Consider the following 43,548-nt stretch of genomic DNA (forward strand, 5'->3'; position numbering starts at 1 on the left):
GGGACCCCCCTGGCGCGAGCAGCGCAGGGAACCACGAAGTGGCCCTGACTTCGGGTCGCCTTTCTTTGGGGTACTTTTCTTTGGCGAGACAAAGAAAAGTGCCTCGGCCGCCGGGACGAATCCCCGGCCTCCGCCCTTCAACAAAGAGCAGAAGCTACAGAGCGCAGCGGCAGCAACACATCGAAATCACACCTCACCCCCACCTCAAGACATTCCACGCCAACCTCATGCATCCCGTCGCAGCCTGCTGGCAGCAAAAGCCTCAGTACATGAAAGTCTGCTCCAAGGCGCTCGCACAAGGCAAGTGCCTCAACCACATCAGGAGGTCAAAATGACTTGTTTCGCCGCCAGCACCACTGTCAACAAACTGCACTCAGGTCAACGCGCCTCACAGGCTCGAGGGCTGTTGCGCCGCCTGCTCGGGGCCTCCGCATTGCTCGCGCTGAGCCTGTCTGCCCAGGCCTTCCAGGCGGGCCTGCGCCAGATCACCGTGCCCGGGGCAGAGCCGATCCCGGTCGCGCTGTTCTATCCGACGCAGGCCGCGGCAAAGCCCATCCCCATGGGACTGTGGGCCCCTGAAGTGGCCCCAGGCGCGCCTGCCGAGGCCCGGTTCAAGGGCTTGATCCTGTTGTCGCATGGCACGGGTGGCAGCGAACTGGGGCACCACAACCTGGCCACCCGCCTGGCCGCGCAAGGCTATCTGGTAGCCGCGCCCCGCCACCCCCATGACGACTGGCAGGATCGGAGCCTGGTCAACTCAGGCCACTATTTCGGCGAACGTGCCCACCAGGCCAGCCGTGTGATCGACGCGGTGCTGGCCGATCCTCAATGGGGGCCCCGGGTACCGGAGGGACGCATCGGGGCGCTGGGACATTCAGCGGGCGGCTACACCGTCATGGCCCTGGCTGCCGACCAGGTCCAGCCTGCGCTGGCGGGGCAGCATTGCCGCCAGGTCAGCGACGACCCCATGTTCTGCCACCTGGGCAAAGGGGCCCTGGCGACGGCCCCGGGTGCCACGCCTACCGCAGCAGTGCCGGAGCAGACCACGCGGGTCGGAGACCCGCGGGTCCGGGCCGTGCTGGCCATGGCGCCTGTCGGCGTGGTGTTTGACGCAGCGGCCCTGCAGCAGGTTCGGGTGCCGGTCCGGATCTACACCGCGCAGTTCGACCAGGTGCTCAACAGCCGTTACCACGGTGACTGGCTGGCCCGTCAGGTGCCGCGGGCCGAGGCCGTGTCGGTGCCTGGGGCGGGACACTTTGCCTTCATGGCCAAGCCATCGCGCTCCATCCCATCGGACGCGGGCGACCCGGCCTCCGACCCCACAGGCTTTGACCGTGAGGCCTTCCAGAAGGGGCTGGCAGACGACGTGGTGGCCTTCTTCGACCGAAGCCTGGATTGACGCGGCGCTCACCCGCGCAGCAGCTGCGGCACCAACACCTTCAAGCCCCGCAGCAGCATCTCCACCGACACCGCCACCAGGATCAGCCCCATCAGGCGCTCAAAAGCCAGCACCACCCGCTCCCCCACCAGCCGCTGGATGCGGTCCGCCAGCACCAGCACCACGGCGCACACCGCCATGGTGACGCTCAGGGCTCCGACCCATTCCAGGCGCCGCTCGGGGGCCTGGGACACCAGCAACAGCACGGTGGCCAGGGCCGAGGGGCCGGCCAGGGCGGGGATGGCCAGGGGCACGATCAGGGGTTCGCCCTCGGGCAGCGGGCTGCCCGACTCGCGGGCACTGGGGAAGATCATGCGCAGTGCGATCAGGAACAGCACCACGGCCCCGGCCAATTGAAGGGCCAGGTCGCTCAGGTTCATCTGGCGCAGAAAGCCCTCGCCCATGAACATGAAGCTCAGCAACAGGCCAAAGGCAATCGCCACCTCCCGCACGATGACCCAGGGCCGACGCCCCGGCGGCACGTTGCGCAAGGCGCTGGCAAAGATCGGGATGTTGCCCAGCGGATCGGTGATGAGCAGCAGCAGGATGGTGGCTGAGGTGAAGGTGTAGCTGGTCACGGTGTCAGGTCTTGCGTCATGTTTCGTAGACGGTGCTCAGCGAGTCGAAACCCTTGACCTCGATCGGGTTGCCGAAGGGGTCGCAGAAGAACATCGTCCACTGCTGGCCAGGCTGACCGGCAAAGCGCAGCTGCGGCGGCAGCACGAACTCGGAGCCAGCGGCCTGCAAGCGCGCGGCCAGGGCCTGCCAGGCCGGGGTTTCCAGAATCACCCCCAGGTGGGGCATGGGCACCAGCTTGTCGCCCACGTGGCCGGTGGGGGCGGTGGCAAATGGGGTGCCCAGGTGCAGTGAGATCTGGTGGCCGAAGAAATCGAAATCCACCCAGGTGGCGGTGCTGCGCCCTTCGCGGCAGCCCAGCACATCGCCATAAAAGCGACGTGCCGTGTCCAGGTCGGTGACGTTGTAGGCGAGGTGGAACAGGCTTTTCATGGCGCCGGAGGATAGCAGTCCTGGCGCCGGGCTGCGCGGCTTACCCTGCGCGGGCTTTGCCGGGCAGGCGGCGGGCCAGTTCGGGCAGGGCACGTCGACCGGCCTCGTAGCCGGCCTGGATCATTTCGCGCCGCGCCTGGAAGTCGGTGCTGCTGAAGCGGCTGGTGTCGGGCCGGATCACCAGATCGGCCTGCTTCGCCTCCAGCTGGATCAGGGCCCGCCCCATGATCTCGAAGGACTGCAGAATCACTTCGTACAGACCGGCGCCGGTGTTGTTGCGTGGCGGTGTGCTCACGTCCACCGCGATCACGAAGTCGGCCCCCAACTGCCGTGCCTGTTGCACCGGCAAGGGGCTGACCAGCCCGCCATCGACCAGCTCCTGGCCGTTCACGAGGGCGGGCACGAACACGCCGGGGATGGCGCACGACGCCCGCACGGCCAGCCCGGCGTCGCCGCTTTTCAGGGCCAGCAGCTCACCGCTGACCAATTGGGTGGTCACGGCGCAGAAGGGCAGGCGAAAGCGTTCGATGGGCTGTTGGCGCAACTGCTCGTTGACCAGCTTTTGCAGGGCTTCGCCGGCAAACAGGCCGCGTTTGTTGGCGGCGCTGAGGTCGGCCACATCCAGATCACGCACCCTGAGCGCGACCTCTTCGATCTGCCACGGGCTCATGCCGGCGGCATAGCAGGCGCCGACCAGGGCCCCGGCGCTGGTGCCGGCCACTGCGTCGGCCCGGTAGCCGGCCTCGTCCAGGGCCTTCAGCACGCCAATGTGGGCAAAACCGCGGGCGGAGCCCCCACCGAGCGCCAGCGCCACCCGGGGCCCCAGGTGGCCAATGGGCTTGCTGGGCGGGCTGGCGGGTCCCGGTGTCACGGGCCTGAGCGTGGCTTGGGCACTGCGGGCCAGAAACGCCAGGCCCAGCAGGGCAGGCCCCAGGTGGCGCCGTGGCAGGCGATCGATCGAGGGCCGTGTCGTCATGACGCGGCGGCCGGACGAACCAGGCCCTGATCGATCAGGGACTTGAGTCGCTCCCAGGCGGATTCGAAGGCGTTGGGGGCTTCGCCGCGGGTCAGGGTGTCGAGTTGCTCGTCCAGCACCAGCACCTCGACGCGCCGGTTCAGGCGCCGCCCCTCCTCGGTGGCGTTCGAGGCCACCGGCCGTTTGTAGGAATAGGCTTCGGTTCTCAGCCTTGGCTCGGGCACGCCCAGGGTGATCAGTGCGCGCCGCACGGTCTGTGCGCGGGCTTCGGACAAAGCCTGATTGGTGGCGTCCGAGCCGGTGTTGTCGGTATGGCCCTCCAGCACCACCGGGTGATCGGTCTTGTGCAGCAGCAGGTCGGCCACGCGGCTCAGGTAGGGGCCCGATTCGGCCGGGTTCAGGCTGGCCTGGCCGGTCTCGAAAAGTGCCGTGCCGGGCAGGAAGATCTGCACGCCCCGTGGCGATTGCGCCACGGCCAGCGTGGGGCCGCTGTAGGCCATGGGGGCCGGCGGCGTTGGTGTCGGGGCCGGTGGCGGGCTCTGGCAAGCGCTCAGGGCCCATGCAGCGGCCAGCAGCACGGTGTGTCGGAAGGAGATGGGGCGGGCGTTGAGGGGCATGTCGGCGATGACCGAAGTGAGCAGAGTGGATTATCGAAACACCCTCCGGCTCCCGTGCCGCGCCGCCTCGCAAGTTCCTGCGCTCAGTGTGACATTCCGCGCAGAAACCCCAAATTGAAAGCAATTGTTCCAACGACACAGCCCCCGGGCCGGTGGGCGACGGGGGCTGTGTCGGGGCCGCGCGGGCTTCAGGCCACGGACGGGTCGGCGGCCAGGTTGTCGAACTTCTTGAAGTACTGGCGGGCCAGGGCCACCAGTTGGGCGTCGGTGGGATGGTCGGCGGCAATCGAGTCGACGATCACGCCAGCAATCGCCTTCTGGTGGCTGTTGCACCAGTCACGGAAGTTGTTGCGGGCCAGGCCGGGGCCGGTCAGCAGCACTTCGCGGGTGCCGGCCAGGGCTTCGGCGATGGTGGCGTAGAAGGCCACGTCATCGGCGGTCTTTCCCTGGTGCTTGTGGTGGCTGCGCGACTTGATGCGCTGGGCTTCCACGTGCTCGCGGTCAAACATCAGCACATGGGCTTCGGAGTGGTCCAGCCAGACGACGGCGTGAAAAGTAGTCATGAGGTCTCTCTTTCTGAGTTGGGTGATTGAATGAAGTGGGTCAGGCACAGGCTGCGCAGGCAGACTCAGTGCGCGTGGTGGTGTTCCAGGGTTTCCTGGCACTGGATGCAACGTTCGGCTTCCGGGGCGGCATGCAGACGCGCGGCCGGGATCTCGACGCCGCAGGCCAGGCATTCGCCGTAATGGCCATCGTCCATGCGCTTCAGGGCGGCATCGATGGCCGCCACTTCGGCGGTTTCGCGCTCGTCCAGTGCAAAAGCCAGTTCGCGCTCGGTGGCCGACTGGGCCCGCGAGTCCTCGGGTTGCGGGGCTCGGGCATCGGCCTGGGCGCGGTCAACCAGGCCGCCGCGTTGCAGGGCCAGTTGCTCGATCAGCGCGGCGCGCTGAGTCAGCAGTTGTTCGCGGAAGGGTTGGGTGAGGTGGGAGTGCATAGGGGCCTTTCTGATCTCTGGTTCGGCCCGGTCTCCTGGGCCATGGCTTCATGATCTGCCGGGTGTGCGGCGCCGTCTTTGATCATGGTCAAGAGCGCGGGTGGGCGCAAATGGGCGTTGTTGAGGTTTGAAGGGCCATGGAGGTGACAGCGAAATCCGCACCGAGGACCGCACAATCTTGGCGATTCCAACCCGCGATCCAGGAGACCGATATGACGAGCCACGCCACCCCGGCACCCGACTACACGCGCTACACCACCCTGTCCATCAGCCGCCGTGGCACCGAGGGGCAGGTGCTGGACATCCAGATGCGAGCCCTCAACGGCAAGCTGCCCACGGCCGGCCACGCAGGCCATCGCGAACTGGCCGAGATCTGGCGCGATGTGTCGGCCGACGAGAGCGTGCGGGTGGCGGTGCTGCGCGGCGAAGCCGGTGGCTTCTCGGGTGGCGGCGATCTGGCCATGGTGCAGGAGATGAGCGAGAACCACGAAACCCGGGTGCGGGTGTGGAAAGAGGCCAGAGACCTGGTTTACAACCTGATCAACTGCGACAAGCCCATCGTCAGTGCCATGCACGGGCCGGCGGTGGGGGCGGGCCTGGTGGCCGGGTTGCTGGCCGATGTGTCGATCGCCGCGCGCAACGCCCGCATTGTGGACGGCCACACCAAGTTGGGCGTGGCGGCAGGGGACCACGCCGCCATCGTCTGGCCCTTGCTGTGCGGCATGGCGCGGGCCAAGTACTACTTGCTGCTGTGCGAGCCCCTGTCGGGCGAAGAGGCTGAGCGCATCGGCCTGGTGTCGCTGGCGGTGGACGAGGCCGAACTGCTGCCCCGCGCCTACGAGGTGGCCGAGCGCCTGGCCGCGGGCAGCCAGAGCGCCATCCGCTGGACCAAGTACGCACTCAACAACTGGTTGCGTCAGGCCGGGCCGACCTTCGACAGCTCGCTGGCGCTTGAATTCCTGGGCTTTGCCGGCCCCGATGTGCGCGAAGGCATCAACGCCTTGCGCGAACGACGCCCGGCACGGTTTTGACGACCCGTCACACCGGGCCGTGGCGGCTTACTTGCGCCGGCTCATCATGAGTTCGGTGTTGGTCTTGCGGTCGGCGTTGATCTTCTGCACGTGGGTGCGCTCACCCATGCGCTTGAGGTAGTCGCGCACCGGCAGATCGGCCAGGTAGTCACGGCCATAGACGATCTTGGTGGCGCCGCTGATCAGCGGCAGGTGCACGATGGCGGTGCAATCGGCCAGGCTGAATTGTTCGCCGGCGATGAAGGGCTGGTCAAAGCGCGCGAGCTTGGCAAAAGCGGCGATGTTCTTCTCCAGCTGGGCACTGATCTTTTCGCGGGTGCCTTCGCTCACCTGGCCACCAAAAAAGGCCTGCGGATACAGGTTGCGAGCCACCAGCTCCAGATGCAGCTCCAGGTAGGTGATCAGCTCGCGCACCTTGGCCGCGGCAAAGGGGTCGGCCGGCAGCAGGGGGTGGGCCGGGTGGGTCTGTTCGATGTATTCGCAGATCACGGCCGATTCGCTCAGGGCGCCGTGTTCGGTCTTCAGGTAGGGCACCTTGCCCAGCGGGCTGGCTTGCAGGTCCACCTCGCCCACCCAGGCGAGCTCCTCTTCAAAGGGCAGGCCTTTTTCCAGCAGGGCCAGTTTGACCTTGTTGTAATAGTTGCTTGCCGCAAATCCGCACAGTTTCAGCATCGAGGGTCTCCAGTTGATCATTCGTGATGCCGGCGGCGCGGGGCCGTCGGCGCTTGCCATCGTAAAGGCCTGCCAGGGCAGTCGGGCGTCCCGCGCTTGACTTGCTGCAGTGCGACATAATTCAAGCCATGCCGTTCATCCGCCCACGTCAGCTCTTCGCCCGGTCCATGCTGGCTTGGTTTGTGCTGTTCGTCGGCGCGTCGGTGGCGTCGCCGCTGATCCATCCGGTGGATTGGCAGGAGGTCTGCACGTCGAGCGGTGCACGCCGCCTCGTGGCCGGCACCAATCCGGCGGACGAGTCCGATGGCGTCTGGAGTGCCCTGGCCCATACGCTGGACTGCCCCGCCTGTCTGCCCGGCTTGGCCCCGGCGCCAGGGCGGCTCACCTGGGTCATGCCCAGCGGGCCGACAAGCGGCGCTTTGGCCGTGGGCGGGTGGGGCGGGCCTGTGACCCAGGCCGCCAGCGCGCCCCTGCCGGCACGCGGCCCACCCGGACGGAACTGATTCCGCTCCGGACCGGGCCGGCCCTTGGCGTCGGCTTCGGGCTCAGTCATGCATGCCCGGGAACACTTTTTGCCTGTCCCTGGTGTTCGTCTTATCAAGGGGGTCTTGATGACCTGTCAAGAAATTCAGCTGCCCGGCGAGGCCAAGTCCTTGCGCATGGGCGATTCATTGTTGGAAGCCGGGGCGATTGGCCCGGTGTGGCGCGTCACCCGTGGGGTGTTCCGCCTGGAGCGCGTCAGCGACGAGGGCGTGGCCTTTGTCCAGTTGGCCTTGCCGGGGGATCTGCTGGGGGTCGAGGCCTTGTGCAGCGAGCGGTATTCGTTTTCGGCCACCGCCGTGGTCGACAGCGAGGCCGTGCCGCTGGCCCTCGCGGATGACGCGGCCCGGCACCGCGTGCTGGCCGACGCCTTTTTGCAGCAACAGGCCCGCACCGCCGAGGCCGTGCGGTTGCGCAGCGGTACGGTGGCCAGCCGGGTGGACCATTTTCTGACCACGCTGGCGCACGCCACCGGGGTGATCACCCAGCGTGTGCGCGACTGTGATCTGCCCTACCTGCGCGACATTGCCCACATCGTGGATTCGGCGCCCGAGAGCGTGTGCCGGGCCATGGGCGGTCTGGTGGCGCCCCGCACCCGTGCCCGACCGGCGCGGCGCAAGCTGGACTCGGCACTGGCCTGAGTGCCTCAACACGGCCCGAGCTTTACCGCATAATCACCGGCCATGCACATGCTGCGACACGCCCGATACCTTGCCCGCCTGCTGGCGGCCTGGTTTGTGCTGTCGCTGGGCGTGGCCGTGGCGTCGCCCCTGGTGGCGCCGCTCGACATGGAGTTGGTGTGCTCCTCCACCGGCGCCATGAAGGTGCTGGTCAAGTCTGCCGACGGCGGCCAGGCCAGCCAGACCGGCCACACGCTCGACTGCCCGCTGTGCGCTGTGCTGGGGGCTCCGCCTCCGGTGCACACCCTGGTGCTGCCCCCGGTACTGCCGCTGGGCCATGTGCTGCAGAGCATTCCGGCCGCTCGCATCGCGGCCCTCACCGCGGCGCCCCTGCCGCCGCGCGGGCCGCCTGCCCACTCCTGAAATCAGTCCCTCTGCCCAGCCTTCGTCTGCGCTCACCTGGTGAGTGCGTCCGGCGGGTCTTGACCTGTTTTTTCTGGAGTGCCCATGCGCAAAAGCCGCATGGCGTCGGCCCTGGCCGTCGCCTTCCCCCGTGTTTCCTCTTCCGTTGCCGCCCCCGTTCTGACCAGCTTGATGGCCCTGTCCCTGGCGCCCCTGGCCCAGGCGGACGACAACAGCAACGCCCCCAGCAAGTCGCTGGGGGTGGTCACCATCAACAGTGGCCAGCCCAGCTCTCTGCCCACGCAGATCCCCACCACCCTGGAGGGGGCCACCCGTGAGCAGATCGAGACCACCATCAATGCCACCGACAGCGAAGACGCGCTCAAGTACTTCCCCAGCCTGCTGGTGCGCAAACGCTACATCGGCGACTACAACCACGCCATCCTGTCCACCCGGGCCTCGGGCACCGGCAACAGCGCACGCTCCATGGTGTATGCCGACGGCATCCTGCTGTCCAACCTGCTGGGCAATGGGGTCGGCGGCCTGAGCTTTCCGCCGCGCTGGGGCCTGGTGACCCCTGAAGAGATCGAGCGGGTGGACGTGATGTACGGGCCCTTCTCTGCGGCCTACGCGGGCAACTCGGCGGGGGCCGTGGTCGACTACGTGACCCGCATGCCCACGCGATTCGAGGCCCATGTCTCGGCGGGCTTTACCACCCAGCCCTTCGATCTGTACAACACCCAGGACACCTACAAGGCCTGGCAGACCAGCGCCTCCTTGGGCAACAAGAGCGGTGACCTGTCGTGGTGGCTCAACTTCAACCACACCGACAGCGACGGCCAGCCCCTGACCTTTGCCACCCGCCTGCTCAGTGCCGGCAGCAGCACCGGCTCGGGCACCGCCGTGACCGGCGCCGTGGCCAACGCCAACAATGCGGGGCAGAAGTGGATCGTGCTGGGCACCGGCACGCAGTACCACACGGTGCAGGACCACGTGAAAGCCAAGCTCGCCTATGACTTCAGCCCCACCGTGCGCGCCAGCTACACCCTGGGTGTGTGGCAGAACAACTCGGTGGGCAGCCCCGTGTCCTACCTGCGCAACGCGGCCGGGCAGACGGTGTACAGCGGGGCCTTCAGCACCGGCGGACTCAACTACACGGGGTCGCAGGCCCTCACCGGGGCTGACTTTGCGCTGACCCGCCAGACCAGCACGCATTTCATGCATGGCCTGTCCGTCAAGAGCCACACCCAAGGCGAGTGGGACTGGGAGGTGTCCGCCAGTCTGTACGACTACAGCCGCGATCAGTTGCGCCAGAACGCCGCCAGCAACCCGGCCCCGGCGGCCGCCAGCGGCGGCGCCGGCACCCTGGCCGACGGCGGCGGTACCGGCTGGAACACCCTGGCCGCGCGGGGCACCTGGCGCCCGACAGGCCTGCAGGGCGCCCACATCGTCGACTTTGGCGTGCAGCAAGACAGCTACAAGCTCAGCTATGTCACCAGCAGCCTCAGCAACAACTGGCTCAGCGATGCCTCGGGCAGCCTGGCTTCGAGCGTGAAGGGCCGCACCCAGCTGCGCAGCCTGTGGGCCCAGGATGTGTGGGCCTTCGCCCCACGCTGGAAGGCCGTGCTCGGTTTGCGCCTGGAAGACTGGACGGCCACCCAGGGCCAGACCGCCTTCTCGGCCAGCAGTGCGCTGGCCTATGCCGAGCGCTCGGTGCAGGCCGCCTCACCCAAGGCCGCGCTGTCGTGGCAGTGGCTGCCCGACACCGTGCTCAAAGCCTCATTGGGCCGTGCCGTGCGCTTTCCGACCGTGGCCGAGCTGTATGGCGCCACCTCGACCACCAACTCGCAGTACATCAACGATCCGAACCTGAAGCCCGAGCGCTCCTGGACCGCCGAGCTCAGTGCCGAAAAAGACCTGGGCAATGCCCTGGCGCGCCTGACCTGGTTTGCCGAGACCACCCGCGACGCGCTGTACTCGCAGACCGTGTACGACGCCACGGCCAACAAGAACATCAGCCGCGTGCAGAACGTGGGGCGCATCGACACCCAGGGCCTGGAGGCGGCCTTCAATGGCCAGGGTGTCGGTTGGCGCCAGCTGGACGTGCTGGGCAGCGTGACCTATGCGCACTCCATCATCAAAGAGAACGCCGGTTACGTCAGCACCCCGGGCGATACCCTGGGTCGCCAGCAGCCCAACATCCCGCGCTGGCGTGCCACGGCCCAGGCCACCTGGCATTTCAACCCGCAGTGGAGCGCCAGCCTGGGCGCCCGTTACAGCGGCACCCAGAACCGCACGCTCAACAACGCCGACACCAATGGCTTCACCTACATGGGCGTGAGCCGTTACTTCACCACCGACCTGCGGGTGCTGTGGCGCATCGACAAGACCCTGACGGCGTCGTTCGGCATCGACAACCTGAACAACTACCAGTACTGGAACTTCCACCCTTACCCGCAGCGCAGCTACCAGGCCAATCTGCGGGCTGATTTCTGAAAGCGCATCGCATGTTCAAAGCTACTTTCCTCCTGGCCGCGCTGGGCCTGACCGTCGGGCTGAGCGCTGGCGCGCAAGCCCATGTCACGCTGGAGCAGCCCCAGGCCGTCGCCGGCAGTGCCTACAAGGCCGTTTTCAAGGTGGGCCATGCCTGTGGTGAAGGGCAATCCACCACGGCCATCACCGTGCGCGTGCCCGAGGGCTTTCGCGGGGCCCAGCCAGTGCCCAAGGCCGGCTGGACCCTGCGCGTGCAGCGAGCGGCGCTGGCCCAGCCGTATGAAGCCCACGGCCGCGTGGTCAAGGACGACGTGGTCGAGGTGCGCTGGCAGGCTCAGGGGCCCGACAACGCCTTGCCCGGTGCCTACTATGATGAGTTTGTATTGCGTGGCACGCCGGCCGGCCCGGCCGGGCCGCTGTGGTTCAAGGTGCTGCAGGGATGCGACGGTGGCCAGGCCGATTGGGCCGAGGTGCCTGCGGCGGGCAGCGCCACACGGGGCCTGAAAGCCCCGGCGGCCCTGCTGGAGGTGCTGCCGCCAGCCCCGGCCCTGACCTCGACAGCCCCAGTCGCTCCCGCAGCCCCGGTGGCCCCGGCCGCCCACGTTCATTGATTTCATCGCCAGAAAGAACCCCATGCAAAAAGCATTCATGACCTTGATCGCCGCCGCCAGCCTCGCGCTGACCACCTTGCCTGCCAGCGCCCAGGTGGTGCAGGTGCAGGGCGCCTGGGCCCGCGCCAGCGTGCCGGGCCAGAAGGCCACCGGTGCCTTCATGACCCTCACCGCCCCTGCCGGGGCCACCCTGGTGGGCGTCAGTTCGCCGGCGGCCGGTGTGGCAGAGGTGCACGAGATGAAGATGGAGGGCGACGTGATGAAGATGCGCGCCCTGCCGTCGCTGGCCTTGCCGGCAGGCCAGGCGGTCGAACTCAAGCCCGGCGGCTACCACGTCATGCTGCTGGACCTCAAGGCCCCGCTGGCCAAGGACAGCCAGGTGCCCCTGACCTTGAAGCTGCGCGACGCCAAGGGCGCCGAAAGCCAGCTCGACATCAGCGTGCCCGTGTCGGCGGTTCCACCCATGGGTGACATGAGCGGCCACCAGCACCACAAGCATTGAGGCGGTGGGCGCCGGCTGATACCCGGTGTCTTTGCTGCAACCAAAGGCAAGCCTTGTGTGCAGCGCACCGATCAAGTGCAAGTCCGCCTGTTCCAGCGGCGGGTCATCCGGTAAGCTGCGGCCATCGATCTCATTTTCAGAAGATGGAGCAGACATGACGGACACCACCCCCTTCGGCTTCGGCAAACTTGTGCCGGGTTTCGACTTCCTGCAGAACCTGGCCAGCTCGGCCGTCAAAGGGGCGCAGCAAGGCCTGCCCAACATGCCCAGTCTTTCGAGCTGGGTGGCCCCCACCCTGAGTGTCGAAGAGATCGAAAAGCGCATCGGCGAACTCAAGGCCGTTCAGTTCTGGCTGGATCAGAACGCCCGTGCCCTGGCCGCCACCATCCAGGCCCTGGAAGTCCAGAAAATGACCCTGGCCACCCTGAAGGGCATGAACTTCAGCATGGGCGATGTGGCCAAGGCCTTCCAGGTCAAGACGGCCGACATGGTGTCGGAGATGCAGAAGGCGTCGGCCAACCTCGCCGCTGCCGCTACCGCCGCCACCTCGGCCGCGGCCCCCGCACCGGCCCCGACGCCGGCACCGCCGCCTGCGCCTGAACCCGAGCCTGCTTCCGCGCCGGCTCAAGCCCAGGCAGATGGCAGCGCCGCCCCAGGCGTGGTCGACCCGCTGCAGTGGTGGGGTGCCCTCACCCAGCAGTTCCAGCAGATCGCCACCGATGCCATCAAGGACACGGCCGTGGCCCAGGCCCTGGACAGCACTCGGAACCTGGCCACCGGCCTGGCCCGTGAGGCCCTCAAGACCACGGCCGAAGCCGTGAGTGCCGGAGTCAAGGCCGCCAAGGCGGCCAAGGCCAGGGCCACCCCCGAAGCCAAGGCGCCCGCTTCGCCCAAGGCGGCGGCCAAAAAGGCACCGGCTGCCCGCAAAGCCCCTGCGGCCAAAAAAGCCCCTGCGGCCAAGAAGGCGGCGCCACGCCGCGCCGCCTGAGGCCGGGCTGGCCCGGTTCAACCGGGCCAGATTGCACTTGACGGGGTTTTGACGCGGCAGAATGGGGGCACGCAGAAGCGGAGTCCTCATGTCACTTTTTCCTCATGGCCACGCCACCCATCCCCAGTGGCGCATGGCAGCCGGCCTGGTACTGGCCCAGTTGCGGGCCCAGATGGCCTTGCCCGGTTATGCGCACAACCCCACGCTGGGCCTGCTCTACATCACCGACCATTACGCCGCCGAGGCCCAGGACCTGCTGGATTTCCTGTCGGCCGAGCTGCCTGAAATCAACGACTGGGCCGGCACCGTGGGCATCGGGGTGGCCGCCAACAACGCTGAATACTTTGACGAACCCGCCCTGTCCCTGATGCTGTGCGACATCCCGGCTCACCAGTACCGGGTGTTTTCAGGGGTGGCCCCGCTGGGCCTGGGCTTTCAGGCGCATACCGCGCTGGTGCATGCCGACGCTGGCACGCCCGATGTGGCCGAGCTGATTGCCGAGATGGCCGGCCGCACCGACACCGGCTACCTGTTCGGCGGCCTGTCGGCCAGTCGCCACGGCAACGTGCAATTTGCCATCGGCGGTGACGGCAACATCCGTGGCCATGGCGCGGCACGGGGCGTGTTTCGCGGCGGGCTCAGCGGGGTGGCCTTCACCGAAGAGGTGTCGCTGATCTCGCGCGTGACCCAGGGCTGCCTGCCGGTGGCGCCGGTGCACGAGGTCACGGCCGCCGATGGCCATGTGGTGCTGGCCCTGGATGGCGAGCCGGCGCTGGCTGTGCTGCTGCGCGATCTGCGCGTCACGCTCGACCTGGATGGCCCGCAACGCAGCCCCGCCCTGCAGCAGGCCCTGGAGGTCTTGCGCTCCACTCTGGTGGGGCTGAGTGCGGCCGGCGACGACAGCCTGGACCGGCATGGCCGCTTCGGCACCGACGTGTTGGTGCGTCACATCATCGGGCTCGACCCGGCACGCCAGGGGGTGGCCGTGGCGCACCCGCTGCAGGTGGGCATGCGCCTGGCGTTCTGCCGCCGCGACGTGCAGGCGGCCCGTGCCGACCTGATGCGCATCTGCGCCGAGATCCGAGAAGAGCTGGAGCCCGAGATGCTCTCGGCCGACCAGGCCTCGGCCCTGTCGTCGGGCTTGCCCGAATCCGGGCCGGTGGCCGGGCGCCGCATGGCCGGAGCGGTGTATGTGAGTTGCTCGGGGCGGGGCGGCCCGCATTTCGGCGGCCCCAGTGCCGAGCTGCAGATCGTGCGCCATGCCTTGGGCGACGTGCCCCTGGTGGGGTTTTTTGCGGGCGGTGAGATCGCCCGCCACCACCTTTATGGCTACACCGGTGTGCTGACGGTGTTCACCACCGAGGATTGACCGGCCGCCGTCGGCACCCTCTCGTCCGGGGGACCTTCCGGGATGTCGTCCGGGGTCTCCGACAGGCTCTGGCTGCGTGCATGGGCAATCAGCAGGTCGAACAGTTCGCCCAGCCGGGCCTGGTCCGACTCGGACAGGGCGCCGAAGATGGCCTGGTTGCGGCGTTCGATCACTTCCATCGTGCGGCGCCATTGCAGACGGCCGGCCTCGGTCAGACTCAGCACCACACCCCGGCCGTCGGTGGGGCTGGCCTGCTTGAGCACCAGCCCTTGATCAACCAGCGACTGCGCGGCCCGGCTGGCCTGACCCTTGTTCAGGTTGGCCCGGTGCGCCAGATCGTTCACCGACAGCGGCTCGAAGGCCCCGATCGAGGCCAGGCAGCGCCCGTCACTCAAGGGCAGGCCGGCCTCGGCCAGGTAGGCGCGCTGGCTCTCCAGGTCGGTCAGTTTGTGCAGCAGGTGCAGCCGGTAGGTCAGGGTGCGCTCCAGCGGCATGGCAGGCATGGCTTCGCGCTGCGCTGCGGTGGAGGATGAGGGGGTGTTCGCCATAGGGGTAAGTCTACCCACGGCCCAGCCCGGACAGGCCCTGGCTTTGGTCCACAATCGTGGCCAGACCTTTTGGGGTCTGGTGTGGGGGCCGCCTGCAGGCGGGGCCGTTTGCCCGCCCATTGACCAGACCATTGACCAGACCATTGACCAGACCATTTGTCAGCCCAGTTGTCAGCCTGTTCACCAGCCCGTTCCTTGTCGGTGTGCCATGTCCGAATCCCTCCAGACTGCCTTCCCTTCTTCATCATCACGCCGCCGCTGGCTGGGCGGTGCCGCGGGCCTGTGCTTGCTGGGGGGCTGGCAGTCTCCGGCGTGGGCCGAGCCTCGCGTGTTGCCCGGTTATGCGGCCTGGAAAGACGCCGCCGCGCTGGAGGAGCACAGCCACCTCGCGCTGGAAACCCGGCGCAGCGCCATGGGCAGCAGCGTCATCACGCCGGCCAGTCAGCTGTTTGTGCGCAGTCATCTGGCGCCCCCCGAATCACGCATCCTCAGTGATCGCGATGCCTGGGTGCTGCAGACCGCCGGCCTGAAGCACGCGCGCGACATCACCCTCGGCGAGCTGCGTGATCTGGGCCTGGAGACGGTCGCCACGGTGCTGCAATCGGCGGGCAATGGCCGGGCGTTTTTTCCGGGCAAGGTCGACGGCTTGCCCTGGGGCGTGGGTGCCGCGGGCTGTGTGGTCTGGAGTGGTGTGCCGCTGCGCCGGGTGGTCAGTGCCCTGGGCGGGCTGCTGCCCGAGGCCCGCTACATCACGGGCACCGGGGCCGAGGTGCTGCCCGAGGGCATTGACCCCTTGAACCTGGTGGCCGAGCGTTCGGTGCCCCTGCGCGCGCTCGACGAGGCCCTGTTGGCCTGGGAGATGAATGGCGAGCCGCTGCCCCTGGCCCACGGCGGCCCGCTGCGCCTCATCGTGCCCGGCTACTACGCCGAGAACCAGATCAAGTACATCCGCCGCCTGGCCTTCACCGAGCAGGAGAGCACGGCCCGCATGATGGCGCGCGATTACCGCCTTACCCCCGCCGGTGCCGAGCCTGGGCCGGGCGACGCGCCGCTGTGGGAGATGGACCTCAAGTCCTGGATCAACAGCCCCGCCCCGGGGGGCCGAGCCCTCAAGCCCGGGCTGGTGCGCGTGCTGGGCGTGGCCTTTGGCGGCACCCGAGCCGTGCGCCAGGTCGAGGTGTCGGTCGATGGCGGCCAGCACTGGGGCGTGGCCCAGTTTTCCGGCCCCGACCTGGGCCGCTTTGCCTGGCGCCAGTTCGTCTTCGAGACCGAACTGCGCAGCGGCAGCCACGTGCTGGTCTGCCGCGTCACCGATGACGAGGGCCGCGAGCAGCCACGCCTGCGCACCGACAACGCGGGCGGCTTTGCCAACAACAGCTGGCTCGATCACGCCGTCAAGGTGCAGGTGGCTTGAGTGGCTGGAGGCGTCGCAGCGCGCTGAAGGCCTCGAACTCCCAGCTGCGCTGGGCCAGCAGCAAGGTGTAACCCTCGCGCTGGCTTTCAGGCAGCTTCTGGTCGGCCAGGTGCTGTTGGGCAAAATCCTGCGCCACGCGCTGCAGCCGTTCCATGAACATCGGGGCCAGGCTGCGACTGATGCTGCCGTGCACCAGCAGCAGCCCCTCGTCCGGCCCCGAGAATGCCCCCGAAAAATAGTCCAGCAGGGCATGCTCGCGGAAGTAATTCATCACCGGCCCATGCGGGCGCCAGCGGAAGGTCTTGGCCAGCTTCAGGCGGTAACGGTTCAGCGGGCGCAGCTCGATGATGCCCACGCGGTCCAACTGCAGCAGGGCTTTCACCGCCTCGGCCTCGCTGAGCCGGTAGGTCTGGGTGATTTGTTCCAGCGTCCATTGGCTCAGCACGCAGATGGCGCACAGCAGCAGTTTTTTGTCGGCCACCACGGCTCGCTCCTGCGCTTCGGTCATCTGGGCCAGCAGGGGCTGGGCATCGGCCACCCGGCGCGCCAGTTCGGCAAAGTCGAGTCGCAGCGCGCGGCAGATGGCATCGATGCGCGACAAGGACAGGTCGCCCTTGGCCAGCATGCGCTTCACGCTCGATTCGGCCATGCCCAGGGCCCGGGCCAGGTCGGCATAGGTCATCTGCGCGGATTTGAGTTCCTGCTTCAGGATGCGGATCAGGTCGGCGGTGCTGCTCATGGAAGCCTGGAAGGTAATGGGTATTGAAAAATGGTACCAAAAGTGGATTTTTGGCATTCAAGTGCCAAAAACGGGTGATCGCACGCACCGCTTGCGGACACTCCGGGCTCAGGTCATCGGGCCTGCCTGCCTCTAAACTCGGCCCACCGTTGATTTCTGTCACACCATGAACACTTCCGTCCAGGACGCTCACTCTGAGCACCCCAATCAGTTTGCCCTGCTGCGCCAGCGTCGGTTCGCCCCCTTTTTCTGGACTCAGTTCTGTGGCGCTGCCAACGACAACCTGTTCAAGTTCGCTTTCACGGTGATGGTCACCTACCAGCTGCAGGTCAGCTGGTTGCCGGCCTCGCTGGCCGGGCTGGTGATCGGGGCCTTGTTCATCCTGCCGTATGTGCTGTTCTCGGCCACCTCGGGCCAGTTGGCCGACAAGTGGGACAAGACGCGGCTGATCCGCCTGGTCAAGTCGCTCGAGATCGCGATCATGCTGATCGCCGCCTGGGGCTTTGTCAGCGGCCTGGTGCCGGTGCTGCTGCTGTGCACCTTTCTGATGGGGCTGCACAGCACCTTGTTCGGCCCGGTCAAGTTCGCCTACATGCCCCAGGTGCTGAGTGAGCGCGAGCTCACCGGAGGCAACGGCATGGTCGAGATGGGCACTTTCGTGGCCATTCTGCTGGGCCAGGTGGCGGGCGGGCTGCTGGTGGCCGTGCCGGCCGTGGGGCATGCCGAGGTGGCCGTGGCCTGCGTGCTGCTGGCCCTGCTGGGGCGCGGCGTGGCGCAGGCGATCCCGGCCACACCGGCCACCGATCCGGGGCTGAAGATCAACTGGAACCCGGTCAGCGAGACCTGGCGCAATCTGCGCCTGGCGCGCGAGAACGTGGTGGTGTTCCGCTCGCTGCTGGGCATCAGCTGGATGTGGTTTTTCGGCGCCGTGTTCCTGAGCCAGTTCCCCAGCTTTGCCAAAGAAGTGCTGCACGGCGATGAAAAGGTGGCCTCACTGCTGCTGGTGGTGTTTTCGGTGGGCATCGGCATCGGTTCGCTGCTGTGCGAGGTGCTGTCGCGGCGCCACGTCGAGATCGGCCTGGTGCCCTTGGGCGCCATCGGCATGAGCGTGTTCGCCATCGACCTGTACTTCGCCTCGCGCGGTCTGCCACCGGCCGAGCAGATGGGCCTGGCGGCCTTCGTGGCCCAGCCCGCGCACTGGCATGTGATGGCCGACCTGCTGCTGCTGAGCCTGTTTGCGGGCCTGTACAGCGTGCCCATGTACGCCCTGATCCAGATGCGCAGCCAGCCCACCCACCGGGCTCGCATCATTGCGGCCAACAACATCCTCAACGCCCTGTTCATGATCGGCAGCTCGGTGATCGCCGGCGCCTTGCTGGGGGCGGGCTTCAGCATCCCGCAGGTGTTTCTGTTCGTGGGCCTGGCCAATGCGGTGGTGGCCGGCTACATCTTTCTGCTGGTGCCCGAATACCTGCTGCGCTTCGTGGCCTGGGTCATGTCGCGCTTTGTGTACCGGTTCAAGGTGCGCGGCGATGAGCACCTGCCGGTGGCGGGGGCCGCGGTGCTGGCCTGCAACCACGTGAGCTTTGTTGATGCCGTGCTGCTGATGGCGGCCAGCCCGCGCCCGATCTACTTCCTGATGGACCACCGCATCTTCAGTGCGCCGCTGTTGGGCACGCTGTTCCGCCTGGCCAAAGCCATCCCGATCGCGCCACAGAAGGAGGACCCCGCCGCCTACGAGGCCGCTTTCGATCGCGCCGCCCAGGTGCTGCGCGAGGGCGATCTGCTGGCCATCTTCCCCGAGGGCGGCATCACCCGAGACGGGCAGTTGCAGGCCTTCAAGGGCGGCATCGTGAAGATTCTGCAACGCGCCCAGGCCGACGGCCTGAGCGTGCCGGTGTTGCCCATGGCCCTGACGAATCTGTGGGGCTCGTACTTCAGCCGCATCGAGCAGGGTGGCGCCATGGTGCGCCCCTTCCGGCGCGGCCTGTTCAACCGGGTCGGGCTGGAGGTGGGCGCGCCGGTGGCGGCGGCCGGCCTCAGCCCCGAGGGCCTGCGCGAGCAGGTGGCTGCCCTGCTCGCGCGCGGGGACTGAGGCTCAGTCTTCTACCGAGAAGCTCAGGCCCGCATGGGCCTGCAAGCGCGCGATCAGCTTGTCGCCCATGGCCGAGGCCGGGGTCCAGATGCCGCCCGGGGTGGCGGCGCTGTCCAGCAGCAGGCAGGCGGCGGCCTCGCTGATCATCTTGGAGGTCGAGCCATAGCCCGGGTCGCGGTCGCCCTTCACGCCCACTTTCAAGCTGTGGCCGGCGCTGTCCTGGCCCAGGAAAAGCACGTCGTAGTAGCCAGCCTCGCGCTCTTCGCGTGAAGGGCCTTCACCTGGCTTCGGGCCTTCGTCCGAGCCCATCGACTTGTCGCTGGCCACGGCCTGGGCGATGGCCTGGCCTTTTTCGCCAGCCCCGGTGACCAGCATCTCGTCGTAGACGAAGTCTTGGCCGTAGGCATGCTGCAGCAGGAAGTTGGAGCGGTGCACATTGCGGGTGTTGATGGCCGCCATCACAAAGGGGGCCACCCACAGGCCCAGGGCCTCGTCGAGCTCGGGCTTGTTGCCCGAGGGCTGGCGCGGGCCCTCAAAGCCCGGTGTCAGCGAGAAGGGGTTGCGCAACAGGGCCAACACGCCGGGGTCGCTGGCGGCGGCGGCCATGGTGGCTTTCAGGCTGGCGGCGGTGCCGCCCGAGAAGGTGCCTTTCATCTTGCGCACCCGGCCACGCACGCGCTGGGCGGCCTGGCCGAAGCGGGCCTTCATCTCGCTCTGCAGCAACAGCACGCCCAGGTCGAAGGGGATGGAGTCGAAGCCGCAGGAGAACACGATGCGGGCACCGCTGGCGCGGGCCTGGGCCTCGTGGGCGTCGATCATGTGGCGCATCCAGGCGGGCTCGCCACACAGGTCCACATAGTCCACCCCGGCCTGGGCGCAGGCGGCGACCAGCTCGTTGCCGTACAGCTGGTAAGGGCCGACCGTGGTCAGCACCAGGCGGGTCTGTGCCATCAGGGCCTGCAGGCTGGCGGGGTCGGCACTGTCGGTCACCACCAGCGGGGTGTCGGCGGGGGCGCCCAGCTCGTCGCGCACCGCGGCCAGCTTGGCGGCGCTGCGTCCGCCCATGGCCCAGCGCAGGCCGCTGCCGGCGGGGTATTGGCGCAACAGGTACTCGACCACCAGACGGCCGGTGAAACCCGTGGCGCCGTGCACCACGATGTCAAAGGGTTTGCTCATGAGGGCTCCTTGAAAAACCGTTGTTGCGCTGCGGCGCAGCACAAAGGCCGCGATTTTGGAGCCCGACGGCGCGGGGCGCTGTCGCCCAGGTTCAGCCGGCCTGGGCAATGGCCGAGAAGGCCTCCGCGCCCAGCTTGCGGCCCTGCTTGTCGACCACGCTGCTCAGGGCCTTGAAGGCGCTGGCCTGCAGGGCGTCTGGCAGGCGCACAAAGCTCAGGCCTTCGACCACCGAGTCGCCCTTGAGCAGCGCCCACATCAGAAAGCGCAGCGCCCGCGCGGTGTCGGCCGGCTGGCCGCTCACCCGTGGCAACAGCACGAAGGTGCCCATGGTGATCGGCCACACCCCAGGCCCCGGCAGGTTGGCCAGGCTGGCGTGGAAGTTGCCCTTGGCGGCCCAGTCGCTGGTGCGCAGGGCAGCCTTGAAACCGGCCACCCCGGCCGTCGCAAACTCACCGGCGGCATTGCGCAACAGCACCGGGCTCAGGCCATTGGCGCCCACGTAGTTGAAGTCGACATAGCCGAGGGCGCCAGCGGTGTCCTGCACCGCGCGCACCACGCCGTCGCTGCCTTTGGCACCCGTCACGTGTTCACCCCAGGGCAGGCTGGTCTTGACCCCCAGGCGTTCTTTCCAGGTCGGGCTCAGGCGGGCCAGGTAGTCGGCCACATACCAGGTGGTGCCCGAGCCGTCGCTGCGGCCCACTGGGCGAATCACCAGGTCGGGCAGGTTCAGGTCGGGGTTCAGGGCGGCAATCTCGGGCGCCGACCAGCGGGTGATGCTGCCCAGGTAGATCTGTGCCAGCACCTCGCCGGTCAGGCGCAGCCGGCCCCGGGGAACGCGAGGCAGGTTCACCACCGGCACCGCCCCGGTCACGAAGGTGGGCACCAGCACCAGTTGATCCCGGTTCAGTTCGGCTTCCGGTGGCGCCACATCCGAGGCGCCAAAGGCCACCTCCTGGGCGCGGATCTTCTTCAGCCCGGCCGACGAGCCACTGGCCTCGTACTGCAGCAGCACATCCTGCGTTTTGCCGTAAGCCGCCGCCCAGGCGCGGTACAGCGGGGCCGCGGCGGACGAGCCCGCCCCGGTCAGGGTCTCGGCGGCCCGGGCCGGGCCCCAGGCCGCGGCCAGCAGCAGCGACAGGGTGGCGCGGCGGCTCAGGGCGGGGGGCGGGGCGTTGTTCAGGAAGGGCTGGGCGGGGTGTCGGTTCATGGCGCAGTCGGGCAACAAGCGCGCGATGATACGGGCGATGTGTGACAAATTTCACAGAAAAAGCCGTCTGATCCGGGGCATTTCAGCAAGAGACATGCATCGAAAGGAGCGAGCCGTCTATGAGCAAGCGCCTTGAGGCCATTCCTCATTTCGAGACCGAGGTGCAGGAGTGCGAATACTGGGCGTCGCATGACTCCAGCCCGCACCTGGATTGGTCACTGGCCAGCCGGGCCGTTCTGCCGAATCTGAAGCCCACGACTTAGGGCCTGCTAACACTGATTTCGCCGGTGAAATCAGTGTTAACAAGCCCTGGACCATCTCCTTGCGCCAGCCCCCACATTTGCTGGACTCGCTCAAGGTGGCGGCGAAGGCCCGGGATGTGCCCTATCAATCCCTGATCAAGGTCTGGCTGCAAGAAACGCTGCAGGAGCCGTGAGCCTCACGGCTCACCCCGCCAGCGCCACCCCCAGCCGGATCAGCGAAGCGTCCGAGCCCACCGGCCCGATCAGCGACACGCCCAGCGGGGCGTCGGCCTGGGTTTGGCGGGCCAGCGGCAGCGAGACCTGGGGCAGGCCGCCCAGCCCGGCCACGCACAGCATGTGGATGGCGCGGTTTCGGTAGTCCTCCAGGGCCGACTCTGGTTCGCTGCGCAGGGGGGCCACATCGGGCATGGTGGGCAGCAGCAGCACGCCGTCGGGCCCCAGCAAAGCCCGCATGTGGGCCTGGAAACGGCGGCGAAAGGCTTCGGCCTCGGTCACCTGGGCATCCGTCACCTGGCGCGACCAGGCAAAGCGCTCGGCCACGCCCGGGCCCAGCGGCGGGGCGTAGCGTTCGATCAGCGGGCCATCGGTCATCCAGGCCTCGCGGCCCTGGAGGTAGCGAAAGTTCCAGTACATGGCGTCGAACGAGTCCAGCATCACCGGGCAGGCTGCGGCCGGCCCCCACAGGGCTTCGGCCCGGGCCAGCACTGGTTGCACGGCGGCCACGGCGGCCGCCTGGGCAAAGGCCCACAGGTCCTCCGGTTTCAGCAGTCGGGGGCGGGCAGGCAGGGCCGTGCTGTCTTCGCCCAGCAGCACCTCGGCCACGCGCGAGAAGGTCAGCGGGTCGCGGGCAAAGAAGCCGCAGGTGTCGAAGCTGGGCGCCAGGTCCAGGGCGCCGGCCAGCGAGATGCGGCCGTGGCTGGGGCGCAGGCCGTACAGCCCGCAGTGGCTGGCCGGGGCACGCACCGAGCCCCCGGTGTCCGTGCCCAGGGCAAAGTCGACCAGTCGGGACGACACGGCCGAGGCCGAGCCCGAGGACGAACCGCCCGTGATGCGCTCCGGCGCCGCCCCGTTGAGGGGGGCGCCGAAGTGCGCATTGTTGCCATTCATGGAGAAGGCCAGTTCGTCGGTGACGGTCTTGCCGGCAAAGGCCGCCCCGGCGTCCAGCAGGCGCTGCACCGTGGGGGCCGTGCGGGTCTTCAGCCCCGACAGGGCCAGCACCAGCGGATTGCCGCCGCCCGTGGGGTAGCCGGCCACGTCGAACAGGTCTTTCACCCCGAAGCGCAGGCCCGACAGGGGGCCGGTGCCCGCGTTCGGCACCGGGGCGTCGGGGTAGGGAACAAAAGCGTGCGCAGGGTCATGCAGAGGCATGGGTGTCTCCAACGTGGGGGGCGGGCTGGGGGGCGGCGGCCCGTTCAGGCAGCTGCCCATGGAAGCAGCGTACCGTGTGATCGGCATGGACGGACTCCACCGGGGGCTGGCTGCCGCGGCACAGCTCGCTGGCGCGCGGGCAACGCTCGGCAAACGAGCAGCCCGGGGGCAGCCGGGCCAGATCGGGGGGCGAGCCGCTGATGGTCTGCAGGCGCTGGCCGGGCACCATGGCGCCGTGCGAGCGGCTGCCCAGCAAGGCCTGGGTGTAGGGGTGGCGCGGGGCCCGGATCAGCTCGCGCACCGAACCCTCTTCGACAATGCGCCCGCCGTACATCACGGCCACGCGGTCGGCCACTTCGACGGCCGCCCCGATGTCGTGGGTGACAAAGATCACCGAAAGGCCCAGCTCGCGCTGCAACTCGCGCAGCAGCAGCAGGATCTGGATCTGCACCGTGGCATCCAGCGCGGTGGTGGGCTCGTCGGCCAGCAGCACCTGGGGTTTGCAGGCCAGGGCCAGGGCGATCATGGCGCGTTGGCGCATGCCGCCCGACATCTCGTGTGGGTAGGCCTGCAGCCGGCGGGCAGGACTGGGGATGCGCACCTGCTCGAACAGGGCCAGGGCGCGCCGCTCGGCCTCGGCGCGGCTCACGGGTTCGTGGCGGCGGATGGCCTCGACGATCTGCCGGCCCAGGGGGTACACCGGGTCGAGGGCCAGCAGCGGCTCTTGAAAAATCATCGAGGTGGTCTTGCCGCGGTAGTCGTTGAGCTCGCGCGGGCTCAGCGCCAGCACATCGCGCCCGTCCACCAGCACCTTGCCGCGCATCTGGGTGCGGCGCTCGGGGTGCAAGCGCAGCAGGGTGCGCAGGGTCACGCTCTTGCCCGAGCCCGATTCGCCGATCAAGGCCATCACCTGGCCTCGGGCCACATTCAGCGTCACGCCGCTGACCGCCTGCACCGGCAGCTTGCCGCCGGTGAAGGTCACGCACAGGTCCTCGATCTGCACCAGGGGGGTGGGGTGGAGGCTGTTCATGCCAGGGCCTCTTGAGCGCCTTGGGGGCGCAACAGATTGCTCGGGTCGTGCAGCGAACGGTTCAGGGCATCGGGGTGTTCGCTGCCACGCTCATGCACCAGGCAGCGCACCTGGTGCAGCGGGCTCACGCTGCTGGGGATGGGGGCCTGGCGGGCGCAGGCCGGTGCGGCCATCGGGCAGCGCGGGTGAAAGCGGCAGCCGCCCGGCGGGTCGATCGGGTTGGGTGGGTCGCCGCTGAGGGCCGGGGCCTCGGTGCGGTGGTCCGGGTCCATCGAGGGCACGGATGACAGCAGGGCGCGGGTGTAGGGGTGGGCCGGGTCGTCGAACAGGGCGCCTGCGGGGCCCACTTCCACCACCTCGCCCAGGTACATCACCAGCACCCGGTCGCTCATGTAGCGCACCACGTTCAGGTCGTGGCTGATGAAGACATAGGTCAGGCCGAACTCGGCCTTCAGGTCCAGCAGCAGGTTCAGCACCTGGCTTTCCACCGACTTGTCCAGGGCCGACACCGCCTCGTCCAGGATCAGCAGGCGTGGGCGCAGTGCCAGGGCCCGGGCAATGTTGACGCGTTGGCGCTGGCCGCCCGACAGCTCATGCGGGTAGCGCCCGGCAAAGCGGGCCGGCTCCAGGCCCACGCGGGCCAGCAGGTCGTGCGCCCGGCTCATGGCCTCGGCGGCCGGCACCCCGTGCACCCGGGGGCCGAAGGCGATCGAGTCCTCCAGGGTCAGGCGTGGGTTGAGCGAGGCATAACTGTCCTGGAACACCATCTGCACCTGGCGGCGGAACTCTTTGAGCGGCAGGTCACGGCTGCCCACGGTGCGCCCGTCGAACACGATCTGCCCGGCGGTGGGTTCCAGCAACTGCATCAACAGCCGGGCGGTGGTCGACTTGCCGCAGCCCGATTCGCCCACCACGCCCAGGGTCTCGCCCTTGAGCACCTCGAAGTTCACGCCGTCGACGGCGCGCACTTCGCCACGGCGGCGGCCCAGCAGGCCGCCCTTGAGGGGAAAGTGCTTGACCAGGCCGCGGATGGTCAGCAACGGCTGGGCCGGGCCGCCCACGTCCACCACGCTCAGCGGCGCCTCCGGCCCGGTCTTGGGGAGTGAATGCCAGGTGCTCATGCGGCCCCCTTGTTGTCCATGGCCGAACGCAGGCCGTCCGACAGCAGGTTGAAGCTCACCGAGGTGATGAAGATCATCACCCCGGGCAGCGCCGCCACGGCGGGCTGGGAATAGATGGCCGTGCGCAGGGTGTTCAGCATCAGGCCCCACTCCGGCTCGGGCGGCTTCACGCCCAGGCCCAGAAAGCTCAGGCCGCTGGCCAGGATCATCGAGACCGAGATCAGGCTGGTCGAGTACACAAAGATCGGCCCCAGCACATTGCCCAGCACGTGCACCCGCACGATGGTGAAGGCGCTGGCCCCCGAGGCCCGGGCCGCATCCACGTAGTCGCGGTTGCGCACCTGGGTGGTCACGGCCTCGGCCACGCGGGCGATCTGCGGCACGAACACCACGGTCAGCGCCACGAGCGAGTTCAGGATGCCCGCCCCCAGGGCGCCGGACAGCGCGATTGCCAGCAGCACCGAGGGGAAGGCATAGAACACATCGATGGTGCGCATGATCACGGTGTTCACAGGCCCGCCGGCGTAGCCTGCCACCAGGCCGATCAGCGAGCCGAACACAAAGGCGCACAGCACCGGGGCCAGGCCCATGAACAGTGACAGGCGGGCACCGATGATCAGGCGCGACATCAGGTCGCGCCCCAGCTCGTCGGTGCCCAGCAGAAAGCCCGGGGTGCCGATGGGCTTGAGCCGCTTGAGCATCGAGGCCGCGTAGGGGTCGGCCGGGGTGATCCAGGGGCCCAGAGCGGCCATCAGCAACAGCAGCAGCACCACCGCGCCGGCGGTCATGGCCACGCGGTCGCGCAGCAGCCTTTGCAACACCGATTGCCAGTAGCCCGGCGAGGTCTGCGCGGTCACGGGCAAGGTGCGCCGGCGGGGGGCCAGGGTTGAAGACATGGGGAGCTTTCTCCGGGTCAAGGGGGGTCTGTCAGGCCCGTGCGATGCGCGGGTCGAGCAGGGTTTGCAACAGGTCCACGATCAGGTTCAGCAGCACGAAGAACAGGGCCAGCACCAGGATGGTTCCCTGCAGCAAGGGCAGGTCGCGCTGGAAGATGGCCGAATTCAGCAGAAAGCCGGTGCCGGGCCAGGAGAACACGGTCTCGATCAGGATCGAGCCGCCCAGCAGGTAGCCCAGCTGCAGGCCCATCACCGCCAGCGCGGTGGGGGCGGCGTTTTTCAGCAAGTGGCGGAACACCCCGAACTGGGTCAGGCCACGGGCACGCAGGCCGACGATGAACTCCTGCTCCAGGATCTCGGCCACCAGGGCACGCACAGTGCGCGAGATGATGCCCATCGGGATCACCGACATGGTCACGGCCGGCAACACCAGGAACTGCAGGTGCTCCCAGTCCCAGGCCCAGCCCTCCGAGCCCGAGGGGCCGGCGCCGGTGGCGGGCAGCCACATCAGGCTCGACGAGAAGACGATGACCATCACCATGCCCAGCCAGTAGTGCGGCACGCTCACGCCCAGCACCGACAGCAGCGAGGCCAGCTTGTCGACCCAGGAGTTGCGGAAGAAGCCCGCCACAAAGCCGAACAGGCTGCCCAGGACGAAGCCGATGGCGGTGGCCACCACGGCCAGGCGCAGGGTGTTGCCCACCGCCTTCATCACCTCGGCAGCCACCGGCCGGCCGGTGGCAATCGAGGTGCCCAGGTCGCCCTGGGCGGCCCGCCACAGCCACAGCCCGAACTGCTCGGGGTAGCTGCGATCGAAGCCATACAGCTGGCGCATCTGGGCGGCCAGCTCGGCCGAGGCGTCGGGCGGCAGGATGGACACCAGCGGGTCACCCGGCGCCAGGTGCACCAGGGCGAAGCACACCAGGGACACGCCCAGCATGATGGGCAGGGCGTAGCTCAGGCGACGCAGCAGGTAGGTGAACATGGTGCGGTCCCGGTGGCGCTCAGTCCATCGTCATGGTGGCGATGTCGATGAACCAGCTGCGCGGCTGCACCACGTTCTTCACCTTGGCCGACAGGGCGCGCGGACCCACGTCGTGGGCGATCCACACAAACGGGGCTTCGTCGACGATGCGGGCATGCAGCTTGGCCAGGGCGGCGTCGCGTGCCTTGTCGTCAAAGCTGGTGCGGGCATCGGCCACCAGTTTGTCGATTTCGGCATTGCCGAAATAACCCCAGTTGTTGGACACCGGCGGGAAGGTCTTGGTGCTGACGAAGCGCACCATGGCAAAGAAAGGGTCCATGGCGGCAAAGCTCACGTTGATGGCGTTGCTGCCGTTGGCCGAGGGGTCCTTGCTGCCTTTGCGCCAGTTGGTGAACAAGGTGTTCCACTCGATCACGTCGAACTGCACGTCGAAGAAGCATTGCTTGAGCGACTGCTGCACGAACTCGTTCATGGGCAGGGGCTGCATCTGACCCGAACCCGAGGCCGAGATCTGCACCTTCACCTTCACCGGCTTGGCGGCCGAGAAGCCGGCCTGGCCCATCAGGGCCTGGGCGGCCTTGACGTCGTACTTGATGTCAAACGCGGGGTTGCCCCACCAGGGATGGCCCGGCGCCACGGTGCCCTTGGGGATGGCCATCATGCCGCCCAGCATCTGCTTGAGGCCCTCGCGGTCCACGCACAGGTTGGCGGCCTGGCGCACGCGCTTGTCCAGCCAGGGCGAGCCCTCGGCAAACGACAGCTGCCAGGGCCACACATGGGGCTGGGCGTTGCTGTAGAGCTTGAAGCCGCGCTGCTTGATCTGGTCCATGGCGTCGGGTGCCGGGGCCTCGATCCAGTCCACCTGGCCCGACAGCAGGGCGGCGGTGCGGGCATTGGCCTCGGGCATGGGCATCATCACCACCTTGTCGATCTTGGGCGTGCGCTTGGGGTCCCAATAACCCTTGTTGGCGGCCAGCTCCAGGCGCTCGCGAGGCACAAAGCGGGTCATGTGGAAGGGGCCGGTGCCCGAGGCATCGGCGGCAAACGCGGCCCAGGCCTGCTTGCTGCGCTCCGCCGGCTCGCTCACGCTGGCGGGCACGGCCTTGAGCTTGGCCTCCCAGTGGCTGGGCGAGGCCATGAACAGGTTGCTCAGGTTGATCGGCAGAAAAGAGTCGGGCTCGCTGGTGATCAGCTCCACCGTGTGCTCGTCGATCTTGCGTGCCGATTTCAGCGTGGGCATGCGCGAGGCCGTCACGCCGACCTGGCTGGCGTCGAACTGCGGGGCCTCCTTGTCGAGCACCTTGCGCACGTTCCACACCACGGCGTCGGCATTGAAGGGGCTGCCGTCATGGAACTTCACGCCGCTGCGCAGCTTGAACACCCACTTGGTCTTGTCCTTGGCGTCCACCGCCCAGCTCAGCGCCAGCGCCGGGATCAGCACGCTGGGCGCATCGGCCTTGGACAGGTCCCACTGCGTCAGCGAGTCGTACATCGGGATGCCGGTGAATCGGTTGCCTTCAAAACCCTGGTCGGGCTGGCCCAGCGTGCGTGGGATGTCGCCGGCCGTCATGGCAATGCGCAACACCTTCTCTTGTGCCAGGCTGCCAGTGGCGGCCAGTGAAGCGGCCAACAGCGTCAACACGGCGGGTGCGCGCAGCCAGGACATGGGAAAACGGTCTACCAAGCGATTCATGGAGTGCTCCTGCTAACCAGTCAAGATTGAATGCAGCAAAGTGCAAGTAACATGCCAACGTTTTGATGCCATTCCGGCGCTCGCCTGGTCCGCAACAGTGCATGCAGCCCTGTCGTGGTGCCGGTCCTGCCAATCCGGTTTGGATGCACCCGCCGCTTGCCCGGAGCCCACCATGTCCCTGGCCTACAACCTCGCCCGCTTTGACCTGATCTCGATCCGCCTGGCCGTGGCCTGCGCACAAAGCGGCAGCCTGACCGCGGCGGCCCGTGAGGGCCACCTGGCGCTGGCGGCGGCCAGCCGGCGCCTGCGTGAACTGGAAGACGCCACCGGCGGTCCCCTGTTCGAGCGCCACGCCAAGGGCCTGACCCCCACCCCGGCCGGGCGCCTGTTCGTGAAACATGGCCTGAGCCTGCTGCAGACCCTGGATCAACTCACCCGCGAGCTGGGCGATCTGCGCCAGGGCATTGCGCGCCACATCCGCCTGTGCGCCAGCACCGCCGCGATCAACCAGTTCCTGCCCGTGTTGCTGGCGCGTTTTGGCGAGCTGCACCCCCAGGTGCGGGTGGATCTGGAGGAGCAGGTCTCCGACACCGTGGTCCGCACGTTGCGCGAGGGGCGGGCCGATCTGGCGGTGTTTGTGGAAGGGCCCGACACCAGCGACCTGAGCACCCGGCACTTTCGCGACGATGAGCTGATCCTGGTGCTGCCGGCGCGCCACGCCGTGGCCACCAGCACCCCGGCGCGTCAGCCGGTGGCCTTTGCCAGCCTGCTCGACGAACAATGGATCAGCCTGGCCGCCGGGGCCGCCATGCTGCAACAGCAGCAGCAGGCGGCACGTGCCGTGAACAAGCCCCTGCGCCTGCGCATGCAGGTGCGCAGCTTCGACGCGGTGTGCCACATGGTGGCCTCGGGCCTGGGGCTGGCGGTGCTGCCCAAGGCGGCGTCGCTGCCCATTGCGCGGGCCATGAAGCTGGCCTGGCGCCCGCTGGCCGACCCCTGGGCACGGCGGCGCCTGCTGGTGGCCACCCCCGAAGGGGCGGTGGACGAGGGGGTGCAGCTGCTGGCGGACTTTCTGGTGGCAGCCCCGGGAAAATCCCGCGACAAAAAATCACCCTAGTTACTCTATAGTCACTGATACAAGGCGGTTGGTTGTTGAACTGAAAGGTTCAGGGACTGCTCGCGCGGCCTTGGCCCTTTCACAGGTAGCCCATGTCATCAGACGCACTGATTCCTTTCCTCCAGGAGCCCGACTCGCCCGAGGCCCCGCCGCCCCAGCCGGGTTCGCCCGCCCTGCCGCCTTGGCGGGTGCTGGTGGTGGACGATGACCGCGACGTGCACGACAGCACCGCTTATGCCTTGCGCGGCCTGGATCTGGTGGGCCGGCCGGTGCAACTGCTGCATGCCTATTCCAGCGCCGAGGGCCTGATGCTGCTGCGCCACGAGCACGATGTGGCGGTGATCCTGCTCGACGTGGTGATGGAGACCGAGCACGCCGGCCTGGCCATGGTGGACAACATCCGCAACGGCCTGGGCCTGCACAACACCCGCATCATCCTGCGCACCGGGCAGCCCGGGCAGGCGCCCGAGATCGAGACCATCCGGCGCTACGACATCAACGACTACAAGACCAAGAGCGAGCTCACGCGGGCCAAGCTGTACGCCACCCTGACGGCCGCCGTGCGCTGCTATGACCAGCTGTGCCGCCTGGACGCCAGCCGCCGCGGGCTGGAGAAGATCGTCGCCGCCAGCAATCAGTTCATGGCCGAACAGGGCCTGCAGACCTTTGCGGAAGGCGTGATCACCCAGATCGCCAGCCTGATCGGCATTCGACCCGACGGCCTGGTGTGCGCCAGCACCGACCCTTCGCCCGGCGCGGGCCAGGCGTCGGATTTCGTGGTCATCGCGGCGGCTGGCCCGTACCGCCACCTGATCCAGAAACGCTTGGGCGAGATAACCGACCCCGAGATCGTTGAGCAGCTCAGCCGCTGCCTGGCCGAGCGCCGCAGCCAGGTGGCCCAGCGCAGCCTGACGCTGTTCTTCTCAGGCCGCGACGGTCAGGACTTTGCCGCCTTTGTGGCCGCGGGTGAGCCGCTGCGCGAGGTGGATGCCCATCTGCTGGAGGTGTTCTGCACCAACATCGCCCTGTGTGCGTCCAACGTGTCGCTGTTCATGCGCCTGCGCAGCGTGGCCTTTGTCGATCGCATGCTCGGCATCCCCAACCGCACGGCCCTGGTCCAGCACCTGGACGAGCAGGTGGCCGCGGGCGAGCTGCAGGATCTGGTGCTGGCCCTGATCGATGTGGACCAGTTCGCCGAGACCAATGACATGTTCGGGCACCGCTACGGCGACCTGCTGCTGGGCGCCATTGCCCAGCGCCTGTCACAGGCCCTGGTCAGCCGCTGCTACATCGCCCGGGTGGCGGGCAACACCTTTGCGGTGGTGGGCCATGAGGACGTGGTCAACCCGGAGGAGTTGCGCACCCTGTTCGAGCTGCCCTTCCAGGTCGAGGAGATCAACCGGCGGCTGTCGGTGTCGATGAGCCTGGTGCGCTGCGCCGAGGTGCCGGCCCTGAATGGCAGTGAACTGCTGAAGGATGCGTCGATCGCCATGAAGCGGGCCAAGGCTGCGGGCCAGGGGCGCATCGAGTATTACTCGGCCGCGCTGGGTGCCGACTCCAAGGAGCGCACCCGACTGCTGCACGGCCTGCACCGGGCCTTTGACCATGACCGGCTGTTCGTGGTCTACCAGCCCCAGGTCTCGCTGCTCACCGGGGCGGTGCTCGGGGTGGAGGCCCTGATGCGCTGGCGGGCCGAAGACGGCTCGCTGGTGCCGCCCGACCGCTTCATCCCGGTGGCCGAGCGCTCGGGCCTGATCGTGGGGCTGGGCACCTGGGTGCTGCGCTCCGCCTTGAGCGACCTGGGCCGCCTGCACCAGTTGGGCTGGCGCCCGCTGCGCATGGCGGTCAACGTGTCGGCAGTGCAGTTTGGCCAGCCTGACTTTCTGCAGACCCTGGATGAAGCCTTGCACGACAAGCAGATCGCGCCGGATTGCCTGGAGCTGGAGATCACCGAGTCGGTGTCCATGGTCGGCATGGAGCGGGTGGCCGCCGTGATGCGCGAGATCCGCAGCCGGCAGGTGGCCGTGGCGATTGATGATTTCGGCACCGGGTTTTCGTCGCTGTCCTACCTTGATCAACTGCCGGCCGACCGCCTCAAGATCGACCGGGCCTTTGTGGAGCTGCTGGAGACCGAGCGCCCCGGCGCCCGTATCGCCCGCATGATCGTGCCCCTGGGCCATCAGCTGGGCATGAAGGTGCTGGCCGAAGGGGTCGAGACCGAACGGCAGGTGGCCATCCTGCGCGATCTGGGCTGTGACGAGGCGCAGGGCTACCTGTATGCCCGCCCGATGCCCTTTGACGTGCTGTGCGAGTGGCTGGCGCGGCATCCGGTGGGGATGGTGGCCTGAGCCCCTCGATCTTTCAGAACTGGGGTTTGTCCACCAAGGTGCTGAGCGGCAGGTCGGCGATCTCTTGCAGCAGCAGGGCCAGTTGGCGGGCGGCGGCGTCGATCAAGGCGTGGCCCTTGTCGGCGGTGGCGGCGGCGGCGTTGCCGGCGGCGCCGGCGGGGTTGTAGTCTTGCATCTGCCAGCCCAGCTTGGCGCTGCGTCCGTTGCCCAGCAGCGTGTAGCGCGCGGCCCGGTCCTGCGAGCTGCTGTGGAAGTGGCGGGCCTGGGCCATGTCCACCCGTTCGGGCTGGAGCGCCAGCATCATCGAGGTCTCGATGTCGCCGGCGTGGATGCCGAAGCGATGCTCTTCGGGCCCGAACTGGGCCTCCAGTTCGGGGGACAGCGGCAGGTTGAACCAGCTGCTGCTGTAGACGATCAGGTCACAGCGGCTGCGCAGCTCGCGGGCCACGATGTCGAGCACGCTGACCTGCCCGCCATGGCTGTTGAACAACAACAGCTTGCGAACCCCGGCGCGGGCCACGCACTCGCCCAGCTCCACCCACAGCCGGATCAAGGTCTCGGGCGACAGCGTCAGCGTGCCCGCAAAGCGCTGGTGTTCAGGGCTCAGGCCCACCGCCTGGGTGGGCAGGAACAGCGTTGGCAGCGCGGCGGGCAGGTAGGCCTGGCTGGCCGCCACGATGCCCTCGACCAGGGCCGTGTCCACGTTCAACGGCAGGTGCGGGCCATGCTGCTCGATGGCCGCCACCGGCAACACGGCCACCACCTCGGCGGCCTCGCCACTGGCCTGCAGGTGGGCAAAATCACGGGCACTCAGCTCGGCCCAGAAGCGCGATGGAAGGATCATTCGAGCATCTTAGATGCGTTGTGGCCCTTCCATGAGCGCCTGCAAGCAGGTGCACCCGGAGCCGATTGCCCTGTCAACTCGGTAGCACCCTTCGGGGTGCCCGTAGATTCTTCATGCGAGGCTTGCCTGGCGGGCGCTACGCCGTCGCAGCCCGCCAAGGCCCAACCCTGCCGTTCCCAGCCCAAGGAGCCAGATCATCAAGCCATTCAGCGTCGGCACACCAGTGGCTGAGGCGATCGGCACGGCAAATACCGGGTCCACGATGGTGCCGTTCACCGTCAAGTCGTCGTCTCCCATCTGGCCATCGCTCACGTCATAGGTCGCCGTGTTGCCGCTGATCAACAGGTTGTTCGGTGCGTACCAGACGCTGTTGCCCCCTGAGGTGGGGGTGGGACCGTACTTCATGAGGGTCATGCCGGAAAGGCTGGGGAAGGAGACCGTGACACGGACGGTTTCGCCACCGACGTCGCATCCTGTCAGCCGCCAGCGATACCCCCCATGTGGAAAGTTCATGCTTCCGTGGTACGCGGCTGCCGGGCTGATGCTGCCCGACTGGGCCGAGTCAAAAGCGCAACCGCCACTGCCATTCAGCAAGACCGCGTTGACCGTGCCCGTTTGCGTGCTGGTCATCACCACCGGGGCCTGCCTGTGAGCGAATGAAATGCTGACCAGACATGCGTGGGTGATTGGGCTGGTGGTGTACAGCGTTCCGCTGAGGGTGCCATCGCAACTACCGCCCACGCTGGCTGTGTTGCCGGCCTGTGGTGTGACATTGAATTGGACTGCAGTGTTGTAGGCCACAACCTGAGGGGTGCTGGGGGACACGGTGCCGTTGGCGTTGAAGCTGGGTGTCACCACATAGCCGCGACCCACGGTGCAGGCGTTGCTCGCGGTGCTGGTGCCACCACCGCTACCGTTGCAGCCCCAGCTGTATTGGGATGTGGTGGCCGAAACGGCTGTCGCGGTCCCGGCGCTGCAAAGCCCCGTCGCAGGAGGCGCGGTCTGCAATCCGGCACCTGCCGCACAGACACCGTTGACCAGGCTGCCGCCCGAGGTCAACAAGAGAATCTGGCCGGCATCCCCCGTTCCCGCGTTGATGTCCGCGCCGGGGCTGCCATTGTTGGCGGATGAGTAGGACAGTACGGTCACGTCCGGGCTTGCATAGCTGGCGCCACCACCGCCGCCTCCGCCACTCATCGGGATTCCCATGTAGCTGTAGTTACCGCCACCGCCACCACCTCCGCCTCCGCCATAGCCACTGCCGCCACTGCCGCCCAGCCCGCCTAGCCCCATCACCTGGCCACCACTGCCGCCACTGACGATCGCCACGCTGGTGGTCGAACTTCCGTTGAGCCCGGCGCTCCCACCAGCCACACCAAGCCCGCCTGTGCCACCGATGCCCGAGTTGCCTCCAGCCCCTCCGGTGCCGACGCCATTGCCGCCTGTTCCGCCGTGACCGCCCCCCCCTGCACCACCAGCAACCGACAGTGCCGCACCGCCGCCGCCCCCGCCCGCACCAGCGATCACCAGGGCCGTACCGTTCTTGAAAATCGAGGAGGCCGCGCCGCCAGCATGGAGGCTGCCGCCAGCACCGACAACCAGGTTCCACACTTCGCCGGGAACAGCAGGCAGGTTGACCATCATGGTGTCACCCGCACCGCCCGCACCGCCCCGGCCACCCGAGGCGTTGGCACCGGCGCCGCCGCCGGCACCGCTCACGGCAGCCATGACCGAGCTGACCCCGGGGGGTATCGTCCAGGTATAGTTGCCCGGCGAGGTATAGGCTTGGGTGTAGCCGCTTGTAACCAACTTGAAAGTGACGGAGATGTTGCAATCGGCCATCACCGCGTTGCTGGTGAAGACGTTGCCGTTGAGACTGCCACCACAAGTGCCCCCCACAGCATCGATCGCGTAGCCGGGGGCGGGACTGATGGTCAATTGAGCCGGGGTGTTGTAGGCCACAGTCAATGGCCCTGCAGGCGAAACAGTGCCATGGGCACCCACGGCCAAGTTTGCGGTGTAACCGCGTTCCACCGAGCACGCGTCTGCCGCCGTGCTGCTGCCGTTGCCGGCGCCGGCGCAGGCCCAACGGAATCGAGAGGCGGTACTGGTGATCGATGACGACAGACCCGTGGCGCATAGACCCGTGCTGGGGATGCTGGTCACCGGCCCTGCCGGCGTGCCGCACACCCCGTTGATGTCCATCACGGTGTAAGTCACCTCGATTGAGCCATTGCCACCCGGGCTGCCTGCTGCGCCGCCATTGCCAGCCACGGCAAAGCTGACCCCTGTCATCGAGGCGTCCGCATGACTGGAGCCGCCGCTGCCACCGCCTCCTCCGCCGCCACCATAGTTCCAGTTGTTGAAGCCCGGTCCACCACGACCTGCCGGGAAACCGCCACCACCGCCGCCACCGCCGCCACCGGTGCCATTGCCACCCTCGACCCGTCCGCCACCCTGCCCTCCGGAGCCGTGGCCAATGCCGCCGTTGGCACCGACCTGAGGTCCACCGATGACGATGCCAGGCGTCCCGTTGCCACCGGCATAACCCGAAGCGAAGGTCCGATGGTCACCTGGTGTGGCACTGGCATCCCCTGTCAGGCCATCGGCACCTGTGGAGCTGCCTGCTCCACCCCCGTCGCCCCCCCGACCAGCGCTGCCGTTGTAAGCATCGCCACCGCCGCCTCCCCCGCCAGCAATCAGCATTCGAGCCGGGGTCACCTGGGCCGGGGACAAGAAGGCAGAACTGCCGCCGCCGCCGCCGCCACCAAGGTTGGCTGTTGTATTGGCGCTGCCGCCGCTGCCCACCACCCAGGTCCAGTTGTCGCCGGAGGTCACGGCCACTGTCGCAGTCACCTTGCCACCGTTTCCACCGGGGCCGCCCGTGCTCCCGCCGCCGCCGCCAGCGCCGGTCACGGCGACCTGGATCGAAGACACGCCCGGTGGAATGGTCCAGGTACTGGAGCCCGGGGTTGAGAAGGTCAGGGTGGTAGCCCCCAGCCCCGACACATGAAACAACGCAGCACACAGCAAGGCCGCTTTGACCCTGCCAAGAAACCCGTTCGGCATGAAATCGACACTCCCTGATTCATCGGCAGTTCGATACCGAATGTTTATTTGTAACAATTTTGATGATAAGGGGAAACACCGCCTTCACGGCAGCATGGCCGCTGATCATGGGTCGTGGGGCGAAACGGAATAGGGGGATCGCAGGCAAGTCGAAGGTCTTGGGAGCACATGCCGATGTGCGCAATGCAGAACAGGTGATGGCGCCTGGAAGACGGGTCATTCTTCGCCTCCAGAATTGACCAATATCACCAATAAGCGCGTCACAACCCGTTAGGATGCAGGCCCATACCCACCCAAGCCCATCACAAGTGCCCGTTGATCTGAAATCCAAGCTGCAGTCGGCGCTGTGGACTGCCGTGATTTATGCCGCTACGGGCTGGCTTTCCTTGCAGATCTGCATCCCGCCGGACTATGTCTCGCTGATGTTCCTGCCGGCGGGCGTGGCCTTGGGCATGGCACTGACCCGGGGCCCCTGGGCCTTGCCCGGGGTGGCGCTGGGCTCGCTGGTGGTGCAATGGCTGGCGGCTCAGCAGGCGGGCCTGGAGGGCGGTCTGTCCTGGACCCTGTTGGTGTCCCCTGTGGGCGCCGCGCTGCAGGCCTGGCTGGGAGCCTGGCTGGCGCGCCGCTGGGTGGGCTACCCGGATCCGGTCGAGACGCCGCAGCGCGTGATGCTGCTGTTGCTGGGCGTGGGGCCGTTGAGCACGCTGGTCAACGCCAGTCTGTCGGTGCCGGTGCTGGTGCTGTCGGGCCTCATTCCGATCGACGAGGCCATCTTCAGCTGGTGGACCTGGTGGCTGGGTGATGCGGTGGGCGCCGTGCTGGGCTTGCCCCTGCTGCTGGTGTTCCTGGGGCAGCCTGCCGTGGCCTGGCGGGCGCGGCGGCTCAGCGTGGCCATTCCCCTGTTGCTGGCCATGCTGGTGGTGGGGACGGTGGTGTTCGAGACCAAGAACTGGGAAGACCAGCGCATTCGCAGCCAGCTGAACCAGTATGCGCATGAGTTGGGCGGGCTGCTGCAGCGCCGCCTGGACGCCCAGAACGACAGTGTGCAGGCCATTGCCCGGGTGATGCAGATCAGCCGCACCGCGCCCGAAATCTCCCAGCCTGAAGCCCAGACCGACTTCTCCATCACCGTGCGCCATTGGCTGGACCGCTATGGCGGCACGCAGAATTTCGGCTGGAGCCCGCTGGTTCTGCGGTCCGGCCGTGCCGCCTATGAAGCCGACCGATGGCCCATCAAGGGCCGCTCAGCCACGGGCGAGACCTTTGCCGCAGCCCAGCGCGACAGCTACCTGCCCATCACACTGATCGAGCCCCTGTCGAGCAATGCCCAGGCCCTGGGCCTGGATGTGGCCGTGCTGCCAGCCACGGCCAATTCGGTGGCCGGCACCCGCACCACGGGCCAGCCCCGCGTGAGCGAGGGCATCCGACTGGTTCAGGAGGTGGGCGAGCAACGCGGCGTGGTGATGTACCAGGCCGTGTTCCTGCCCAACAGCACTGTGCTCAAGGGGGTGGTATCAGCGGTCTTTCGCATGGATGACGTGCTCCAGGCGCTGGGCACGTCGAGCGCTGGCGTGCAGCCCGAGAGTTGCCTGCTCGACCCGCAGGCCGCCGCAGGCAACCGCCGCCTGGCAGGCCCGAGCGGCTGTGATGCAACAGACTGGGCCCACGTGCCCATGAGTGTTCAGTTGCCGGTGCAGTTCGGCGGGCGTGACTGGTTGCTGCTGGTGCGCGCCAATGCCGGTTTTCTGAACCAGGCGCGTGACCTCAGCGCCTGGGCCATGGTGGCCCTGAGTCTGCTGTGTGTGGGTTTGCTGGGGGCGTTTCTGCTGGTCATCACCGGCCAGACCCGGCGCACCCAGGCCCTGGTCGAGCAGCGCACGCTGGAGCTGGCCGCGCTGGCCCATTACGACAGCCTCACCGGCCTGCCCAACCGCAGCCAGTGGGTCTCGCGTGGCCAGGCCGAGCTGCAGCAGGCCCTGCAAGAACACCAGTCACTGGCCGTGCTGTTCCTGGACCTGGACCACTTCAAGCACATCAACGACACCCTGGGCCATGCGCTCGGTGACGAGCTGCTGCAGGCCGTGTCGCAGCGGCTCCAGCCCTGCCTGGAAAGTCACCACATGCTGGCGCGCATCGGGGGCGACGAGTTCGTGGCCCTGCTGCCCCAGCTGCAAGGCCCCGACGAGGCCGCCCAGGTGGCCGAGCGTCTGCGCCGGGCGCTGCAGGCCCCCTTGTACATCCAGGGCCATGAGATCAACCTGTCGGCCAGCATCGGCATCGCCTGCTACCCGCAGGACGGCGACAACCTGGACCACTTGCTCAAGCACGCCGACACCGCCATGTATGTGGCCAAGGATGCCGGGCGCAACGGCTACCAGTTCTTCATGAAGGAGATGAACGCGCGCGTGTCGCGGCGCATGTTCCTCGAAAACAACCTGCGCCGCGCGCTGGAGCGCGACGAGTTGTTCCTGGTCTACCAACCCCAGATCGATGCCGCCAGCGGGCAGGTGGCGGGGGTCGAGGCCCTGGTGCGCTGGCGCCACCCTGATGAAGGCCTGATCCCGCCTGACCGCTTCATTCCGGTGGCCGAGGATTGCGGCCTGATCGAGCCTCTGGGGGCCTGGGTGCTGCACCAGGCCTGCCGTCAGTTGCAGGACTGGACCCAGCTTGGCGAGATGGACCTCATGATGGCCATCAACATCTCGCCCATGCAGTTCCGCAAATCGGGCTTCATCGACACCGTGCGCCATGCGCTGAGTGCCAGTGGCGTGGACCCGGCACGCATCGAACTGGAGATCACCGAAACCCTGCTGATGCAACCGCTGAAGGACCTGGACAACCGCCTGCGCGAATTGGCCGACATGGGCCTGACCTTCGCGCTGGATGATTTTGGCACCGGCTACTCCAGCCTGGGCTACCTCAAGCGCCTGCCCATCTCGCGCATCAAGCTCGACAAATCCTTTGTGGCCGACCTGCCCGGCGACGTGGAGGACGAGGCCATCACCCGGGCCACGCTGTCCATGGCCAAGGACCTGGGTTTGCGCTGTGTGGCCGAGGGCGTGGAGACCGAGGCCCAGCAACGCTTCCTGACGGAGCGTGGCTGCGACACCTTGCAGGGCTACCTGTTTGCCCGACCCATGCCGGCTGACGAATGCCGTGACTGGCTGCGCCGTTACCGGCGTGGCCAGCTGCGGGCGACCGTGGCCGAACCGCTGCGGGCCTGAGCTGACCGATGCCCCGGGCTCCGGCCGGGGCCGCGGCCCCTGTCAGCCCAGGCTCAGCTGCAAGGTCTCGGCCAGGGTGGCAAGTTCGCAATCGATGGCGGCACCCGCGGGCGGATGCCGTTCCAGCACCACGAAGCTGCCCGCGTCCACCGCCAACAGGGCGTGGTGCCAAGTGCCGGGGTGCAGCAGCACGCCCTGACGGCCATTGCTGATGAAGGCTTGTACATCGTCGGGCCCCGGCAGCGCATTGGGCCGGGCCACCACCACCACGAAGCGCGCCCCTTCCAGCGGGATGAAGGTCTGGCTGGCCAGGGTGTGGCGCTCCAGCACATCCAGGGGCAGGGGAAAGCGCCGGGCCTCGGCGCTGTAGATGGCCAGGCCCGCCTGCCCGCCGGCCTGCTCGAAACGCAGGTCCAGCGGCAGATCGAGGCGCCAGCAGCTGTGGTCATTGATGGGGCGCGCCTGCGCCGGCGGCGTGCCAAAGCCCTCCAGCACGGCACCAAAAGGGGCAAACGCCGAGGCACTCAGCGGCTGGGGCCGCAGCAGGGTGGGGGTCAGACAACTCATGCCGCCCAGGCAAGCATGGGGCGTGCCTGCCCTCGTGCGGCCGGGGGCCATCCCGGGTTCAGGCCTGGCGCTGTCGCCCGATCAGCTCGTCGAGCTGGCGCGCGATTTCCTGTTCGATCTGGTCCTTGAACGAGCCCAGCAGAAAGCCCAGCGTGGCCTGCAGCTCGAAACGCTCGGCGTTCACCCGCAGCGTGCCCTGCGCACCGGCCCGGCTGAAATGCAGCACATCTTCGGCGTCGCTCTCTTCGTAGCGGCAGCTCATGTCCAGTTTGCGTTCGGCCTTTTCGGCCCAGCCTGTGGCCACCTCGCGGGCGCCGTTCAGGCCCAGCTCATGGTCGCGGTGGATGTGGATGTCGGGCAAGTTCAATCTCCGGCAGAAGGGGTGGCCGATGATACCGGTGCGGGTGCCTGCAGCCGGCGCAGGCGCTCGGCCTCAGGCTGACGAGCCAGTTGTCGCACGGCCTCGTAAAACAGCGGCCAGGCCTGCTCGGGCTGGCGCTCGTGCTGCTGCTCGAACAGGGCCTCGAAGCCCGGCACCAGCGCGTCATAGGCGGCCAGTGCGCCAAAGGCCGCATTGTTGGCGTTCGCCACCCAGGCGTCGTAGGCGGCCTGCCGGGGTGGGTCGATCTGCCAATGGCGGCGCATTTCGGCGTACTGACGGCGGAAATCCGCCATGACCTCGGCTTTCTGCTGCGCCAGGTCGGCGGGCTTGCGGCCTGGCTGGCGAGCCCCGGCATACACCGCCTCCAGGCGGGCCCGCGTGGCCCGGGTCAGTTGGCGAAAGCCCAGGCGCTGGGCTTCGCTCTGGGCATAGGTTTCGCGCGCCGCCGGGCTGGCGGCCTGGGCCAGCCATTGGCGCACACCGATCAGCTCGACCGCAGTGGCAAAAGATTCGTTGAAGGGGGTGTCGCCGTTCAGGTAGACCACCTGATGCGCCAGCTCGTGGAAGATCAGCCGGGCCAGTTCACCTTCGGGGTACTGGATGAAGGTGTTGAGCAGCGGGTCGCCCCCGGCCCAGTTGAGCCAGCCCAGGGTCGAGTAGGCCGGCACGCCGTAGACATGGGTTTCCAGCCCCTGCTCACGCAACGTGGCCGCTTCGGTACGGGCCTCCTGCACATCGAAGTAACCTCGGTAGCCGATGCAGCCCGTGACCGGGAAGCACCAGGTGTGCAGCGTCAGGGCATCGGTCGGCGCCGCCGTCACATTCCAGATCACGGCGCTGCGGTGCAGGTCGGCGTAGCGGTGGTAGCTGGCGTTGTCGGGCAGGCCCAGCTGGCGCACCGCGTATTCGCGCAAGGCCTGTGCCGATTGCAACCGGGTTTTGAGCAGGGGGGGCGTGGCCGGGTCGGCCAGCCAGTCGGGGATGGGCCGGGCGGCCTGCATCAGCTGCACATGGCCCCTCGCCGATTGCCAGTAATAACCCAGGGTGCTGCAGCCCGTCAGGCCCCACGCCAGCAGGCAGGCCAGCAGCGCTTGGCGCAGGAAACGGCCAGGCAGGAAGACGGTTGATGTGGACAGATCAGGCGCACGCATGGTCGGATTACAGCATGCGTGAAACGCCTGCAGCCCCAGCAAAAAGGCGCCTGGCCCATTCCGAAATCAGAACAGGCCAGGCGCCTTCACGGCCGCCGTGAGCGGATCTCGCTTACTTGCTCAACTCGGCCTGGGTGGCGGTGTCGAGTTCGCCGGTGGTGGGCAGTTGGCGCGACTTCTGGAACTTGGCCAGTTCACGCTTGGTGCGCGGGCCCATCGAGCCATCGGGCTTGCCGACGCTGAAACCCAGGTCATTGAGCTTCTGCTGAGCTGCCAGCACGCTCATGCCGGCGCCAGCCGCCGGGGCTGCCTTGGCGGCCGGTGCGTTGGGGTTGACGCCGCCGTCCACGTTCAGGCGCCCACCGGTGCCCAGGCCGCCCTTGACGGTCTGGGCCTTGTAGTTCTGCACGGCCTTGACGATGTTGGCGTAAGAGTCGAGGAAGGCGGCCACGATCACCTTGCCCTCGGCGGTGTTGGTGTAACCACCGCCCAGGCCGCCGAAGCCGGCACCCAGGATGCCGCCAAAGGCACCGAAGTCCCAGTTCTTGGCACTGCCTTCGGCTGCGGCGATCTGCACGCTGGAGCGGTTGTCGTCCAGGGTCAGCAGGGTGCTGGCTTCCTTGGCGCTCATGCTGCCGCCCACCAGGGCACCCACGGGGCCCAGCAGGCCACCGACTGCCGCACCGGCGCCACCGGCGTTGTTGTTCGAGAAGGTGATCGAGGGGGTCAGCGAGTAGTCGGCCGACACCATCTGGCCCTTGCCGAAGTTGGAGTTGTTGCGCAGTTCACCCGATTGGGCCAGGGCGCGTTCCTGCATCATGTTGTTCATGGCGCGACCCCGGTCCACCACCACGAAACAGTTCGACTGCTGGATCAGCAGCTTGAGCACCGGGGTGGTCGGGCCCAGGTGGCGTTGCTGCGTCAGCATCACGTACCAGGGGGCATTGGTGTCTTCGACGATGGCGATCGTGCCCAGCGTTTCTTCGCAGCGTGGCAGCTTGCTGTTGGCGCCCTGGCTGTTGGCACCACCGGCCGAGCCGGTGGCTTCGGTCTTGGCGGCGGCCGAGCCGGTTTCCATGGTGGCGCAGCCAGACAGGGCGGCCAATGAACCGGCCAGGGCCAGCAGCGTCAGTTGATGGGGGAATTTGAAGGCCATGAAATGAACTCTAGTGAATAGCGCATGTCGGGCATGCGGGTGTTGGAATGGTTCGGGTGTCCCCTGATGCTTGTGCCTGTCGGCAAAGACCTCGGGATGCTAACGCGAGGTACACAAGGTTTACAAAAAATTTCGCAACGCACATCAGCGTTCAACCTGATAGGAAATGAAAACGTGGGAGTGCTTGAGTTGGGGCAAGCTTTTCGAGCCTGGACTGGGTCGCCGCGTTGCAGTGATGCAACAATCAAACACCGGGCCCGACCGAGGGGCCCCGCTCTGCACCGCCCCCGCGGCGAGTGGATCACCGTCATTCCGCCGCGCTGCGGCACTGGGGAAGAACCACCATGCTTTACAAGTTCAAGTCCAAATCCACGGCCGACCTGATCATGCTGGAGCCCAACGGGCGCAGGGTGCTGGAGATCATCGGCAAGACGCCAGGCCCGCAGGGCATCATCCTGTCGTCCCAGATCGCGGCCGCCGTGGGCGCCCTTGAGTCCGCCGTGGCCGCCGAGGATGCGCTGGCCGCCCAAGCCCGGGCCGAGAACCCCGAGGAAGACGAGGAGACCGCCCGGCCCCAGGGGGTGTCACTGCGGCAACGGGTGGCGCCGCTGATTGACATGCTGCGGCGCAGTGAGCGGGAGGGGCATGATGTGACTTGGGGAGTGTGAAGGGGGGCTGACTTGGCGGTCAGTGCGCGTGGGGAGTGGCCACCATGGGTGATGGTGCCTTGTCCACTGGGTTGTGGTCTTGTTGCGCCGCTTCGCTCTGTTCCTTCGGCTCTTTGTTGAAGGTCGGAGGCCGGGATTGCGCCCCGGCAGGCGCCTCACTTTCTTTGCTTCGCCAAAGAAAGTAAGCAAAGAAAGGCGACCCGACGTGCACGCCCTGCTGCGCAGG

The 43,548-nt window shown here is 67.7% G+C and carries 42 protein-coding genes; 18 read left to right on the plus strand and 24 right to left on the minus strand.

The window, feature by feature from the left end; translation table 11 throughout:
- Nucleotides 1-331 precede the first annotated feature (331 nt).
- Entirely contained in the window at nt 332-1,399 is a 1,068-nt protein-coding gene (locus AC3WUT_RS28725) for an alpha/beta hydrolase family protein (protein WP_492350485.1), read from the plus strand.
- Between the two features lie 8 nt (nt 1,400-1,407).
- Here AC3WUT_RS28725 and AC3WUT_RS28730 read toward each other — a convergent pair whose 3' ends face one another.
- The 6 genes from AC3WUT_RS28730 to AC3WUT_RS28755 form a co-directional block, all read right to left on the minus strand.
- Nucleotides 1,408-2,016 carry a MarC family protein gene (locus AC3WUT_RS28730; protein ID WP_492350486.1) on the minus strand — a complete coding sequence of 203 codons (609 nt, stop codon included), beginning with the start codon at nt 2,014-2,016 and terminating at the stop codon, nt 1,408-1,410.
- Nucleotides 2,017-2,032: 16 nt separating this feature from the next.
- Nucleotides 2,033-2,446 (minus strand): VOC family protein, encoded by a 414-nt coding sequence (locus tag AC3WUT_RS28735; RefSeq protein ID WP_492350487.1) that lies wholly within the window; start codon nt 2,444-2,446, stop codon nt 2,033-2,035.
- Nucleotides 2,447-2,486: 40 nt separating this feature from the next.
- The gene (locus tag AC3WUT_RS28740; RefSeq protein WP_492350488.1) at nt 2,487-3,422 is read right to left on the minus strand and encodes a patatin-like phospholipase family protein; all 936 of its coding nucleotides are present in this window, start codon (nt 3,420-3,422) and stop codon (nt 2,487-2,489) included.
- Nucleotides 3,419-4,039: an OmpA family protein gene (locus AC3WUT_RS28745; protein ID WP_492350489.1), complete on the minus strand. Its 621-nt coding sequence runs from the start codon at nt 4,037-4,039 to the stop codon at nt 3,419-3,421. Before AC3WUT_RS28745 ends, AC3WUT_RS28740 begins: the two co-directional genes overlap by 4 nt.
- A 188-nt stretch (nt 4,040-4,227) precedes the next feature.
- A complete protein-coding gene (locus tag AC3WUT_RS28750) occupies nt 4,228-4,602 on the minus strand; it encodes a hypothetical protein (protein ID WP_492350490.1) in 375 nt (124 codons plus the stop codon).
- A 65-nt stretch (nt 4,603-4,667) separates the two neighbouring features.
- Complete coding sequence (locus tag AC3WUT_RS28755) at nt 4,668-5,033, minus strand: TraR/DksA family transcriptional regulator (protein ID WP_492350491.1); 366 nt, start codon at nt 5,031-5,033, stop codon at nt 4,668-4,670.
- A gap of 212 nt (nt 5,034-5,245) precedes the next feature.
- Between AC3WUT_RS28755 and AC3WUT_RS28760 the strand changes: the two genes are divergently transcribed.
- Nucleotides 5,246-6,064, plus strand: coding sequence for an enoyl-CoA hydratase/isomerase family protein (locus tag AC3WUT_RS28760; protein ID WP_492350492.1), 819 nt, complete (start codon nt 5,246-5,248; stop codon nt 6,062-6,064).
- A 27-nt stretch (nt 6,065-6,091) separates the two neighbouring features.
- On the opposite strand, the gene AC3WUT_RS28765 is transcribed toward AC3WUT_RS28760, so the two are convergent.
- Nucleotides 6,092-6,736, minus strand: coding sequence for a glutathione S-transferase (locus AC3WUT_RS28765; RefSeq protein ID WP_492350493.1), 645 nt, complete (start codon nt 6,734-6,736; stop codon nt 6,092-6,094).
- A gap of 167 nt (nt 6,737-6,903) precedes the next feature.
- Between AC3WUT_RS28765 and AC3WUT_RS28770 the strand changes: the two genes are divergently transcribed.
- The 8 genes from AC3WUT_RS28770 (at nt 6,904) to AC3WUT_RS28805 (ending at nt 14,261) form a co-directional block, all read left to right on the plus strand.
- Complete coding sequence (locus tag AC3WUT_RS28770) at nt 6,904-7,239, plus strand: hypothetical protein (RefSeq protein ID WP_492350494.1); 336 nt, start codon at nt 6,904-6,906, stop codon at nt 7,237-7,239.
- Nucleotides 7,240-7,347: 108 nt separating this feature from the next.
- Complete coding sequence (locus AC3WUT_RS28775; protein ID WP_492350495.1) at nt 7,348-7,917, plus strand: Crp/Fnr family transcriptional regulator; 570 nt, start codon at nt 7,348-7,350, stop codon at nt 7,915-7,917.
- Between the two features lie 42 nt (nt 7,918-7,959).
- Nucleotides 7,960-8,319, plus strand: a complete 360-nt coding sequence (locus AC3WUT_RS28780) for a DUF2946 family protein (protein ID WP_492350496.1) — start codon at nt 7,960-7,962, stop codon at nt 8,317-8,319.
- An 84-nt stretch (nt 8,320-8,403) separates the two neighbouring features.
- On the plus strand, nt 8,404-10,794 hold the full coding sequence (locus AC3WUT_RS28785; RefSeq protein WP_492350497.1) for a TonB-dependent receptor: 2,391 nt from the start codon (nt 8,404-8,406) through the stop codon (nt 10,792-10,794).
- Between the two features lie 11 nt (nt 10,795-10,805).
- Complete coding sequence (locus tag AC3WUT_RS28790; RefSeq protein ID WP_492350498.1) at nt 10,806-11,402, plus strand: YcnI family copper-binding membrane protein; 597 nt, start codon at nt 10,806-10,808, stop codon at nt 11,400-11,402.
- Between the two features lie 22 nt (nt 11,403-11,424).
- Nucleotides 11,425-11,904: a copper chaperone PCu(A)C gene (locus tag AC3WUT_RS28795; RefSeq protein ID WP_492350499.1), complete on the plus strand. Its 480-nt coding sequence runs from the start codon at nt 11,425-11,427 to the stop codon at nt 11,902-11,904.
- Nucleotides 11,905-12,058: 154 nt separating this feature from the next.
- Nucleotides 12,059-12,892, plus strand: a complete 834-nt coding sequence (locus tag AC3WUT_RS28800; RefSeq protein WP_492350500.1) for a PhaM family polyhydroxyalkanoate granule multifunctional regulatory protein — start codon at nt 12,059-12,061, stop codon at nt 12,890-12,892.
- An 88-nt stretch (nt 12,893-12,980) separates the two neighbouring features.
- The gene (locus AC3WUT_RS28805) at nt 12,981-14,261 is read left to right on the plus strand and encodes an FIST signal transduction protein (RefSeq protein ID WP_492350501.1); all 1,281 of its coding nucleotides are present in this window, start codon (nt 12,981-12,983) and stop codon (nt 14,259-14,261) included.
- Here the strand turns inward: AC3WUT_RS28805 and AC3WUT_RS28810 are convergent.
- On the minus strand, nt 14,222-14,764 hold the full coding sequence (locus AC3WUT_RS28810; protein ID WP_492350526.1) for a MarR family winged helix-turn-helix transcriptional regulator: 543 nt from the start codon (nt 14,762-14,764) through the stop codon (nt 14,222-14,224). The genes AC3WUT_RS28805 and AC3WUT_RS28810 overlap by 40 nt on opposite strands.
- 253 nt (nt 14,765-15,017) lie before the next feature.
- Here AC3WUT_RS28810 and AC3WUT_RS28815 point away from each other — a divergent pair, with 253 nt between their 5' ends.
- Nucleotides 15,018-16,223 carry a sulfite oxidase gene (locus AC3WUT_RS28815; RefSeq protein WP_492350502.1) on the plus strand — a complete coding sequence of 402 codons (1,206 nt, stop codon included), beginning with the start codon at nt 15,018-15,020 and terminating at the stop codon, nt 16,221-16,223.
- Here the strand turns inward: AC3WUT_RS28815 and AC3WUT_RS28820 are convergent.
- On the minus strand, nt 16,204-16,962 hold the full coding sequence (locus AC3WUT_RS28820) for a helix-turn-helix domain-containing protein (RefSeq protein ID WP_492350503.1): 759 nt from the start codon (nt 16,960-16,962) through the stop codon (nt 16,204-16,206). The genes AC3WUT_RS28815 and AC3WUT_RS28820 overlap by 20 nt on opposite strands.
- Before the next feature lie 166 nt (nt 16,963-17,128).
- On the opposite strand from AC3WUT_RS28820, the gene AC3WUT_RS28825 reads away from it, so the two are divergent.
- On the plus strand, nt 17,129-19,057 hold the full coding sequence (locus AC3WUT_RS28825) for an MFS transporter (protein WP_492350504.1): 1,929 nt from the start codon (nt 17,129-17,131) through the stop codon (nt 19,055-19,057).
- A gap of 3 nt (nt 19,058-19,060) precedes the next feature.
- Here the strand turns inward: AC3WUT_RS28825 and AC3WUT_RS28830 are convergent, their stop codons facing one another.
- Together AC3WUT_RS28830 and pstS are read right to left on the minus strand one after the other, a co-directional pair.
- On the minus strand, nt 19,061-20,233 hold the full coding sequence (locus AC3WUT_RS28830; RefSeq protein WP_492350505.1) for a saccharopine dehydrogenase family protein: 1,173 nt from the start codon (nt 20,231-20,233) through the stop codon (nt 19,061-19,063).
- A 91-nt stretch (nt 20,234-20,324) separates the two neighbouring features.
- A complete protein-coding gene (gene pstS, locus AC3WUT_RS28835) occupies nt 20,325-21,440 on the minus strand; it encodes a phosphate ABC transporter substrate-binding protein PstS (protein ID WP_492350506.1) in 1,116 nt (371 codons plus the stop codon).
- A gap of 119 nt (nt 21,441-21,559) precedes the next feature.
- On the opposite strand from pstS, the gene AC3WUT_RS28840 reads away from it, so the two are divergent.
- Nucleotides 21,560-21,703, plus strand: a complete 144-nt coding sequence (locus tag AC3WUT_RS28840; protein WP_492350507.1) for a CopG family antitoxin — start codon at nt 21,560-21,562, stop codon at nt 21,701-21,703.
- A gap of 59 nt (nt 21,704-21,762) precedes the next feature.
- Entirely contained in the window at nt 21,763-21,876 is a 114-nt protein-coding gene (locus AC3WUT_RS28845; RefSeq protein WP_492350508.1) for a CopG family antitoxin, read from the plus strand.
- A 10-nt stretch (nt 21,877-21,886) separates the two neighbouring features.
- Here AC3WUT_RS28845 and AC3WUT_RS28850 read toward each other — a convergent pair whose 3' ends face one another.
- Genes AC3WUT_RS28850 through AC3WUT_RS28875 form a run of 6 tightly spaced genes read right to left on the minus strand, consistent with a single transcriptional unit; the run spans nt 21,887 to nt 28,796 of the window.
- Nucleotides 21,887-23,071, minus strand: coding sequence for an amidase (locus AC3WUT_RS28850; protein WP_492350509.1), 1,185 nt, complete (start codon nt 23,069-23,071; stop codon nt 21,887-21,889).
- Nucleotides 23,058-24,101: an ABC transporter ATP-binding protein gene (locus AC3WUT_RS28855; protein WP_492350510.1), complete on the minus strand. Its 1,044-nt coding sequence runs from the start codon at nt 24,099-24,101 to the stop codon at nt 23,058-23,060. The genes AC3WUT_RS28850 and AC3WUT_RS28855 overlap by 14 nt, the downstream gene beginning before the upstream one ends.
- Nucleotides 24,098-25,222 (minus strand): ABC transporter ATP-binding protein, encoded by a 1,125-nt coding sequence (locus AC3WUT_RS28860; protein WP_492350511.1) that lies wholly within the window; start codon nt 25,220-25,222, stop codon nt 24,098-24,100. The genes AC3WUT_RS28855 and AC3WUT_RS28860 overlap by 4 nt, the downstream gene beginning before the upstream one ends.
- Nucleotides 25,219-26,118 (minus strand): ABC transporter permease, encoded by a 900-nt coding sequence (locus AC3WUT_RS28865; RefSeq protein WP_492350512.1) that lies wholly within the window; start codon nt 26,116-26,118, stop codon nt 25,219-25,221. The genes AC3WUT_RS28860 and AC3WUT_RS28865 overlap by 4 nt, the downstream gene beginning before the upstream one ends.
- Before the next feature lie 31 nt (nt 26,119-26,149).
- Entirely contained in the window at nt 26,150-27,103 is a 954-nt protein-coding gene (locus tag AC3WUT_RS28870) for an ABC transporter permease (protein ID WP_492350513.1), read from the minus strand.
- Nucleotides 27,104-27,122: 19 nt separating this feature from the next.
- Nucleotides 27,123-28,796 carry an ABC transporter substrate-binding protein gene (locus AC3WUT_RS28875; protein ID WP_492350514.1) on the minus strand — a complete coding sequence of 558 codons (1,674 nt, stop codon included), beginning with the start codon at nt 28,794-28,796 and terminating at the stop codon, nt 27,123-27,125.
- Nucleotides 28,797-28,968: 172 nt separating this feature from the next.
- Here AC3WUT_RS28875 and AC3WUT_RS28880 point away from each other — a divergent pair, with 172 nt between their 5' ends.
- Nucleotides 28,969-29,913 (plus strand): LysR family transcriptional regulator, encoded by a 945-nt coding sequence (locus AC3WUT_RS28880; protein WP_492350515.1) that lies wholly within the window; start codon nt 28,969-28,971, stop codon nt 29,911-29,913.
- Nucleotides 29,914-30,005: 92 nt separating this feature from the next.
- Complete coding sequence (locus tag AC3WUT_RS28885) at nt 30,006-32,261, plus strand: putative bifunctional diguanylate cyclase/phosphodiesterase (protein WP_492350516.1); 2,256 nt, start codon at nt 30,006-30,008, stop codon at nt 32,259-32,261.
- A gap of 13 nt (nt 32,262-32,274) precedes the next feature.
- On the opposite strand, the gene AC3WUT_RS28890 is transcribed toward AC3WUT_RS28885, so the two are convergent.
- Complete coding sequence (locus tag AC3WUT_RS28890) at nt 32,275-33,105, minus strand: creatininase family protein (RefSeq protein ID WP_492350517.1); 831 nt, start codon at nt 33,103-33,105, stop codon at nt 32,275-32,277.
- 111 nt (nt 33,106-33,216) lie between these two features.
- The gene (locus AC3WUT_RS28895; protein ID WP_492350518.1) at nt 33,217-36,174 is read right to left on the minus strand and encodes a choice-of-anchor U domain-containing protein; all 2,958 of its coding nucleotides are present in this window, start codon (nt 36,172-36,174) and stop codon (nt 33,217-33,219) included.
- Between the two features lie 308 nt (nt 36,175-36,482).
- Here AC3WUT_RS28895 and AC3WUT_RS28900 point away from each other — a divergent pair, with 308 nt between their 5' ends.
- Nucleotides 36,483-39,398, plus strand: a complete 2,916-nt coding sequence (locus AC3WUT_RS28900; RefSeq protein ID WP_492350519.1) for a bifunctional diguanylate cyclase/phosphodiesterase — start codon at nt 36,483-36,485, stop codon at nt 39,396-39,398.
- Nucleotides 39,399-39,440: 42 nt separating this feature from the next.
- On the opposite strand, the gene AC3WUT_RS28905 is transcribed toward AC3WUT_RS28900, so the two are convergent.
- The 4 genes from AC3WUT_RS28905 to AC3WUT_RS28920 all read right to left on the minus strand — a co-directional run bounded on the left by AC3WUT_RS28905 (nt 39,441) and on the right by AC3WUT_RS28920 (nt 42,654).
- Nucleotides 39,441-39,965: an ureidoglycolate lyase gene (locus AC3WUT_RS28905; protein ID WP_492350520.1), complete on the minus strand. Its 525-nt coding sequence runs from the start codon at nt 39,963-39,965 to the stop codon at nt 39,441-39,443.
- A gap of 58 nt (nt 39,966-40,023) precedes the next feature.
- On the minus strand, nt 40,024-40,326 hold the full coding sequence (locus AC3WUT_RS28910; protein WP_492350521.1) for a polyhydroxyalkanoic acid system family protein: 303 nt from the start codon (nt 40,324-40,326) through the stop codon (nt 40,024-40,026).
- Between the two features lie 2 nt (nt 40,327-40,328).
- A complete protein-coding gene (locus AC3WUT_RS28915; protein ID WP_492350522.1) occupies nt 40,329-41,498 on the minus strand; it encodes an aminopeptidase in 1,170 nt (389 codons plus the stop codon).
- A 112-nt stretch (nt 41,499-41,610) separates the two neighbouring features.
- Nucleotides 41,611-42,654, minus strand: a complete 1,044-nt coding sequence (locus AC3WUT_RS28920) for a peptidoglycan-binding protein (protein ID WP_492350523.1) — start codon at nt 42,652-42,654, stop codon at nt 41,611-41,613.
- A 344-nt stretch (nt 42,655-42,998) separates the two neighbouring features.
- Between AC3WUT_RS28920 and AC3WUT_RS28925 the strand changes: the two genes are divergently transcribed.
- On the plus strand, nt 42,999-43,322 hold the full coding sequence (locus tag AC3WUT_RS28925; protein ID WP_492350524.1) for a DUF1840 domain-containing protein: 324 nt from the start codon (nt 42,999-43,001) through the stop codon (nt 43,320-43,322).
- Nucleotides 43,323-43,341: 19 nt separating this feature from the next.
- On the opposite strand, the gene AC3WUT_RS28930 is transcribed toward AC3WUT_RS28925, so the two are convergent.
- Nucleotides 43,342-43,548: hypothetical protein (locus AC3WUT_RS28930; protein WP_492350525.1), on the minus strand; the 207-nt coding region annotated here is incomplete at its 5' end.

Source organism: Curvibacter sp. EU05-FHT14A10 (genome assembly GCF_058791075.1).

Excerpts from the sequence above, each read along its gene's own strand:
- AC3WUT_RS28915 (WP_492350522.1), bottom strand. The coding sequence starts at position 41,498 with ATGCGTGCGCCTGATCTGTCCACATCAACCGTCTTCCTGCCTGGCCGT.
- AC3WUT_RS28840 (WP_492350507.1), top strand. The coding sequence starts at position 21,560 with ATGAGCAAGCGCCTTGAGGCCATTCCTCATTTCGAGACCGAGGTGCAG.
- AC3WUT_RS28805 (WP_492350501.1), top strand. The coding sequence starts at position 12,981 with ATGTCACTTTTTCCTCATGGCCACGCCACCCATCCCCAGTGGCGCATG.
- AC3WUT_RS28725 (WP_492350485.1), top strand. The coding sequence starts at position 332 with ATGACTTGTTTCGCCGCCAGCACCACTGTCAACAAACTGCACTCAGGT.
- AC3WUT_RS28830 (WP_492350505.1), bottom strand. The coding sequence starts at position 20,233 with ATGAGCAAACCCTTTGACATCGTGGTGCACGGCGCCACGGGTTTCACC.
- AC3WUT_RS28810 (WP_492350526.1), bottom strand. The coding sequence starts at position 14,764 with ATGCCTGCCATGCCGCTGGAGCGCACCCTGACCTACCGGCTGCACCTG.
- AC3WUT_RS28920 (WP_492350523.1), bottom strand. The coding sequence starts at position 42,654 with ATGGCCTTCAAATTCCCCCATCAACTGACGCTGCTGGCCCTGGCCGGT.
- AC3WUT_RS28795 (WP_492350499.1), top strand. The coding sequence starts at position 11,425 with ATGCAAAAAGCATTCATGACCTTGATCGCCGCCGCCAGCCTCGCGCTG.
- AC3WUT_RS28755 (WP_492350491.1), bottom strand. The coding sequence starts at position 5,033 with ATGCACTCCCACCTCACCCAACCCTTCCGCGAACAACTGCTGACTCAG.
- AC3WUT_RS28865 (WP_492350512.1), bottom strand. The coding sequence starts at position 26,118 with ATGTCTTCAACCCTGGCCCCCCGCCGGCGCACCTTGCCCGTGACCGCG.
- AC3WUT_RS28820 (WP_492350503.1), bottom strand. The coding sequence starts at position 16,962 with ATGAGCAGCACCGCCGACCTGATCCGCATCCTGAAGCAGGAACTCAAA.
- AC3WUT_RS28740 (WP_492350488.1), bottom strand. The coding sequence starts at position 3,422 with ATGACGACACGGCCCTCGATCGATCGCCTGCCACGGCGCCACCTGGGG.
- AC3WUT_RS28780 (WP_492350496.1), top strand. The coding sequence starts at position 7,960 with ATGCACATGCTGCGACACGCCCGATACCTTGCCCGCCTGCTGGCGGCC.
- AC3WUT_RS28850 (WP_492350509.1), bottom strand. The coding sequence starts at position 23,071 with ATGCCTCTGCATGACCCTGCGCACGCTTTTGTTCCCTACCCCGACGCC.
- AC3WUT_RS28895 (WP_492350518.1), bottom strand. The coding sequence starts at position 36,174 with ATGCCGAACGGGTTTCTTGGCAGGGTCAAAGCGGCCTTGCTGTGTGCT.
- AC3WUT_RS28925 (WP_492350524.1), top strand. The coding sequence starts at position 42,999 with ATGCTTTACAAGTTCAAGTCCAAATCCACGGCCGACCTGATCATGCTG.
- AC3WUT_RS28870 (WP_492350513.1), bottom strand. The coding sequence starts at position 27,103 with ATGTTCACCTACCTGCTGCGTCGCCTGAGCTACGCCCTGCCCATCATG.
- AC3WUT_RS28890 (WP_492350517.1), bottom strand. The coding sequence starts at position 33,105 with ATGATCCTTCCATCGCGCTTCTGGGCCGAGCTGAGTGCCCGTGATTTT.
- AC3WUT_RS28885 (WP_492350516.1), top strand. The coding sequence starts at position 30,006 with ATGTCATCAGACGCACTGATTCCTTTCCTCCAGGAGCCCGACTCGCCC.
- AC3WUT_RS28825 (WP_492350504.1), top strand. The coding sequence starts at position 17,129 with ATGAACACTTCCGTCCAGGACGCTCACTCTGAGCACCCCAATCAGTTT.
- AC3WUT_RS28815 (WP_492350502.1), top strand. The coding sequence starts at position 15,018 with ATGTCCGAATCCCTCCAGACTGCCTTCCCTTCTTCATCATCACGCCGC.
- AC3WUT_RS28760 (WP_492350492.1), top strand. The coding sequence starts at position 5,246 with ATGACGAGCCACGCCACCCCGGCACCCGACTACACGCGCTACACCACC.
- AC3WUT_RS28785 (WP_492350497.1), top strand. The coding sequence starts at position 8,404 with ATGCGCAAAAGCCGCATGGCGTCGGCCCTGGCCGTCGCCTTCCCCCGT.
- AC3WUT_RS28750 (WP_492350490.1), bottom strand. The coding sequence starts at position 4,602 with ATGACTACTTTTCACGCCGTCGTCTGGCTGGACCACTCCGAAGCCCAT.
- AC3WUT_RS28905 (WP_492350520.1), bottom strand. The coding sequence starts at position 39,965 with ATGAGTTGTCTGACCCCCACCCTGCTGCGGCCCCAGCCGCTGAGTGCC.
- AC3WUT_RS28880 (WP_492350515.1), top strand. The coding sequence starts at position 28,969 with ATGTCCCTGGCCTACAACCTCGCCCGCTTTGACCTGATCTCGATCCGC.
- AC3WUT_RS28745 (WP_492350489.1), bottom strand. The coding sequence starts at position 4,039 with ATGCCCCTCAACGCCCGCCCCATCTCCTTCCGACACACCGTGCTGCTG.
- AC3WUT_RS28860 (WP_492350511.1), bottom strand. The coding sequence starts at position 25,222 with ATGAGCACCTGGCATTCACTCCCCAAGACCGGGCCGGAGGCGCCGCTG.
- AC3WUT_RS28775 (WP_492350495.1), top strand. The coding sequence starts at position 7,348 with ATGACCTGTCAAGAAATTCAGCTGCCCGGCGAGGCCAAGTCCTTGCGC.
- AC3WUT_RS28875 (WP_492350514.1), bottom strand. The coding sequence starts at position 28,796 with ATGAATCGCTTGGTAGACCGTTTTCCCATGTCCTGGCTGCGCGCACCC.
- AC3WUT_RS28765 (WP_492350493.1), bottom strand. The coding sequence starts at position 6,736 with ATGCTGAAACTGTGCGGATTTGCGGCAAGCAACTATTACAACAAGGTC.
- AC3WUT_RS28770 (WP_492350494.1), top strand. The coding sequence starts at position 6,904 with ATGCTGGCTTGGTTTGTGCTGTTCGTCGGCGCGTCGGTGGCGTCGCCG.
- pstS (WP_492350506.1), bottom strand. The coding sequence starts at position 21,440 with ATGAACCGACACCCCGCCCAGCCCTTCCTGAACAACGCCCCGCCCCCC.
- AC3WUT_RS28735 (WP_492350487.1), bottom strand. The coding sequence starts at position 2,446 with ATGAAAAGCCTGTTCCACCTCGCCTACAACGTCACCGACCTGGACACG.
- AC3WUT_RS28790 (WP_492350498.1), top strand. The coding sequence starts at position 10,806 with ATGTTCAAAGCTACTTTCCTCCTGGCCGCGCTGGGCCTGACCGTCGGG.
- AC3WUT_RS28855 (WP_492350510.1), bottom strand. The coding sequence starts at position 24,101 with ATGAACAGCCTCCACCCCACCCCCCTGGTGCAGATCGAGGACCTGTGC.
- AC3WUT_RS28800 (WP_492350500.1), top strand. The coding sequence starts at position 12,059 with ATGACGGACACCACCCCCTTCGGCTTCGGCAAACTTGTGCCGGGTTTC.